This is a genomic window from Kitasatospora sp. NPDC127060 (genome assembly GCF_042724935.1).
Lineage (GTDB): Bacteria > Actinomycetota > Actinomycetes > Streptomycetales > Streptomycetaceae > Kitasatospora.
The window spans coordinates 85,014-142,684 of record NZ_JBHXEG010000004.1 but is presented as its reverse complement, the minus strand read 5'-3'; the positions used below and the strand labels follow the sequence as shown (position 1 = coordinate 142,684).

The 57,671-nt window shown below is 74.4% G+C and carries 45 protein-coding genes and 1 riboswitch (2 of these 46 cut by a window edge); of the genes, 22 read left to right on the top strand and 23 right to left on the bottom strand.

The window, feature by feature from the left end; all coding sequences use genetic code 11:
• The 7 genes from ACFWIS_RS04540 to ACFWIS_RS04510 form a co-directional block, all read left to right on the top strand.
• Positions 1-951, top strand: partial view of a type II secretion system F family protein gene (locus tag ACFWIS_RS04540; RefSeq protein ID WP_380456439.1) — the 3' portion only. The gene continues 24 nt to the left of window position 1, outside the view; only the last 951 of its 975 coding nucleotides appear in the window; the start codon falls outside the window, past its left edge; its stop codon occupies positions 949-951.
• On the top strand, positions 948-1,826 hold the full coding sequence (locus tag ACFWIS_RS04535; RefSeq protein WP_380456441.1) for a hypothetical protein: 879 nt from the start codon (positions 948-950) through the stop codon (positions 1,824-1,826). The genes ACFWIS_RS04540 and ACFWIS_RS04535 overlap by 4 nt, the downstream gene beginning before the upstream one ends.
• Before the next feature lie 49 nt (positions 1,827-1,875).
• Positions 1,876-2,169 carry a hypothetical protein gene (locus ACFWIS_RS04530; RefSeq protein WP_380456443.1) on the top strand — a complete coding sequence of 98 codons (294 nt, stop codon included), beginning with the start codon at positions 1,876-1,878 and terminating at the stop codon, positions 2,167-2,169.
• A 44-nt stretch (positions 2,170-2,213) separates the two neighbouring features.
• Positions 2,214-2,588 (top strand): TadE/TadG family type IV pilus assembly protein, encoded by a 375-nt coding sequence (locus ACFWIS_RS04525; RefSeq protein WP_380456445.1) that lies wholly within the window; start codon positions 2,214-2,216, stop codon positions 2,586-2,588.
• Entirely contained in the window at positions 2,585-3,163 is a 579-nt protein-coding gene (locus ACFWIS_RS04520; protein WP_380456447.1) for a TadE/TadG family type IV pilus assembly protein, read from the top strand. The genes ACFWIS_RS04525 and ACFWIS_RS04520 overlap by 4 nt, the downstream gene beginning before the upstream one ends.
• 173 nt (positions 3,164-3,336) lie before the next feature.
• Positions 3,337-3,795, top strand: a complete 459-nt coding sequence (locus ACFWIS_RS04515) for a TadE/TadG family type IV pilus assembly protein (protein ID WP_380456449.1) — start codon at positions 3,337-3,339, stop codon at positions 3,793-3,795.
• Complete coding sequence (locus tag ACFWIS_RS04510; RefSeq protein ID WP_380456450.1) at positions 3,795-7,850, top strand: LysM peptidoglycan-binding domain-containing protein; 4,056 nt, start codon at positions 3,795-3,797, stop codon at positions 7,848-7,850. Before ACFWIS_RS04515 ends, ACFWIS_RS04510 begins: the two co-directional genes overlap by 1 nt.
• A gap of 113 nt (positions 7,851-7,963) precedes the next feature.
• Here the strand turns inward: ACFWIS_RS04510 and ACFWIS_RS04505 are convergent, their stop codons facing one another.
• A complete protein-coding gene (locus ACFWIS_RS04505; protein WP_380456452.1) occupies positions 7,964-8,488 on the bottom strand; it encodes an HAD domain-containing protein in 525 nt (174 codons plus the stop codon).
• 171 nt (positions 8,489-8,659) lie between these two features.
• On the opposite strand from ACFWIS_RS04505, the gene ACFWIS_RS04500 reads away from it, so the two are divergent.
• Entirely contained in the window at positions 8,660-10,906 is a 2,247-nt protein-coding gene (locus ACFWIS_RS04500) for a hypothetical protein (protein ID WP_380456453.1), read from the top strand.
• A 188-nt stretch (positions 10,907-11,094) separates the two neighbouring features.
• Here ACFWIS_RS04500 and ACFWIS_RS04495 read toward each other — a convergent pair whose 3' ends face one another.
• The 4 genes from ACFWIS_RS04495 to ACFWIS_RS04480 all read right to left on the bottom strand — a co-directional run bounded on the left by ACFWIS_RS04495 (position 11,095) and on the right by ACFWIS_RS04480 (position 16,103).
• On the bottom strand, positions 11,095-12,501 hold the full coding sequence (locus ACFWIS_RS04495; protein WP_380456455.1) for a S8 family serine peptidase: 1,407 nt from the start codon (positions 12,499-12,501) through the stop codon (positions 11,095-11,097).
• Between the two features lie 278 nt (positions 12,502-12,779).
• A complete protein-coding gene (gene fabG, locus ACFWIS_RS04490; protein ID WP_380456457.1) occupies positions 12,780-13,538 on the bottom strand; it encodes a 3-oxoacyl-ACP reductase FabG in 759 nt (252 codons plus the stop codon).
• Between the two features lie 173 nt (positions 13,539-13,711).
• Positions 13,712-14,911, bottom strand: coding sequence for a thiolase family protein (locus ACFWIS_RS04485; protein ID WP_380456458.1), 1,200 nt, complete (start codon positions 14,909-14,911; stop codon positions 13,712-13,714).
• A 28-nt stretch (positions 14,912-14,939) separates the two neighbouring features.
• Positions 14,940-16,103, bottom strand: a complete 1,164-nt coding sequence (locus ACFWIS_RS04480; RefSeq protein WP_380456492.1) for an acyl-CoA dehydrogenase family protein — start codon at positions 16,101-16,103, stop codon at positions 14,940-14,942.
• A 126-nt stretch (positions 16,104-16,229) separates the two neighbouring features.
• On the opposite strand from ACFWIS_RS04480, the gene ACFWIS_RS04475 reads away from it, so the two are divergent.
• Positions 16,230-16,874: a TetR/AcrR family transcriptional regulator gene (locus ACFWIS_RS04475; protein WP_380456460.1), complete on the top strand. Its 645-nt coding sequence runs from the start codon at positions 16,230-16,232 to the stop codon at positions 16,872-16,874.
• Positions 16,875-16,985: 111 nt separating this feature from the next.
• Here the strand turns inward: ACFWIS_RS04475 and ACFWIS_RS04470 are convergent, their stop codons facing one another.
• From ACFWIS_RS04470 to ACFWIS_RS04435, 8 genes are all read right to left on the bottom strand, one after another.
• Positions 16,986-18,101, bottom strand: coding sequence for a nitric oxide synthase oxygenase (locus ACFWIS_RS04470; RefSeq protein ID WP_380456494.1), 1,116 nt, complete (start codon positions 18,099-18,101; stop codon positions 16,986-16,988).
• Between the two features lie 340 nt (positions 18,102-18,441).
• Complete coding sequence (locus ACFWIS_RS04465) at positions 18,442-19,866, bottom strand: sugar porter family MFS transporter (protein ID WP_380456462.1); 1,425 nt, start codon at positions 19,864-19,866, stop codon at positions 18,442-18,444.
• A gap of 188 nt (positions 19,867-20,054) precedes the next feature.
• On the bottom strand, positions 20,055-21,026 hold the full coding sequence (gene egtD, locus ACFWIS_RS04460; protein ID WP_380456463.1) for an L-histidine N(alpha)-methyltransferase: 972 nt from the start codon (positions 21,024-21,026) through the stop codon (positions 20,055-20,057).
• A gap of 45 nt (positions 21,027-21,071) precedes the next feature.
• The gene (gene egtC / locus ACFWIS_RS04455; protein WP_380456465.1) at positions 21,072-21,821 is read right to left on the bottom strand and encodes an ergothioneine biosynthesis protein EgtC; all 750 of its coding nucleotides are present in this window, start codon (positions 21,819-21,821) and stop codon (positions 21,072-21,074) included.
• Positions 21,821-23,197 carry an ergothioneine biosynthesis protein EgtB gene (gene egtB, locus ACFWIS_RS04450; protein ID WP_380456467.1) on the bottom strand — a complete coding sequence of 459 codons (1,377 nt, stop codon included), beginning with the start codon at positions 23,195-23,197 and terminating at the stop codon, positions 21,821-21,823. The genes egtC and egtB overlap by 1 nt, the downstream gene beginning before the upstream one ends.
• The gene (gene egtA, locus ACFWIS_RS04445; protein ID WP_380456496.1) at positions 23,194-24,480 is read right to left on the bottom strand and encodes an ergothioneine biosynthesis glutamate--cysteine ligase EgtA; all 1,287 of its coding nucleotides are present in this window, start codon (positions 24,478-24,480) and stop codon (positions 23,194-23,196) included. Before egtA ends, egtB begins: the two co-directional genes overlap by 4 nt.
• Before the next feature lie 265 nt (positions 24,481-24,745).
• The gene (locus tag ACFWIS_RS04440) at positions 24,746-26,056 is read right to left on the bottom strand and encodes an aminotransferase class I/II-fold pyridoxal phosphate-dependent enzyme (RefSeq protein WP_380456469.1); all 1,311 of its coding nucleotides are present in this window, start codon (positions 26,054-26,056) and stop codon (positions 24,746-24,748) included.
• The gene (locus tag ACFWIS_RS04435) at positions 26,053-26,535 is read right to left on the bottom strand and encodes an SRPBCC family protein (RefSeq protein ID WP_380456470.1); all 483 of its coding nucleotides are present in this window, start codon (positions 26,533-26,535) and stop codon (positions 26,053-26,055) included. Before ACFWIS_RS04435 ends, ACFWIS_RS04440 begins: the two co-directional genes overlap by 4 nt.
• Positions 26,536-26,803: 268 nt before the next feature.
• Between ACFWIS_RS04435 and ACFWIS_RS04430 the strand changes: the two genes are divergently transcribed.
• The 4 genes from ACFWIS_RS04430 (at position 26,804) to ACFWIS_RS04415 (ending at position 33,744) form a co-directional block, all read left to right on the top strand.
• Entirely contained in the window at positions 26,804-27,610 is an 807-nt protein-coding gene (locus tag ACFWIS_RS04430; RefSeq protein WP_380456472.1) for an SAM-dependent methyltransferase, read from the top strand.
• Complete coding sequence (locus tag ACFWIS_RS04425; RefSeq protein ID WP_380456474.1) at positions 27,607-27,810, top strand: hypothetical protein; 204 nt, start codon at positions 27,607-27,609, stop codon at positions 27,808-27,810. The genes ACFWIS_RS04430 and ACFWIS_RS04425 overlap by 4 nt, the downstream gene beginning before the upstream one ends.
• The gene (locus ACFWIS_RS04420) at positions 27,807-29,927 is read left to right on the top strand and encodes a putative bifunctional diguanylate cyclase/phosphodiesterase (RefSeq protein WP_380456476.1); all 2,121 of its coding nucleotides are present in this window, start codon (positions 27,807-27,809) and stop codon (positions 29,925-29,927) included. The genes ACFWIS_RS04425 and ACFWIS_RS04420 overlap by 4 nt, the downstream gene beginning before the upstream one ends.
• Positions 29,928-30,519: 592 nt before the next feature.
• Positions 30,520-33,744, top strand: coding sequence for a hypothetical protein (locus ACFWIS_RS04415; protein WP_380456478.1), 3,225 nt, complete (start codon positions 30,520-30,522; stop codon positions 33,742-33,744).
• A gap of 166 nt (positions 33,745-33,910) precedes the next feature.
• On the opposite strand, the gene ribA is transcribed toward ACFWIS_RS04415, so the two are convergent.
• The gene (gene ribA / locus ACFWIS_RS04410; RefSeq protein ID WP_380456480.1) at positions 33,911-34,540 is read right to left on the bottom strand and encodes a GTP cyclohydrolase II; all 630 of its coding nucleotides are present in this window, start codon (positions 34,538-34,540) and stop codon (positions 33,911-33,913) included.
• A gap of 446 nt (positions 34,541-34,986) precedes the next feature.
• Here ribA and ACFWIS_RS04405 point away from each other — a divergent pair, with 446 nt between their 5' ends.
• From ACFWIS_RS04405 to ACFWIS_RS04395, 3 genes are all read left to right on the top strand, one after another.
• Positions 34,987-35,862, top strand: a complete 876-nt coding sequence (locus tag ACFWIS_RS04405) for a GyrI-like domain-containing protein (RefSeq protein ID WP_380456482.1) — start codon at positions 34,987-34,989, stop codon at positions 35,860-35,862.
• A 264-nt stretch (positions 35,863-36,126) separates the two neighbouring features.
• Positions 36,127-37,035: an NADP-dependent oxidoreductase gene (locus ACFWIS_RS04400; protein ID WP_380456484.1), complete on the top strand. Its 909-nt coding sequence runs from the start codon at positions 36,127-36,129 to the stop codon at positions 37,033-37,035.
• Positions 37,036-37,142: 107 nt separating this feature from the next.
• The gene (locus tag ACFWIS_RS04395) at positions 37,143-37,904 is read left to right on the top strand and encodes a VOC family protein (RefSeq protein ID WP_380456485.1); all 762 of its coding nucleotides are present in this window, start codon (positions 37,143-37,145) and stop codon (positions 37,902-37,904) included.
• Here ACFWIS_RS04395 and lnt read toward each other — a convergent pair.
• Both lnt and cobN read right to left on the bottom strand, forming a co-directional pair.
• The gene (lnt, locus tag ACFWIS_RS04390; RefSeq protein ID WP_380456486.1) at positions 37,880-39,505 is read right to left on the bottom strand and encodes an apolipoprotein N-acyltransferase; all 1,626 of its coding nucleotides are present in this window, start codon (positions 39,503-39,505) and stop codon (positions 37,880-37,882) included. The two genes, ACFWIS_RS04395 and lnt, sit on opposite strands and share 25 nt — an antisense overlap.
• Before the next feature lie 260 nt (positions 39,506-39,765).
• A complete protein-coding gene (gene cobN, locus ACFWIS_RS04385) occupies positions 39,766-43,446 on the bottom strand; it encodes a cobaltochelatase subunit CobN (RefSeq protein WP_380453296.1) in 3,681 nt (1,226 codons plus the stop codon).
• 157 nt (positions 43,447-43,603) lie between these two features.
• Positions 43,604-43,689, bottom strand: a riboswitch (cobalamin riboswitch).
• Between the two features lie 267 nt (positions 43,690-43,956).
• Between cobN and ACFWIS_RS04380 the strand changes: the two genes are divergently transcribed.
• Genes ACFWIS_RS04380 through ACFWIS_RS04370 form a run of 3 tightly spaced genes read left to right on the top strand, consistent with a single transcriptional unit; the run spans position 43,957 to position 47,389 of the window.
• Complete coding sequence (locus ACFWIS_RS04380; protein ID WP_380453294.1) at positions 43,957-45,243, top strand: hypothetical protein; 1,287 nt, start codon at positions 43,957-43,959, stop codon at positions 45,241-45,243.
• A complete protein-coding gene (locus ACFWIS_RS04375; RefSeq protein WP_030281194.1) occupies positions 45,240-45,866 on the top strand; it encodes a precorrin-8X methylmutase in 627 nt (208 codons plus the stop codon). Before ACFWIS_RS04380 ends, ACFWIS_RS04375 begins: the two co-directional genes overlap by 4 nt.
• A complete protein-coding gene (locus tag ACFWIS_RS04370) occupies positions 45,863-47,389 on the top strand; it encodes a precorrin-2 C(20)-methyltransferase (RefSeq protein WP_380453292.1) in 1,527 nt (508 codons plus the stop codon). The genes ACFWIS_RS04375 and ACFWIS_RS04370 overlap by 4 nt, the downstream gene beginning before the upstream one ends.
• Before the next feature lie 130 nt (positions 47,390-47,519).
• On the opposite strand, the gene ACFWIS_RS04365 is transcribed toward ACFWIS_RS04370, so the two are convergent.
• The gene (locus tag ACFWIS_RS04365) at positions 47,520-49,259 is read right to left on the bottom strand and encodes a TIGR03767 family metallophosphoesterase (protein WP_380453290.1); all 1,740 of its coding nucleotides are present in this window, start codon (positions 49,257-49,259) and stop codon (positions 47,520-47,522) included.
• 226 nt (positions 49,260-49,485) lie between these two features.
• On the opposite strand from ACFWIS_RS04365, the gene ACFWIS_RS04360 reads away from it, so the two are divergent.
• Together ACFWIS_RS04360 and ACFWIS_RS04355 are read left to right on the top strand one after the other, a co-directional pair.
• Entirely contained in the window at positions 49,486-50,769 is a 1,284-nt protein-coding gene (locus tag ACFWIS_RS04360) for a cobalt-precorrin-5B (C(1))-methyltransferase (RefSeq protein WP_380453288.1), read from the top strand.
• A gap of 250 nt (positions 50,770-51,019) precedes the next feature.
• Positions 51,020-52,549 carry a UDP-N-acetylglucosamine 1-carboxyvinyltransferase gene (locus ACFWIS_RS04355; RefSeq protein WP_380453286.1) on the top strand — a complete coding sequence of 510 codons (1,530 nt, stop codon included), beginning with the start codon at positions 51,020-51,022 and terminating at the stop codon, positions 52,547-52,549.
• 25 nt (positions 52,550-52,574) lie between these two features.
• Here ACFWIS_RS04355 and ACFWIS_RS04350 read toward each other — a convergent pair whose 3' ends face one another.
• The 5 genes from ACFWIS_RS04350 to ACFWIS_RS04330 all read right to left on the bottom strand — a co-directional run bounded on the left by ACFWIS_RS04350 (position 52,575) and on the right by ACFWIS_RS04330 (position 56,272).
• Positions 52,575-52,763, bottom strand: coding sequence for a hypothetical protein (locus ACFWIS_RS04350; protein ID WP_380453284.1), 189 nt, complete (start codon positions 52,761-52,763; stop codon positions 52,575-52,577).
• 83 nt (positions 52,764-52,846) lie between these two features.
• A complete protein-coding gene (locus ACFWIS_RS04345; RefSeq protein WP_380453282.1) occupies positions 52,847-53,623 on the bottom strand; it encodes a cobalt-precorrin-6A reductase in 777 nt (258 codons plus the stop codon).
• Positions 53,620-54,381, bottom strand: a complete 762-nt coding sequence (gene cobM, locus ACFWIS_RS04340; protein ID WP_380453280.1) for a precorrin-4 C(11)-methyltransferase — start codon at positions 54,379-54,381, stop codon at positions 53,620-53,622. The genes ACFWIS_RS04345 and cobM overlap by 4 nt, the downstream gene beginning before the upstream one ends.
• Positions 54,378-55,616: a precorrin-6y C5,15-methyltransferase (decarboxylating) subunit CbiE gene (gene cbiE / locus ACFWIS_RS04335; RefSeq protein ID WP_380453278.1), complete on the bottom strand. Its 1,239-nt coding sequence runs from the start codon at positions 55,614-55,616 to the stop codon at positions 54,378-54,380. The genes cobM and cbiE overlap by 4 nt, the downstream gene beginning before the upstream one ends.
• 212 nt (positions 55,617-55,828) lie before the next feature.
• Positions 55,829-56,272: a gamma-glutamylcyclotransferase family protein gene (locus tag ACFWIS_RS04330; protein ID WP_380453276.1), complete on the bottom strand. Its 444-nt coding sequence runs from the start codon at positions 56,270-56,272 to the stop codon at positions 55,829-55,831.
• A gap of 133 nt (positions 56,273-56,405) precedes the next feature.
• Between ACFWIS_RS04330 and ACFWIS_RS04325 the strand changes: the two genes are divergently transcribed.
• A complete protein-coding gene (locus tag ACFWIS_RS04325) occupies positions 56,406-57,464 on the top strand; it encodes an EamA family transporter (RefSeq protein WP_380453274.1) in 1,059 nt (352 codons plus the stop codon).
• Positions 57,465-57,607: 143 nt separating this feature from the next.
• Here the strand turns inward: ACFWIS_RS04325 and ACFWIS_RS04320 are convergent, their stop codons facing one another.
• Positions 57,608-57,671, bottom strand: partial view of an EF-hand domain-containing protein gene (locus ACFWIS_RS04320; RefSeq protein WP_380453272.1) — the 3' end only. 500 nt of this gene lie beyond the right edge of the window; the window shows 64 of its 564 coding nt (coding positions 501-564); its start codon lies off the right edge, out of view; it ends in the stop codon at positions 57,608-57,610.

Genomic DNA, 57,671 nt, shown 5'->3' with positions numbered 1-57,671 from the left:
CTGGCGGTCGCCGGCGGCCTGGTCGCCCTGGTGGCCTGGGCCCGCGGCAGCGAACCCGCCGCCGAGGACGGGCCCGCCCGCCGGGAGAACCCGCTGGCCGGCCGCGCCCACGTGTTCTGGTACGGCGCCCCCGGCAGCGCCTCGATGCGGATGGTGCGACTGCGCCGGATCCAGCTGCCGCTGGCGCTCGTCGGCGGGCCGCTGGCCTGGCTGTTCACCGCCGTCCCGCTGACCGCGCTGCTGGTGCCGCTGGCCGTCTTCGGCCTGCCCTGGCTGTTCGACACCACCCGCCCGGACACCCACCGGATCGAGCGGCTGGAGGCGCTCTCCGAGTGGACCCAGCGGATCGCCGACGTGCTGCTGCTCGGCGTCGGCCTCAACCAGGCCATCGTCACCAGCCGCCGCACCGCCCCCGCCGCCCTGGAGGACGAGATCGGCGAACTCGCCGCCCGGCTGCAGGCCCGCTGGCGGCCCGAGGAGGCCCTGCACGCCTTCGCCGACAGCCTGGCCGACGCCACTGCCGACAAGGTGCTCGCCGCGCTCGTGCTGCGGGCCGGGGACAGCGGACCGGGCCTGGCCCGGACGCTCTCCGACATGGCCGACTCGGTGCGCGAGGAGGTCCGCCAGCGCCGCGCCATCGAGGCCGACCGGGCCAAGCACCGCACCACCATCCGCTGGCTGGTCGGCATCATCGTGCTGGTCGTCACCGTCGGCTCCTTCAACACCGAGTACACCCGCCCGTACGGGACCTTCCTCGGTCAGATCGTGCTCGCCGTGGTCGCCGCCCTGTTCGTCGCGATCATCGCCTGGATGCGGGCCCTGGCCTCGCACCCGCCGGTGCCCCGGCTGCTCACCCCGGACCGGCGCAGCAAGGGCGGGCGCCGCCTCGGCTCCGCTCCGGCCCGCGGGTCCGAGCCGGAGCCGGCCGAGCAGCTCGGGGAGGTCCGGTGATCTCCCCCTGGGCCGTGCTGGCCGGCGCCGTCGCGGCCGGTGGCCTCGCCCTGCTGATCGCCGAACTGCGGCCCGCACCACCGGACCTAAGCCAGGCGCTGGACCGGCTGCACCGCACCCCGGCGGACCGCGAACCGGACCCGGACGACCGGCCGCGCTGGTACGACCGGATCGGCGAGCGCTCGCTCACCCTGCGCGGGATGACGATCCCGCGCCGCGAACTCGCCCTGATCGGCCGCACTCCGGCCCGGTTCATGGTGCACAAGCTGCTGTTCGCCGCGCTCGGCCTGCTGCTGCCCGCCTACCTGGGCGCGATGGCCGTGCTGATGGACATCGGACTGCCGTTCGCCCTGCCGCTGGTCGCCGGGCCGCTGCTGGCCGGGCTGCTCTGGTTCGTCCCGGACGCCGTGGTGCGCGGCGAGGCCAAGGAGGCCCGCACCGAGTACCTGCACGGCATCGCCGCCTACCTGGAACTCGTCGCCCTGGAGCGGGCCGCCGACTGCGGACCGGCCGAGGCGCTGCGCCGGGCCGCCTCGGTCGGGCAGGGCGCGGTGTTCCGGCGGATCCGCGACGCCCTGGAGCGGGCCGCCACCGACCGGCTCCCGCCGTGGGCCGGACTCGACGCGCTGGCAGAGGAGTTGGGACTCAGCCCGCTCCAGGACGTGGCCGACATCATGCGGCTGTCGGGCACCGACGGCGCCGCCGTGTACGACACCCTTCGGGCCCGCTCCAAGGGCCTGCGCGGCGAACTGCTCGCCGAGGACCTGGCCCGCGCCAACGCCGACAGCGAGCGGATGGTCGCCCCCGGCGCGGCACTGACTCTGCTGATGACCGTCCTGATCGTCTTCCCAGCGCTCCACCAGATGCTCAACTGACCAGCTCCGTCGAGTAGCTGACACTACATCACACTTTTTGGAGACCCCGATGACCGTACGACTCGTCCAGCTGGCGGGCCGGGTGCTGCGGCCCGTCCTGCTGCCGGTGCAGTTCGCCCTGCTGCTGTTCACCCTGCGGCTGGGCCGGCTGCGCGCCGCCCGGGCGCGCGGCGACCGCGGCGCCATCAGCATCGAACTCGCCCTCGCCATCATCGCGTTGGTGTTCGTCGCGGGGGCCGTCGCGACCGCGCTCTACCTGCTGAAGGACAAGGTCGTCACCAAGGTCGAGCAGGACCCGAACCTGCCCGGCGGCGCGGGCGGCGCGGGTGGCGCCACCAAGTGACCGGCCTGCTTCGCGTGCTCCGCCGCCGCGGCGACCGGGGGTCGATGTCCATCAGCCTGGCCATCGTCTTCCCGGTCGTCCTGCTGCTCCTGCTGCTCGTCGTCCAGGCCGCGCTGATCTGGTACGACCGGCAGGTCGCGCTCACCGCCGCCCGCGAGGGCGTGGACGCCGGCCGGGTGCAGGGCGTCGCGAAGGAGCAGGTGAAGAACGAGGCCGCCCGGCGGCAGGCCGGGGACTTCCTGGACCGGCAGGGCGTGCACGGGTACCGGGTGTGGACGGACGGCAGCACGGACGAGACGATCAAGGTCACCGTGGAACTGACGCCCCCGCTGCTGATACCGGGGCTCACCGGCCCCAGCCTCCGCCAGTTCGCCGAGGCGCCGCGCGAGCGCTTCGTCCCGCCGGTGGTGACGCCGTGAGGCGCGCGGACGCCGACGACGCGGGCCGGGGGCGGGCCCGCGACGCCGCGCGGTCGCGGTCGGGACGGCGGGCGGGCCGGGGGCCGGGACGGCGGACGGATGAGCGGCTGGCCGAGCGGTCGGGACGGCGGTCGGGGTGGCGGCGGCTGCTGCGCCGGCCGGACCGGGGCGGGATCGCGATCGAAGCGGCGATCGTCGTCCCGGGTGTGGTCGGGCTGGTCCTGCTGGCGATCGCCGCCGGACGGGTGCAGACCGCGGCCGGCACCGTGGAGGCCGCGGCCCGCACCGGGGCCCGGACCGGCTCGCTGCAGCGTAGCGACGCCGAGGGGGACAAGGCGGCCAAGGAGTCCGCCCTCGCGGCGCTGGGCCAGCAGGGCGTGGCCTGCCGCACCTCGCGCGTGGACGTCGAGCGGGGCGTGTTGGACCTGACGGACGGCCAGGTGCGGACCATCAGGGTCACCGTGTACTGCGAGGTCGAACTCGCCGACCTGGTCGGCGGACCGTCCGGTGTGCCGGTGACGAAGCAGCTCCGGGGGGAGTTCACCTCCGTGTTGGACCGCTACCGCGGCACATGACGGCAGCAACCGGCGGCGCACGGCCCGCAACGGGCGCGGCAGGGGGATTGGGGACGGCCCGTGCGGGGGAGACGCAAGCGGAGAGCGCTCGGGGGATGACACAACGGCACCGAGGGGCGCCCGGTGGGGAGCCGGTGGGGAGGCATCGTGCGGATCGGGGGGAGGGGGTGCGCGTGTTGAGTCGACTGCGGGGTCGTGGTCCCCGCCCGGCCGGGCGGCGGTCCGACCGGGGCGCGGTCGCCCTCTTCGTGGCGATCTGCGCGGCCTACCTGGTGCTCGTCATCGCGCTGGTGATCGACGCGGGCGGCCGACTGCGGGTCGCCGAACGCACCGACGCCTGCGCCCAGGAGGCCGCGCGGGTCGGCGGACAGCAGCTCGACCAGGCGGCGGTGCTCCAGGGGAAGGGCTTCAAGGTCCAGCGGGCCTACGTCCAGCAGGCCGTCGACGCCTATCTGCGCACCTGCGATCTGCGGGGCGGCGACGTCACGTTCTCCAGCGAGGACAAGGTCGTCACCGTCACCGTGCAGGCCGACTACCGGCCGGTGCTGCTGGGCGCCCTCGGGGAGCGGAAGGTAACGGGCAGGGGCAGTGCGACCCTCGTCCACGGAGTCGAGAAAGCGGAGACCGACTGATGGCCGCGCCACGTGCCAAGGACAAGGCCCGTACCGCCCAGGCCCGTACCGGCGGGCCCGGCACCGGCCCGGGCGGAACCGGGAAGGACGGGATGCGAACCGTGAGGGGGCACGCCCGCGGGCGCCGGGCCGGACGCGGCCGCAGCGGCGCGCTGGTCACCGCGCTCGCCGCGCTGGTCACCCTGCTGGCCCTGCTGATCGGCGTCCCCGCCCTGCTGCTGTACGGCACCCAGGCGGTCGCCTCGATGGGCGAGGTGGCCACCGGCGGGGTGGGCGAGGCGCTCACCAGCCCGGACGACGGCCGACTGTTCCTCTGGCTGCTGGTGGTGGTCGGCTGGCTGGCCTGGGCGTGCTTCGCGCTCTCCGTCCTGCTGGAGATTCCCGCCCAGCTGCGCGGCCGGATCGCCCGCCGGATCCCGGCCTTCGGCTGGAGCCAGCGGCTCGCCGCCGGGCTGGTCGGTTCGGTGCTCGCGCTGCTGCCGGTGGCCGGCTCGGCCTTCGCGGCGGTGCCCGAACTGGCCCACGCCCCCGCCGCCCAGGCGCAGTTGACCCCGGGGGTGCAGCGGGCCGCGCTGCCCGCCGCCCAGCCCGCACCCGCCCTCGCCCCGGCGGCGGACCAGCGCCCCACCTACACGGTGCGGGACAGCCGGCCGGCGGACAGCCTGTGGTCCATCGCGGAGCGCCAACTGGGCTCCGGGGAACGCTGGGTGGAGATCGCCAAGCTCAACGAGGGCCGGGCGATGGACGATTCCGGCGTCCGCTTCGACGCGGAGCGGCCGATCCAGCCCGGCTGGGAACTGCTGATGCCGGCCGACGCCAAGCCGGACGGCGCCCGGGCCCCCGCGCAGGCGCCCACCCCCGCCCCTGCCCCGGCGCCCGGCCAGGCGCAGACCCCGGCTCCGGCGCAGGTGCCGCAGGCCGGGACGGAGCCGCCGGCGGGCGGCCCGAAGACGGTGACCGTCCAGTCCGGGGACAGCCTGTCCGCGATCGCCCAGCGGGAGCTGGGGGACGCCGAGGCCTGGCCGAAGCTGTTCGAGGCCAACAAGGGCGTGCAGGCGCCGGACGGGGAGCGACTGACCGATCCGGACGTGCTGGAGCCGGGAATGGTGCTCACCGTGCCCGGTGCGGCCGCACCGGCCGACCAGACGCCCGCGCCCGCACCTTCGGCCACTCCCACCCCGGCCACCACACCAGCTCCGGCCACCACACCCGAGCAGGCGCCCGCGCCCGCACCGGCCGCGACGCCCGCTCCGGCCGCGACGCCCGCTCCGGCCACCACGCCCGAGCAGACCCCGGCCACCCAGGCCCCGGCGCCGAACCACACCCCCGCCCACACCCCGGCGCCCGCCCCCGCCGCACACGCCGACCCGGCGCCCAGCGACGACTACAGCGTCGCCCTCGCCGCCTCCACCGTGGGCGTACTGCTCGCCGCCGTCATGGTCGGCACCGTCGCCTACAAGCGCGGCACCCAGCTGCGCGGCCGCCGCCCCGGGCACCGGATCGCGATGCCCGACGCCGAGGCCGCCGCCTTCGAGAACGAGCTGATGGTCCGCCAGGACCGGGTCGGCCTGGAACTGCTGGACCGTGCCCTGCGCACCCTGGCCCGCAACACCCTGCGCGGTGGCAAGCGGCTGCCCGCGATCGTCGCGGCCCGGATCACCCCCGACCACACCATCGAGCTGCACCTCTCCGGCCCGGCCACACCGATCGCCCCGTTCCGCGCCGCGCACGCCGCCAACGTCTGGTGGTGCAGCGAGGAGTCCGGCGACCTGCTGAGCCCCGCCCAGGCCCGCAAGACCGCCGCGCCCTACCCCGCGCTGGTCACCCTCGGCACCTCGCCGGACGGCTCGGTGGTGCTCGCCGACCTGGAGGCCGTCCGGCTGCTCCACCTGTCCGGGCACCCCGACGACGCCCGCGCCGTGCTGCGCACCCTCGCCGTCGAACTCGCCCACAGCCCGCTGGCCGACCGGCTTCACCTGCACCTGGTGGACCTCGCCGAGGAGGTGCCGATCAGCGGACCGGCCGCCGAGCGGGTCCACCGCCACCCGACCCTGGAGGCGGCGCTCGCCGCCCTCGGCCCGCGCACCGCCAAGGCCCGGGCCACCCTGGTCGCGGCCGAGGCCGCCAGTCCGCGCGAGGCCCGCAGCCGGGGCCAGGCGGACGAGTCCTGGGTGCCCGAGATCGTCCTCTGCGCCCAGCAGCCCGGCGGAGACACCCCCGCCGAGCTCGGCCGCCTGCTGGACGCCCGGCCGCGCACCTGCGTCGCCGTGATCACCCGCGCTCCGGAGCGCGGCACCGGACCGGTGGCCCGCTGGACCCTGCCCACCACCGGCCAGGCCGCCGTCCCCGGCCTGCATCTGACCGTCGAGCTCCAGCGACTGGACGACCACCAGTACGACCAGGTCGCCGAACTGCTCCGGGCCGCCGACGACACCACCCAGCACCCGGCGCCCGCCTGGACCCTGGACGGTCCCGGCCTCGACCCGGACGAGGACCCCGACACCACCGAACTGCCCTTCGCCGTACCGGTGCTGGCCGCCGTCGGTGCCCCGGGCGGGACGGCCGAGGAGGGGGCTGGGGCGGCTGCCGGACCCCGGCTGCCGGCCCGGGTGATCGGGACCGGCGCCAGCCCGTTCGCGGGCACTGACCCGGTGGCGCCCGCGCCCGTGCCCGCTCCCGCGCCTGCTGTGCCTGTTCCCGGTCCCGCGTCCCTGCCGGCTCCGGTGCCGACCGGGTCGACGCGGTCCGCCGTCAACGGACAGGGGCGGCAGGCGGCCACCGGGACGGAGCAGCCCGCTGACGAGGCCACCCGGGACCTTCGGCTGCCGGGCGCACCTGCCGAGTCGGCCGAGCCGGAGCCGGCGGAGGACGCCGCGGAGGCGGGCGGGGGCGCGGAGGCGGCCCCGGCGGAGGCATCGGGCGCGCTGCTCCCCGTCCAGCCCGTACAACCCGTGGCCCCGCAGACGTCCGCAGCTCCCGCGGTGCCGGTGGTGCCGGTGGTGTCGGCGGTTCCCGCGGCGCCGGTCGAGCCCGCGCCGACGCACCAGAGCGCGCCCGCGCCCACCGGCACCGATCCGCGCGTGCCGACCCGTCCGGAGGCCGCCCCCGGCCCGTCCGGCGGCCCGTCCGGCCCGTCCGGCTCCTCCGGTTCGTCCGGCTCCTCCGGTGCTGATCATGAGGCGACGGTCGAGCCCGGCCCGGCCGCCACCGCGCCGGTCGCCCGGGCCACCGCCGGACGCAGCGACTGCGACGACCTGCTCGCCATCCTCCGCTCCCCGGAGGCCCACACCCCGCGCAACGCCCCCCGGATCCGGCTGCTCGGCCCGGTCGACGTGGCCGGCACCCCGGGCGCCGTCGAACCCGGCGCGCTGCCCCGGCTCACCGAACTCGCCGTCTACCTCGCGCTGCGGCCCGGTGCCGACCACCACGCGCTCGACCACGACCTCCACCCGGGCGCCGCCCACCTCGACCCGCACCCCACCGCGTCCGATGCCAAGAGCCCGCTCCCGGCCAAACTCGCCGACCTGGCGGCCTGGTTCGGCACCACGCCCGACGGTCGCGCCTACCTGCCCACCGACACCACCGACGGCTACACCTTCGCCCCGACCGTCACCTGCGACTGGGACGAGTTCCGCAGCCTCTACCGGCGCGGCATGCGCAGCACCAGTGCCACCGCGGACGCCGCTCTCGCCCATGCCCTGGCCCTGGTCCGCGGCGCCCCGTTCGCCGAGGCCCCGCCCGCGTCCTTCGGCTGGGCCGAGGCGGAGCGCCAGGACATGATCGCCGCGATCGTCGACACCGCCCACGAACTGGCCGCCCGCCGCCTCCAGTACGGCGACCACCGCAGCGCCGAGGCCGCCGTCTTCCGCGGCCTCGCCGTCGCCCCGGACGTCGAACTCCTGCACCGGGACCTCTTCTACGCCTACGCCTCGGCGGGCGCGCGGGACCAGCTGCTGCGCGCCGTCAACCGCCTCGACGCACTGAGCCGCCGCACCGGCCGGGACCTGGACGCCGACACCGTCGCCCTGCTGCGCGACCTGCTCGCCGGGTCCTGAACCGGCCCGCCGCCCGCCCGGTCACCCCTGATCCGTTGATCCGTCCGATCCGGTAGGGGTGACCGGGTGGTCGTCACTCCCGGGGCGTCGTACACCAGGGCGGGGGAGTGTGGTCAGGCGCTGCGCAGCCAGGCGTCGAGCGTGCTGAAGTCAGCTTCGGCGAGGCCGACTTGGGGGTCGATGCGGAGGAGCAGGGCGGGGGCGGGGGAGTGGGCCTCGATCCAGCGGCGGTCGGCCCCGGTGATCTCGTCGTCCACCCAGGCGAACGGACGGCCGGCGGCCCGGTCGACCAAGGCGCGGGTCTTCCAGTGCAGTTGGGCTCCTCTTCCGATGCCGTTGCCCGGTTCATCCGCTTCGTCCGCCGTCGGCCGGTCCACGTACGGCAGTCGGGGCAGGCCCAGCCGGGGTGAGAGGCAATCGTTGGCGTCCGTCAACCAGGTGGTGGCCCAGACCAGTTCGCAGGGCAGGGCGAGCAGCCGCCGGCCCAGGCCCGGGGCCACCCGGGCCACCAGCGGATTGCCGTCCGGCCCCGCGCCGGGGCCGGGGTAGGTGGGGTAACCGCCCGGGGGCGGGGCACCGAAGGGGATCAGGGGGCCGTCGACGTCGAGGAACAGCAGGGGCGGGCCGGAACCGGTCATGACGGCACGATAGCCACCGGTGCGGGGGGTGTGGTGCGTCGATCGGCACCCGGCCTGGCTCGGGTGTGCCGGGATCTCGTAGGGTGGCGCGCACGGGACGTGGTGGCAGGCACCACGAGAGCAAGGGCATCAGACGCCGCGGCAGCGGCGGGGCGGGGCGGTGACCAGAAGATGGCGGAGACGACAGCTGTTTCCGGAGGTCCCGAGCCGGCAGCGGACTCGGGCCCCTGGGACGCCGTACCGCCGCTCGCCCACCGGCCCGCGGAGGAGCACCCGCCCGGGCCCGCCGCGCTGTACGAGCCGCCGGTGCCCCCGGCCGCACCCCCGGGGCCCCCGGCCGTGCCGCCGGCCCCGCCGGTCGCGCCCACCGGCTGGACCCTCACCGGCCTGCCCGCCGCCGGCGCCCCCGCCCAGGCGGCGCCGCAGCAGCCGCCGGCCCCCGGTGCGGCCGCGGCCCCGGCCGCTCCGGGCGGGCTGGGCGCCTCGCCGCGCGGCCGGATCCTGGTGATCGAGGGCGGCTACGGCAACGCCGGCCGCCGCACCTGGGGCCGGGGCGGCCCCACCCAGGCGCCGGTGCTGTCGGCGATGCTCGCCGCCGTCTCGCCGCAGGTGCTGCTCGCCGCGGACGCGGTGGACGCCGTCCACCTCCCCGGCGCCAGCGACCCGCACACCGTCCTCGCCCACCTGCGCGCCGCCTCCCGGCACCCCGGGCCGCTGCTGGTCCACCTGGGCGGGCACGTCGTCGCCGACAAGCGAGGCGGGCAGCTGCAGCTCACCCTGCGCGACTCCAGGCAGGACGGTCTGCCCTGGCAGGCCCTCGCCGCCGAACTGAGCCACCGTCCGGCCGAGTGGCAGACCCTGGTCATCGCCGACCTGAGCGCCGACCAGAACGCCTGGCCGTACCTCCAGGGCACCATCTCTCCGCTCAGCGAGGGCCTCCCGCTGTGGGCCGTCGTCAGCCCGGACCCGGAGCAGATCGGCACCTTCACCCGCGCCCTGATCGAGGCCCTGCACGGCGGACGCCCGGGCGCGGGCGAGGTGCTCGCTCCCGAACAGCTGCGCCAGCAGGTGTACTCGGTGCTGCGGCCGGACGTGGTCATCCTGGCCACCCACACCCCGGACCGCCCGGTCTTCCGTAACACCGCCCGGCGGGGCGAGGCCCCGGCCGCCGACGTCCTGCTGCCGGTGCCGGACCCGCGTCCGGTCATGGACGCGGCGCCGGCCGAGCCGGCGCTGCCCGTCGCACCGCCGCTGCCGCGCCAGGCGGAGCCCCGGGACGCCGTGGTCGAGCGGGCCCCGGTGGCCGAAGTCCCGTCAGCCGGGGCCCCGGTGGCCGAAACCCCGGTCGACGCCCTGGCGCCGGTCACGCCCGTCGGCGGACCGGTGAACCTGGTCAAGCCCGGCGTGCCGCCCACGCCGCCGCGGCCGGCCCGCCCGGTCAGCCTGCGGAAGGCGGGCGAGCAGCCTGCCGAGGCACCGTCGGGCGTCAGCCTGCACAAGGCCGCCGGTGCCGGTGCTGTGGTGGTGGCGGAGGCGGCCGTGCCGTCGACTGGTGTCACCCTGCGCAAGGCCCGGCCGGAGCCCGTGGACGCCGTTCCGGAGGCGGCTGAGGCCGTTGACCTGGCTGTGGCGGCCGGGGAGTTCACCGAGGAGCCCTGGGACGCCGTCCCGGCCGAGGCACTGCCGACGGCCGTGGAGCCGCAGGACGAGGTGCCGACCGGTGAGGTGCCGGACGACGCTGTCCCGGCAGACGAGGTCCCGGCCGATGAGGTGCCGGCCGATGAGGTGCCCGTCGCGGAGGTGGCGGAGGTGCCCGTCGCGGAGGAGCCGCAGGTCGAGGTGCCCCAGGACGAGGTTCCGGTCGACGCTCAGCCCGCTCAGCTCGCTCAGCCGGCTCAGCCCGAGGCACCCGCTCAGGCCCAGGCGCCCGCCGACCGGCAGGCGGGCGCCCCGGCTGCCGGCGCGCCGCGCGAGGACTACCGCGAGGTCATCGGACGGATCGTCCGCAGCGCCGACGCCGGGGACCACGCCGCCGCCACCGACCTCGCCTTCGCCCTGGAGCTGGAGGCGATCGCCGAGCACGGGGCGGTCTCCGAGACGGTGCTCCAGGTGCGTCAGGTGCGCGCCCACGTCTGCCGGCTGGCGGGCCGGACCGCCGAGGCGGCCAGCATCTACCGCGAGGTGGCGCTGACGCTGCTGCGCTCGCAGGGGGCGGAGGACCCGGAGGCCCAGCGGGCGGCCACCAACGCCGAGGCCTGCTGGCGTTCGATCACGGACCGGGCTGAGGCCATCCGCATCGCCCCGGAGATCATCGAGCTGCGGGCCTTCCTCCCGGGCCGGGACAACCGCAAGCTCCGGGCCGCCGAGCGCTACCTGGCGCAGCTGGCGGCGGCCCCGGCGGGCGCCGACCAGGCCTGAGCCGGGCGGCCCCCGGCCCCCGGCCCCCGGCGCCGTCGAAGACCAGCGAACGGCGAACAGAAAACAGCGAACGGATGACAGATGTTGAAATCTGTCATCCGTTCGCTGTTATCTGTCAGCTGTCACGTGTCAGCTCACTCGTCAGCCGCCACCCGAGCGCGGCCACGAGCGCCCACCCGACCAGCTGCTTACTGCTCGTCGCCCTGGCTGTCGTCGTTGCCCAGGAGGTCGCCCGCGAGCGCGTGGACGAACTTGGCGCCGTCGATGGTGCCCAGGCCGCTCGAGAGGTCGTAGCCCTCGGTGGCGTTGTAGCCGGTGACGCCGCCCCACCCGTTGTCGCCGTCCTTGACGTCGACGATGCCGCTCCACTTGCTCGGCAGCAGGCTCAGGCCGTACAGGCTCGGGTTGATCTGGCCGAGGCGGTGGCCGGCGAGCTGGTCGGCGAGCGCGACGATGCCCGAGAACAGCGGGGTGGCCTCGCTGGTGCCGCCGGTGAGGTGCCAGCCGACCGCGGTCGGGTCGTAGGACTCGTAGGTCCAGGCGGCACCGTCGACGGCCGCGCTCATGCTGATGTCCGGGGTGCCGCGGTGCGCACCGGTGACGTTCGCGACGCCGGCCTGGTACCACGGGCGCTGGAAGATGCCGGACACGCCGCCGCCGCCGGCGCCGGACTTGTCGTGCCACACCTTGTCGGCCGCGGTGCGCTTGCCGCTGTCGTCCAGGGTCAGCTGGGTGCCGCCGATGGAGGTGACCAGCGGGTCCGAGGACGGCCAGGAGTTGACCTTGAACGGGTACAGGTCGGTGCCGTTGGTCTGCGAGTCGGTCGCGCCGTTGTCGCCGGAGGCGGCGAGCACGGTGACGTTGCGGTCGGCGGCGGCCTTGAAGGCGTAGCGCAGGTCGGTCAGCGACTTGAAGTCGCCCTTGTCGTAGCCCGGGAAGGTGTTCTCGGTGGCGCCGAAGCTCTGCGAGATGACGTCGCCGACGCCCTTCTTGATGAGGTCCTTCTCGGCGTCCATCATCTCGGGCAGGCCGGTGGTGCCCTCGGTCTCGGCGACGCCGGTCTCGACCAGGACGATGTGCGCGTCGGGGGCGATCGCGTGGGCGTACTCGACGTCCAGGGTGGTCTCGCCGGCCCAGCCGGTGTGGTCGGGGTTCTTCGGGTCGAAGGCGGGGACGTTGCCCCACTTCCGCACCTCGACCTGGGTGTCCTTGATGCCCCACTGCTTGTCGAAGACCTCCAGGTCGTGCTGGATGGTCGGCGAGCCGAAGGAGTCGACGATGACGATCGTCCGGCCCTTGCCGGTGACGCCCTCCTGGTAGAGCGGGCCCAGGTTGTAGGCGGCCTGGTACTGGACCGGCGAGTAGCAGTGGATGCCGATCTGGCTGACGCACTGGGTGGTGCTCAGCGGCGCCGGGCGGGTGGTGGCGAGGTGGTGGCCGAAGGAGGCCGGGCGGACGTGGACGCCCGAGAGGTCGTGCGCGGGGGCGGCGGTCGCGGCGCCGACGGCCGGGACGGCAACGGTGCCGGCGGTGAGGGCGGTGGCCCCCACGGCGAGCAGAGCCAGGGCACGGCGGAGGGTAGCGGGGCTGCCCATGGGACTCCTTGGGACGCAGAGGGCCCGACCTGAGGTGGTCGGGTCGGTTTCGGACATCCCATCGAGCGCCGCATGATCATGCCATAGTCATTTGGTGGGGTCAGCTGACCAGGTGCATGGTCATGATCGGCCACGCGAAAAGGTAAAGGCCGTCCCAGGGAAAAGTAACCGCGCACCTGGGACGGCCATATGATGACACGTCAGTAATATTCAATGAATATTAACCGTATCTACCCAGCACCCCCGCACTTCAATCGAAGTCGTCACAGTCGGGGCGACTACCGGGCGCCGCCGTTGACGTACAGCGTCTGCCCGCTGACGTACGAGGCCTCCTCGCTCGCCAGGAAGGACACCACCGAGGCGACCTCCTCCGGCTGCCCGACCCGGCGCAGCGGCGTGCGTGCGGACACCTCGGCCTGGTGGTCCTCGGCGGTGGCGCCGACCCGCTCGGCGGTGGCCGCCGTCATCGCGGTGGCGATGTAGCCGGGGGCGACGGCGTTGACGTTGATGTTGAACGGCCCGAGCTCGATCGCCAGGGTCGCGGTGAGCCCCTGGATGCCGGCCTTGGCGGCCGCGTAGTTGGCCTGGCCCCGGTTGCCCAGCGCGGAGCGCGAGCTGAGCGAGACGATCTTCCCGTACTTCTGCGCCACCATGTACTTCTGCGCCACGTGGCTGCAGTTGTACGCGCTGGTCAGGTTGACGGTCAGGACGGCGTCCCAGTCGGCCTTGGGCATCTTGAAGAACAGGTTGTCCCGGGTGATCCCGGCGTTGTTCACCAGGACGTGCAGCCCGCCGAGGTCCTCCGCGATCCGCGCGAACACCTCCTCGACGGCGTCGTAGTCGGCCACGTCGCAGCCGTAGGCCCGGGCGGTGCCGCCCTTGGCGGTGATCTCGGCGACCGTCCCGGCCGCCCGTTCGGCCGTCAGGTCGACCACTGCGACCGCGGCGCCCTCCTCCGCCAGCCGGCGGGCGGTGGCCGCCCCGATGCCCTGCGCCGCGCCGGTCACCACGGCGACCTTGCCCGTGAATCGAGCCATGTCAGTTCCTCCGCTCATGTGGAAACTCCCTCGGACGTCCTCGGCCGCAGCCGTTCCGGACGTCAGCCGTTCCGGACGTCGATCGCTCCGGACGTCGATCGCTCCGGACGTCAGCGTTCCGGACGTCGATCGCTCCGGGCGCCAGCTGCTCCGGACGTCAACCGACCCGGACGTCAGCCGTTCTCGACCAGCACGGCCGTACCCTGCCCCACACCCACGCACATCGTGGCCAGGCCGCGCCGGGCGCCGGTGCGGCGCATGCGGTGCAGCAGGGTGGTGAGGATGCGGGCGCCCGAGCCGCCCAGCGGGTGGCCGAGGGCGATCGCCCCGCCGCTCGGGTTGACCACCTCGTCGGCCCGCTCCGGGCTGAACCCGATGCCGTCGGCGGAGGCCAGCGCCTGGGCGGCGAAGGCCTCGTTGAGCTCGGCGGTGTCCAGGTCGGCGAGGTCCCAGCCTGCCCGGCCGAGCACCTTGGCGGTGGCCGGTACCGGGCCGATGCCCATGACGTCCGGGTGCACCCCGGCCGAGGCCCCGGCCACGTAGCGGCCGAGCGGCTGGAGTCCGAGGTCGCGCAGCGCCTCCTCGCTGACCAGGACGAGGCCGGCCGCGCCGTCGTTCATCGGCGAGGCGTTCCCGGCCGTGACGGTGCCGTCCGGGCGGAAGGCGGGCTTGAGCCGGGCGAGCTTCGCCAGGCTGGTGTCCTCGCGGATGCCCTCGTCCTGGCTCACCGTCACCCCGTCCGGCCGCTCGACCGGGACCAGTTCGGCATCGAAGTGCCCGTCCTTGCGGGCGGCGGCGGCCCGCTGGTGGCTGCGCAGCGCGAAGGCGTCCTGCCGCTCGCGCCCGATGCCGTACCGGCCCGCCACCTCCTCGGCGGTCTCGCCCATGCTGAGCACGCCGTGCAGTTCGGCCATCCGGGGGTTGGTGAGCCGCCAGCCGAGCCGGGTGTCGTGGGTCTCGATCCGGTGCGGCAGCGCCTCGTCGGGGCGGGGCAGGATGAAGGGCGCGCGGGTCATCGACTCGCAGCCGCCGGCCAGCACCACCTCGGCCTCGCCGGAGCCGATGGCCCGGGCGGCGAGGGTGACGGCCTCCAGGCCGGAGGCGCAGAGCCGGTTGACGGTGGCGCCGGGGACGGTCTCCGGCAGGCCGGCCAGCAGGACGGCCATCCGGGCGGCGTTGCGGTTGTCCTCGCCGGCCTGGTTGGCGGCGCCCCAGTAGACGTCGTCGATCCGGGCCGGGTCGAGGGCGGGTACGTCGGCGAGCAGGGCGCGCAGCACGGTGGCCGAGAGGTCGTCCGGCCGGACCGTGGCGAGCGCTCCGCGCAGTCGGCCGATGGGTGTGCGGCGGGCTGCGGCGAAGTAGACGGGACGCACGTCGTGCTCCTTGTCGAAGGGGGGTGGGTCAGAAGGCGTTGACGCCGGTCAGGGCACGCCCGATGAGCAGTTGGTGGATCTGGCTGGTGCCCTCGTAGAGGGTCATCACCCGGGCGTCGCGCAGGTACTTGCCGACGGGGTACTCGTCGATGAAGCCGTAGCCGCCGAAGACCTGGAGCGCGTTGTTGGCGGCCCGGACGGCGGCCTCGCTCGCGTAGAGCTTGGCGACGGAGGACTCGGTGGCGAACGGGAGGCCGCGTTCGATGTGGTCGGCGACCTTCCACGTGAGCAGCCGGGCCGCCTCGACGTCCACCGCGATGCCGGCCAGCAGTTCCTGGACGAGCTGGTGCGAGGCGATCGGCTTGCCGAACTGCTCGCGTTCGCCCGCGTAGCGGACGGCCGCCTCCAGGCAGGCCCGGGCGATGCCGACGCAGCCGGCCGCGACCGACATCCGCCCCTTTGCCAGGGCCGCCATCGCCACCGTGAAGCCCTTGCCGAGCTCGCCGAGCCGGGCGCTGTCGGGCACCCGGACGGCGTCCAGGGTGAGTTCGGCGGTGGCCTGGCCGCGCAGGCCGAGCTTCCCGTGGATCTCGGTGCGGCCGAAGCCGGGCAGGTCGGTGGGGACGAGGAAGGCGGTGATGCCCCGGTGACCCTGCTGTTCGGGCCGGTCGCCGCCGGTGCGGGCGAAGACCAGGGCGACGTCGGCCCAGGTGCCGTTGGTGATGAAGGTCTTGGTGCCGCTGATCAGCCAGTCGTCGCCGTCCCGGACGGCCCGGGTGGTGAGGTTGGCGGCGTCCGAGCCGGTGCCGGGTTCGGTGAGCGCGAAGCAGGCGAGTGCCTCGCCGGAGGTGAGCCGGGGCAGCCAGTGCCGCTTCTGCTCCTCGGTCCCGAAGCCGTTGACCGACTTGCCGACCAGGCCGAGCGAGACCGAGACGATGCCGCGCACGGCGGAGTCCCCGCGCCCGAGTTCCTCCAGCACCAGGCAGTACGCGAGGTGGTCGCCGCCGCTGCCGCCGTACTCCTCGGGGATGGTCAGGCCGAGGAAGCCGACCTTGCCGAGCTTGCCGATGATCGCGCGGTCCACCTGTTCGGCGCGGTCCCACTCGGCGGCGTACGGAGCGATCTCGCGGTCGGTGAAGGAGGCGGCGAGGTCCCGGACGGCGGCCTGCTCCTCGGACAACTCCAGGTTCACGACGGTGCCCACCTCGATAAACTAGCGCTGCAAGTTTTACGAGGGGACTGTAGCTCCGACCCGCCGTACTGGGAAGGGGCACCTGTCAGAATCGGTCCCCACCCACCCGACCGGAGGTACCGCCCGATGGCCCGCCCGCGCACCCCGCTGCTCAGCCGCGACCGCATCGTCGCCGCTGCTCTGCGGCTGATCGACGGCGAGGGGCTGGAGGTCCTCTCTACCCGCCGCCTCGCCGCCGAGCTGTCGGTCAGCGGGCCGTCGCTCTACAACCACTTCGCCACCAAGGACGAACTCCTGGACGCGGTGGTGGACAGCGTCATCGGGGAAGTCGACCTGTCGATGTTCAGCACCCCGGGCACGCCCTGGCCGCAGGCGCTGCGCGACTGGGCGCGCTCCTACCGTGCCGCGCTGGCCGCCCACCCCAACATCGTCCCGGTGCTCGCCCAGGGCCCGGGGCGCCGGCCCAACGCGCTGCGCCTGGCCGACGCCGTCTTCGGACACCTGGTCGAGTCCGGATGGCCGCGCGGCCAGGCGACCCGGATCGGCGCGCTGATGCGCTACTTCGTCACCGGCTCCGCGCTGGCCTCCTTCGCGGCCGGCTTCCCGGCGGATGCCGAGGTCTACGACGCGGCCGACTACCCCCACCTCGGCGAGGCGCACCGGCTCGCCGGGCACCGGGGGACGGTCGACGAGGGCGCCTTCGAGACCGGCCTGGAGGCGCTGCTGGACGGGCTCGCCCTGCGCTTCGAGCGCCTCGCCGTGCGCTCCTGACACGCGGCGGCCGACGCGCGGCAGCGGGCGCGCGGGACCGGACCGGGCGCGCGCGTGGGCCGGGTGCGCGGGACCAGGTGCGCGCGGGACCAGGTGCGCCAGGGCCCGGGGCTACCAGGGTTCGCGGGCCAGGAAGGCCGGCCGCTGCTCCGGGTCCACCGGGTCGTAGTACCGGTGGTAGACCGGCGTCAGCCCACCGGAGACCGGGGGCACGATCCAGCTCCAGTCCGCCGGGGTCGGGCGGCCGAGCCGCTGCTCCTGGGCGACGTGCTTGAGGAAGCGCTCCGACTCGGTGTGGTGGTCGGCGATCGTCACCCCGGCCTCCTGGAAGGAGTGCAGCACCGCCAGGTTGAGCTCGACCAGGGCGCGGTCGCGCCAGAGCGTGCGGTCATTGGAGGTGTCCAGGCCCAGCCGGTCGGCGACGGTGCCCAGCATGTCGTAGCGGTCGGCGTCGGCGAGGTTGCGGGCGCCGATCTCGGTGCCCATGTACCAGCCGTTGAACGGCGCGGTGGGGTAGCGGACGCCGCCGATCTCCAGCGTCATGTCGCTGATCGCGGGCACCGCGTACCAGCGCAGTCCGAGGTCGGCGAACCAGGGGTGCTCGGGGTGGCTCAGCGGCACCTCCAGGGTGGTGTCGTCGGGGAGTTCGTACCAGCGGGGCCGTTCGCCCGGCCGTTCCTGGATCAGCAGCGGGAGCGCCTCGAAGCGGTCCTCGGCGCACTTCCAGCCGAGGTCGCGGGCCCGGGTGGTGAGCGCGGCGCCCGCCGGGTCGCCGATCACGGTGGCGCCCTGCGGGCCGTCGTCGACCCGGTGCCCGGCGTAGCGGACCAGCTGCTGGTTGAGGATCCGCGCGGCCGGGCGGCCCGGGCGGTCGGGGGCGAACACCGAGACCACCGGGCGGATCCGGCCGCCGTTGCCCGCCAGCCGCAGGTGCTCGAAGCACTCGGCGGCGATGTCGTCGGCGGCGGACAGGTGGCGCAGGTCGCGGACCACCAGGCTGCGCCAGTACAGCCGACCGATGCAGCGGGCGGCGTTGCGCCAGGCGAGCTTGGCGCCGTAGGCGAGTTCGGCGGGGGTGTGCCGGTAGCCGCCGGTGCGGTCGATCTCCTCCCGCACGGCCCGCAGCCGGGGCTCCGGGTCGCCGGCCGCGGGCTGCTCGCGGTGGAACTGCCGGATGAAGTCGGCGGCCTGCTCGGGATCGGTGAACGGCGCTGGTGCGGGCGGCAGTTGAGGCTGTGGCCCCGGGGGTACGGGCGGCGTGGCGAATTGACCGGTGAGTCGGCCGACGGGTGGCGCGACGGGTTCGGCGGCGAACGGCGCGACGGGTGGCGCGAAGGCCGTCGCGGTGTGGGTGTGGGCGTACGGACAGCCGCCGCTCGGGGCGGTGGCGGTTCTGCGGGTACGGAGCCGGTTGAAGATCAAGGACACATCCCTCCTGCCGCCCAGGAGTACCGGAGGTGTCCGGCCCGGCGCAGGGAGTGAACGATTCGGCCCCCGCACCCGCGCTGAGCGCGCTAGGGTGCGGGGGCCGAAGGTCAGACTGTACGACCGGTTGCTGCGGGGCAGGTCAGCCCATGTCCTCCAGCCGGACGCCCTTGGTCTCCTTCATGAACTTCGCCACGAAGACCAGCGACAGGGCCGCGAAGGCCGCGTACACCAGGTAGGTCGCGGAGAGGTTCCAGCGCGACAGCGACGGGAACGAGACGGTGATCACCCAGTTGGCGATCCACTGCGCGGAGGCGGCGACGGACAGCGCGGCGGCGCGGATCCGGTTCGGGAACATCTCGCCGAGCATCACCCAGACGACGACGCCCCAGGACATCGCGAAGAACAGCACGAAGGCGTTGGCGGAGATCAGCGCGACGGTGCCCTGGAGGTCGGGCAGCGAGACGTTGTCGCCGGAGCCGGTGGCGGAGGAGAACGCCCAGCCGGCCGCGGCCAGGGTGACGGCCATGCCGGCCGAGCCGATCAGGGCGAGCGGCTTGCGGCCGATCCGGTCGACCAGCAGGATCGCGATCACGGTGCCGAGGATGTTGATGACCGAGCCGATGAAGCTGATCAGCAGCGAGTTGCTCTGGTCGATGCCGACGGACTGCCACAGGATCGACGAGTAGTAGAAGATCACGTTGATGCCGACCAGCTGCTGGAAGACCGACAGGCCGATGCCGACCCAGACGATCGGGAGCAGGCCGAAACGGCCGCCGAGCAGGTCGCGGAAGCGCGGGCGGTGGTCGGAGGCGATCAGTGACTGCACCTCGGCGATCCGGGCGTCGGCGTCCACGCCCTCGCCCTCGACCTCGGCCAGCACCTTGCGGGCGTCGTCCAGGCGCTCGGCCTGGATCAGGTAGCGCGGGGACTCGGGGATCACCGAGGCCAGCACGAAGTAGACCACGGCGGGGACGACGCAGACGCCGAGCATCCACTGCCAGGCCTCCAGGCCGAGCAGTCGGCCGCGGGTGTCGCCGCCGGCGGCGTCCGCCAGCACCCAGTTGACCAGCTGGGATATCGCGATGCCGAGCACGATCGCGGCCTGCTGGAAGGAGGCCAGCCGACCGCGGTACTTGGTCGGCGCGACCTCGGCGATGTAGGTCGGGGCGATCACCGAGGCGATGCCGATGGCCGCGCCGCCGAGGACGCGCCACAGGGCGAGGTCCCAGGGCGAGAACGGCACCATCGAGCCGACGGCGCTGACCGCGAACAGCAGCGCGCCGGCCTTCATGACCTTGATGCGGCCGTAGCGGTCGGCGAACCGGCCGGCCAGCGCGGCGCCGACCGCGGAGCCCAGCAGCGCGGAGGACACGATCAGGCCGGTCTCGCCGCTGCCGACCCCGAACTTCCCCTGGATGCCGGAGACCGCGCCGTTGATCACGGAGCTGTCGTAGCCGAAGAGGAAGCCGCCGAGGGCTGCGGCCGCGGTGATGAAGACAACGAAGCCGAGGCGGCCGGGCGCGGTGGCCTCGGTCGCCCCGGAGGGCTTCTGGGTGACGCTCACGATCTTGACTCCTGGTACTCAACGCTGAGCTCGGTAGCCGAGATCGTAACCCCTGTTCGTTCAAGCCTTGTAGACGGGGAGCCTCAATTTTTGCTCTGAGAATTCGTAAGGTGAACAAGCAAATTGAGCCCCCCCGCTGCTGTCGCCGCCGCGGCCGGGCCGCTTCGGCCCGGTGCGCCGGGGCGGGCTCACGCCGGGGCGGACAGCGAGAGCCCGAACCGGCCCTCGGGGTCGGTCCACCAGTGGGTCAGCCGCAGTCCGGCCGCCGCCAGCTCCCCGCTCACCCGCTCCCGGGTGAACTTGGCCGACACCTCGGTGCGCAGCTCCTCGCCCCGGTCGAAGTGCACCGGCAGGTTCAGGGCCGGGATCTTCACGGTCTGCGAGCGCAGCGAGCGCAGCCGCATCTCGATCCACTCCTGCTCCCGGTCCCAGAGCGCGACGTGCTCGAACGCGGTGGGGTCGAAGTCGGCGCCCAGCTCGCGGTTGAGCACGTTGAGCACGTTGCGGTTGAACTCGGCGGTCACCCCGGCGCCGTCGTCGTAGGCGGCGACCAGCACCGCCGGGTCCTTGACCAGGTCGGTGCCCAGCAGCAGGAAGTCGCCCGGGTCGAGGGCGGCCCGCAGGCCGCGCAGGAAGACCGCGCGCTCCTGCGGGAGCAGGTTGCCGAGGGTGCCGCCCAGGAAGGCGATCAGTCGGGGGCCGCCGTCCGGGGGCAGGCCGAGCCGGGCGGTGAAGTCGGCCAGCACCCCGTGTACGGCCAGGCCCGGGTACTCGGCGGCGAGCGCGGTGCCGGCCGCGACCAGCGCGCTCTCGCTGACGTCCACCGGGACGTAGGCCTCCAGGTCGCCGGTCGAGCGCAGCGCGTCGAGCAGCAGCCGGGTCTTCTCGGAGGAGCCGGAGCCCAGTTCGACCAGGGTGCGGGCGCGGGTGGCGGCGGCGATCTCGTCGGCCCGGGCGGTGAGGATGGCCCGCTCGGCGCGGGTCGGGTAGTACTCGGGCAGCCGGGTGATCTCCTCGAACAGCTCGCTGCCCCGGGCGTCGTAGAACCACTTCGGCGGCAGCCATTTCGGCTCGGCGGTCAGCCCGTGCCGGACGTCGTGGTGCAGCGCCGTGCTGAAGTGGTCGGCGGGCAGCAGCCGGGTGAGATCGAATGTGTCCATGACAGGGTTGGTCCTCTGTTCAGAAGATGAAGGGAGAGTGGAGGGTCAGTAGTGGCGGGGGAGCGGCCGGACGGAGACGCCCGCGGCGTCGGCCAGCAGCAGGGAGCCGTCCGGGGCGAGCGTCCAGCCCGGATCGTCGTCGTACGGCTCGGAGGCCACCACGGTGCCGAGGCCGGGCAGCTCGCGGTGGTGCAGGGTGTCGCCCCAGGTGGTCGCGGCGAGCGCGGTGCCGTCGGTGAGCAGCAGGTTGAGCCGCCCGGTGGTGTGCGCGGCGACGTCGGCCACGGTGCCGGCCAGTGCCTCGCCGAGGTCCGCGCCCCGGCGCAGCCGGTGCAGGGTGAGTGCCCACAGCAGGGCCGAGTCGGTGCGGGCCTCCAGCTCCAGCAGCTCGGCGGGCGGCAGCAGGGCGGCGAGGGCGTCCAGCTTGCCGGGCCAGCCGGCCACCGCGCCGTTGTGGCTGAACAGCCAGCGCCCGGCGGCGAACGGCGCGGCCGCGTTCTCGCCCGCCGCGCAGCCCTCGGTCGCGGAGCGCACGGCCGCCACCAGCGCCCGGGTGCGGACCACCCGGGCGAGATCGGCGAACGTCGTGTCCGCCCAGATCGGCCCGGCCCGGCGGTAGCGGGCGGGCTGTTCGTCGCCGTCCGCGTACCAGCCAAGGCCGAAGCCGTCCACGTTGACCGTCCCGTACTGCTGGGTCCGGGGCGCCCAGGACTGCCGGTACAGCGCGTACGGTGGATTCACCAGGAGCTCCTGCGGTGCCACCGGCCCTCCCAGGTAGGCGAGGTGGCGGCACATCAGGCCTCCCCGGGGGCGGGGTCCAGGCTGCGGGCGGTGCGGAAGCCCGCGAAGATCTGCCGCCGGACGGGATAGTCCCAGTTCCGGAAGGTGCCCCGGCAGGCGACCGGTGCCACCGCGAAGCAGCCGCCGCGCAGCACCTTGTACTCGGGCCCGAAGAAGACCTCCGAGTACTCCTGGTACGGCCAGGCCCGGAACCCCGGGTAGGAGTGGAAGTCGCTGGCCGTCCACTCCCACACGTCGCCCATCAACTGGCGGACTCCATAAGGTGATTGGCCGCCCGGGTAGCTGCCGGCCGCAGCCGGGCGCAGATGCCGCTGGCCGAGGTTGGCGTGCTCGGGGCCGGGCGGGCCGTCGCCCCAGGGGTAGCGGCGCGAGCGGCCGGTGGCCGGGTCGTGCCGGGCCGCCTTCTCCCACTCGGCCTCGGTCGGCAGTCGGCGCCCGGCCCAGCGGGCGTAGGCGTCCGCCTCGTACCAACTGACGTGCAGCACCGGCTCGTTCGGCGGGACGGGCTCGACGGTGCCGAAGTGGCGGCGCAGCCACTGGCCGTCTTCTCGTCGCCAGAACAGCGGGGCGGTCAGGCCGGCGTACAGGCGGTGCTCCCAGCCCTCCGGCGTCCACCAGCGCGGCTCGTCGTAGCCGCCGTCGGCGATGAAGCGCTGGTAGGCGGCGTTGGTGACCGGGGTGGTGTCCAGGAAGTATCCCGGCAGCTGCACGGTGTGCGCCGGTCGCTCGTTGTCCAGCGCCCACGGCTCGATGTCCGTGCCCATGGTGAACGGGCCTTCGGGGATGAGGACTTCGGCCGGCAGGGTGGCCGCGTCGGCGGGCGTCGGCGGCGGCGGGGGAGCGGCCAGTGCGGGCTCGCCCCGGCGGAGCTGATGGGTGATCAGCATCGTTTCGTCGTGCTGCTGTTCGTGCTGGGCGATCATCCCGAAGGCGAACCCGGCCTCCAATAGCGGTGCGCCCTCCAGCGGGCTGGCGGCCAGCAGGTCCAGCACCCGGCCGCGCACCTCGTGGGCGTAGGCGCGGGCCTCGGCGGGCGGCAGCAGCGGCAGGCTGGGGCGCTCGGCCCGGGGGTGCTGGAACGCGTCGTACAGCGGGTCGATCTCGGGGTGCATCGGGTCGCGGCCGCCGACGTTGCGCAGCAGCCAGAGTTCCTCCTGGTTGCCGATGTGCGCGAGGTCCCAGACCAGCGGGGACATCAGCGGCGAGTGCTGGGCGGTGAGATCGGCGTCCTCGACGCAGTCGGTCAGCGCGGCGGTCCGGGCGCGGGCGGCCAGCAGCTCGACGGCGATGCTCTCGCGCAGCGCCTCGCTGCCCGCGGACGGCTCGGCGGCGCCTCCCCCCGGGGTGGCGGGCGGTCGGACGTCGGTCATGATGCCTCCTCCGGGGGAGTGCGTCGGGTGCCGGAGCGCAGGGCGTCCAGTTGGTCGTCGGCCGGGCAGCGGCCGCGCGCGGGGTAGCGCTCGGCGAACTCGGCGACGGTGGCGCGCAGCCGTCCGGCGCCGGGCAGACGGCCCAGTGCGGCGTCGGCGGCGGCGAAGCAGGTGAGGGCGGCGCGGCGCAGCTCGGGGTCGGTGACGCCCTGGGTGGCGGCGCGGCGCCAGACCTCGCTGCGCGGCGGGCGCGGGCCGCCGGCGCGATCGAGCGGCTCCAGCGCGGCGAGTACGGTGTCGGCGGCCACCGGGTCGTCCAGCAGTGCGGTGACCAGCGCGGTGGGCACCACCCAGCCGTCCCCGGGCTGGGCGTCGATCATCCGCAGCTCCAGGTGGCCGCGCGGGCGCACCGGCGGGAACAGCGTGGTGCAGTGGTACTCCAAGTCGGCCAGCGTGGGCGGGCGTTCGTCGGCGCCGCGGATCCAGTCACGGAAGGTCAGACCGGGCGTCGTCGTCCATGGCTGGTCCTCGGGCCTTTGCACGCAGAGGACTTCGGCGTCCAGCACGTACTGGGCCCAGGCCTCGCGCGGGTCGCCGTGGTCCGGCTCGGGGGCGAGGGTGCGGCTCGGGTCCATCCGGGACCAGACGGTCTGCCGGGTGGACCGGTGGCCGGTCGGCCTGCCGTCCAGGATCGGGGAGTTGGCGAAGGCGGCGACCAGCACCGGGCCCAGCCGGTGGACCAGCTGCCAACGCCGTTCGGCCGCGTGCGGACCGGCCGCGTCGCCGGCGTCCAGGCACACCTGCACCGACGCCGTACCGGTCATCATGACCCGGCCCCAGGGCCCGGCAGAGTCGAAGAAGCGCTCCATGGCGAGGTAACGGGGGTGGTCCAGCACCATCCGGCGGGGGCGGGCCAGTGGGTCCGTCCCGGTGCCGGTGAGTCGAAGGCCCTGGGCCGCGAAGGCGGCCCGCAGGGCGGTCAGATCACGTCGGGTCTCGTCGACGCAGGCCAGGAGGCCGGTGGCGGGCGGGGAGCTGAGCTCGACCTGTCCGCCGGGTTCGAGCGTGAGGCGCGAACCGGAGGGGAGCGTGTCGCCGTCCGGACCGCCCAGGGGCAGCGACTCCAGTGCGGCGTGGAGCAGTTCCGGTGGAACGGGTCGGCTCGGACATCGGTCGTCATGGACGAACCACTCGACCTCGACCCCCACCAGACGGGGCGGTCCGATCTTGAAACAGACGCCCGACACGTGGCTGCGCGCCCCCGATTCGGTCAACGGGGTCACCCCGGTGGGGGGCGGTGGCACGCTCTGCCGGTCGGGCGGAGTGGTGCGGGATATCGGCATCGCCGGACTCACCATCCTCGGGATCACGATTGCGGCCCGGTCTACCTTGCCCAGTCTGCTACGGAGCATGCGGGGCCGCTTCGCAAATATCGCGTGAATGTTCGTTTCGGCAGGTCAGGGGGGTGGCGAACGGGTGAATGCGGAGGTTTCGAGGCAGCGGGAGGCGGGGCGCCGCCGGGGTGCCGGCCGACGGCACGTGCCGGGGTCACAGACGGTCGAGCCGCTCCAGGACGGTGTCCAGAACGGGGCCCGGCAGGGCGTAGTTGAGGCGCAGTGAGCCGGCGTTGCCCGTGCCGCCGCCCGTGCGGCCGGTGCCGCCCGTGCCACCCGCGCCGAACTCGGCGCCGTCGGAGGTCTCCAGGCCGCAGCGCTCCAGCAGCGCCGCGCGGGCGTCGGCCGCCGGCAGGCCGAGGGCGGTGGCGTCCAGCCAGAGCAGGTAGGAGGCGCGCGGGACGGAGCGGACGGCCGGGCCGAGGCGGTCGGTGAGCCGGGCGCGGGCGGCGGCGAGGTGGGCGAGCAGCGCGTCCAGCCAGGGGCCGCCCTCGCTTAGGGCGGCCCGCTGCACGGTCTGCTCCAGCAGGCCGCCCTCCCAGAGGCCGTAGCCGGCCATGGTGTCGGTGAGCCGGGCGCGCAGCCCGGGGTCCGGGACGAGGGCGAAACTGCTGGGAACGCCGGAGCAGTTGAAGGTCTTGCCGACGGAGTTGAGGGTGATGACGGAGCGCCGGTGCGCCGGGTCTGCGGTGGTGACGGCGACGGGGTGGAGGTGACCGGGGTGGGTGAGGTCGCCGTGCACCTCGTCCGAGACCAGCAGTGCGCCGCTCTCCGCCGCCCAGGCGGCGAGACCGCGTACCGCGCCGGTCGGCCAGACCATGCCGGAGGGGTTGTGCGGGTTGCTCAGCAGTACGGCGGCGGCCGGGCGGGGTAGCGGGCCGCGCGGCAGGCGGTAGCCGTTCGGGGCCAGGTGCAGCGGCAGCTCCTGGTGCCGGAGCCCGGCCGCGCGGCAGAGCTGCGCGAAGCCGCCCCACTCGGGGGTGGGGAAGAGGACGGGGGCCTGTGGCCGGACCGTCTCCAGGAGGAGGCGGAGTGCGGTGCGCGGACCGCAGGGCAGCAGCAGGACCCAGTCGGGGTCGACCTCGACGCCGTGCCGGGCGCGGTACCAGTCGGCGACCAGGGTCCGTCCGGACGGGTCGCAGACGGTGTAGCCGTACGCGCGGTGGCGGGCGCGCCGTTCCAGCGCCTCGGCGACGGCGGGTGGGCCGGGCAGGTCCATGTCCGCCAGGCCCATCGGGATCACCCCGGGGGCGGCGGCCCGGGCCCACTTGCTGCTGCCGGTGCCGGTGCGGTCGAAGGGGGTGTCGAAGCCGAAGCCGAAGTCGAAGTCGAAGTCGACGTTGGCATCGGCATCGACAGCGGCATCGACATCGAAGCGAGTGGTGGGGCCGGGGGGCGGCGAACAACTGACAGGTGACAGATTTCGAAATCTGTCATCTGTTCGATGAAAGTTGTCGTCTGTCATCCGTTCGCCGTCCCTCGCTCGCCGCCGCCATCCGCCAGGTACCGCTCCAGCCCCCGCCGGCCCCGGCGCATCATCACCGCGTGGTTCGCCCGGAACAGCGGGTGCAGCGGCAGGGCGAGCCGCCGCAACAGGGGCTTGCCGGGCCGGGCGTCCTCCTCGAACAGCACCCGGCACCCCGCGCCGCCCGGCCCGTCCGCCGTGACGGTGAACCGCGACCACCCGTTGAGGTCGCCGCGCATCTCCGCCTCCAGCACCCCGGCCGCCGGGTCGTGCCGCCGCCGCTCCAGGCCGATCACCAGCCGGTACGGCAGCAGCGCGCGGAGCACCACCTGCCCGGAGTCCGGGCTGGTCTGCCGGGCCTCACGGATCTCCGGCCACCACAGCGGGTAGCTCCGGACGTCCTCCAGTGCCGCGTACGCCGCCGCGGCCGGGGCCGTGAGCCGCCACGCGCCCCGGAAGTGGTAGTGGTTGGGATCCACCCGCCCACCCTAGGGCCTGGGGTCGCGGGGGCAGGGGTGAACGGGCGCGGTCCGCGGCCGAGTTGGCGCCCGTCCAGCGGGCCCCACCGGCGGCAGGGCTCGAACGCCCAGTGGATACCGGGCGAAGAACGCAGTTCATGGGGACGGGTGCACTCCGCTTGCACCCGTTCGGGGTGCGAGGGAGGATCTTGTGTGCTTGTAGTCTCATCAGTCACGGCAGCACCTCCAGGGGCTGCGCCCCCGGAACCGGAGTGAAGGAGTCACGGGCATGCGGCGACCGAGCTGGGTACCGGAAGGTACGGACCTGGACAAACCGAACGCCGCACGGGTCTACGACTACTACCTCGGGGGTTCCCACAACTTCGAGGTCGACCGGGAGATGGCCCGCAGGGCGATGGCCCTGTGGCCCGAGCTGCCCCAGATCATGCGCTCCAACCGGGCCTTCCTGCGCCGCGCGGTGACCCACCTCGCCGAGCACGGTGTCACCCGCTTCCTGGACATCGGCTCCGGCATCCCCACCTTCGGCGCGGTGCACGAGATCGCCCGCGCCATCCGGCCCGGCGCCGAGGTCGTCTACGTGGACCGCGACCCGGTCGCCGTCGCCCACAGCCGCCTGCTGCTCGAGGACGACCCGCACAGCGCCGTCGTCCAGGCCGACCTGCGGGACGTCGAGGACCTGCTGGACCGCCCCGAGGTGGCCGAGCTGCTCGCCGCCGGTGAGCCGGTGGCCGTCCTGCTGGTGGCCGTCGCCCACTTCGTCGGTGACGAGGACGACCCCTGGAAGCTGATCGCCACGATCCGCGACCGGCTCCCGGCCGGCAGCGCCCTGGTCCTCTCGCACGCCTCCCTGGAAGCCCGTCCGGACCAGGCCGAGGACCACCAGGAGCTCTACCGGATGACCCCGACCCCGCTGACCATGCGCACCCACGAGCAGGTCACCGCGATGTTCGAGGGCTTCGAGCTGGTCGAGCCGGGCGTGGTCCACCTGCCGCAGTGGCGCCCCGACCAGCCGGGCACGGTCGGCGAACACCCCGAACGGATCGCCGGGGTGGCGGGCGTGGGGTTCCGCCCTTGAGCGGTCTCACCCGGCGCGCCACCGGCGGCCGTACCCGCCACGGGACGGCCGCCGGACGCCCGGCCGTGCGCACCACCGGCCGCGGCACCCTGCGCACCACCGCCTGCACCACCGCCTGCACCGCCGGCCGCACCGCCGGTCGTTTCGCCGCGCGTGCCACCGGGTCCGGCGCGCAGGGCGCAACCGGGGCGGCCGGATGAGCGGCGCGAGCCCGGCGGGCCGCGGCGCCGAGCGGTTCCACGAGGACTGGTCCCGGCTGCTCTCCGCCGACCACGGCACCGCCGTCCACCCCGGCCTGCTCGGCCGGCTGGTCGCGCGCACCGCCGCGCTGCTGCACCGCGCCCAGCAGGACGAGCCGTTCCAGCCCCGGCTGGCCGCCCAGGCCGCCGCCGAACTGGTCGACGCCCACTTCACCGACCCCGTGCTGCTCGCCCGCGCGGTCGAGCTGCTGCACTCCCAGCCGGCCCACGACGACCGCGGCCCCGCCCTCACCGGCGCCTTCGCGGCCGGCTGGGCGAACGCCCTGCGCGAGCGCACGCTGCGCGAGCAGGAGGCCATCCGCACCGCCGCCGACGCCGCCCGCAAGGAGGCCGAACGCGCGCTGCGCGCCTCCGAGGCCCGGTTCCGCGCCCTGTTCGAGAGCGCCGCGATCGGCATCGCCATCGGCGACACCGACGGCAACATCCTGGCCGTCAACAAGGCCGTGCAGGAGCTGTTCGGCGCGGGGCCGGACGACATGATCGGCCGCCGGGTCGACGACCTCGTCCACCCCGAGGACACCCCCGGCGTCTGGGAGGCGTACGAGGAGCTGATCAGCGGCAAGCGGGAGTACTTCCAGTTCGACAAGCCGTACTACCGCCAGGACGGCGAGGTGGTCTGGACCCACCTGACCGTCTCGCTGATCCGCGACGACGACGGCGTCCCGCAGTACCAGGTCGCGATGCTGGAGGACGTCACCGACCGCTACCGCCTCCAGGAGCGGCTGCGCCACCAGGCCACCCACGACCCGCTGACCGGCCTGCCCAATCGCGCCGCCTTCTTCGAACGGCTGGAGAAGCTCTTCGAGGAGCCGGCACCCGGCGACCGCTTCGGCCTCTGCTACGTCGACCTCGACGGCTTCAAGGTGGTCAACGACAGCCTCGGCCACGACATGGGCGACCAGCTGCTGTCCGCCGTCGCCGCCCGGCTGAAGGCCGCCCTCACCCCGCTCGGCCACCTGGTCGCCCGGCTCGGCGGCGACGAGTTCGTCGTGCTGCTGGAGCACTGCCGGGGCGAGCAGGAGGCGGTGGCCGCCGCCAAGACCGTGCTCAAGGCGCTGGCCGGGCCGGTGCTGATCGGCGACCACAAGCTCGCCGTCGGCGCCAGCGTCGGGGTGCTGGAGCGGCGGGTGTCCACCACCACCCCGGGCGCCGCCGTCCGGGCCGCCGACCTGACGCTGTACCGCGCCAAGGAGGCCGGCCGCGGCCGCTGGACACTGTTCGACCCCAAGGAGAACGCCCGCGCGGTCAGCCGCTACGCGGTGTCCGTCCGGATGCCGGCCGCCCTGGACCGCGGCGAGTTCTTCATCGACTACCAGCCGCTCTACCGCCTCGCCGACGGCCGGATGGCCGCCGTGGAGGCGCTGGTGCGCTGGCGCCACCCGCAGCTCGGGGTGCTCGGCCCGGACGAGTTCGTCACCACCGCCGAGGAGACCGGGCTGATCATGCCGCTCGGCCGCTGGGTGCTGGAGCAGGCCTGCGGCCAGGCCGCGGACTGGATCAAGCGGTACGGCGACGCCGCGCCGCAGCTCAACGTCAACCTGGCCGTCCGGCAGGCGCGCAGCGCCGCGCTGGTCACCGACCTCGCCCGGATCCTGGACAACACCGGCCTGGACCCGGCCCGGCTCCAGCTGGAGATCACCGAGTCGACGGTGGTCGGCCCCGAGGACGAGGCGCTGCGCACCCTCCACGGGCTGGTCGACCTCGGCGTGTCCCTCGCGGTGGACGACTTCGGCACCGGCTGGTCCAACCTCGCCTACCTGCGCGACCTGCCGGTCTCCGGGCTGAAGATCGCCGGCTCCTTCGTCGGCGACCTGCACGACCCGGCCAAGGACGGGGCCACCGGGTGGCGCATCGTCAGCGGCCTGGTGTCGATGGCGCACACGCTCGGGCTGAACGTCACCGCCGAGGGCGTGGAGACCCGCAAGGACGCCGAGCGGCTGCGCGGCATGGGCTGCGACTGGGCGCAGGGCTGGCACTTCGGCCGCCCGGTGCGGCCCGCCGAGATCGCCCGCCGGATCGTCGAGGAGCCGGAGGGGCGGCCGGTCGAGGCGGGGTGATCCCCGCTCCTCCGCCGGTGCCCGTTCCCGTGACGGAGTCGTCGTGACGGAGTCGTCCCGTCGTGGTCCCCGTGGCGCGGTCGTCATGGCCCGGCCGTCGTGGCGTGGTTGTCGTGGCGCGGTCCCGTTCCGGCAAGCGTTCCGGAACCGTTCCGGAAACCGCCCTACGGCCCTGGCCGGTATGCGGGATGATGGCGCGTCAAAATCACCACCCGGCACCGGTGCGCCCGTGGTCACGGCCTTCGCACCGGCCCGGGGGCACGGGGAGGGGAGCGCCGCCATGGGCGCAACGGAGGGCGCCGGCCCGGCCGAGGGGGACCGGTCCCAGGGGTGGTCGGGGGAGCCGCCGCGGACCAGGGTCGACTGGGGGTCGGGGGAGCGCGGCTCGCGGTTCCGGGGGTCGTGGGACCGGCGACGCGGCGCCCAGGGCGGGGGACGGGGCGGTGCCGACTCGGGCGCGGGAGCCGGTGCAGGGGCCGGTGCGGGCTACGGTTCGGAGCGGCCGTCCCGGCTCGGCGCCCGGCGGCCCGGCAGGGTGACCCCGGAGGCCGACACGCGGCGGATGCCCGGTCCGCGCCACGATCCGGAGGCCGTGACGAAGGTCCGGCCCGGCGCCCCGGGGCGGTTCGACCCGGAGGCCGTCACCGAGGTGGTGCGGCCCCGCTCCGCGGACGGCCCGTCCTGGCAGGACAACATCGGCCCGGGGCCCAGCCCGAACGGCGTGACCGGCCCGAACGGCGTTTCCGGTTCAAACGGTGTGCCCGGCCCGAACGGCGGACCGAGCCCGGACGACGGGACCGGTCCGGAGGGTGGTGGGCCCGGCCCGGCCGAGGACGGCTTCCCGGACGCCCTGCGCGGCCGCTTCACCCCGCTGGGCAAGGCGGGCGCCGGCGCCGAGGGCACCGTCTGGTACGTCCGGCGCACCGACGGCGGCGCCGACGCCGCGGTCAAGGTGGCCGTCGTCGGCCACCCGATGGACCACGACCTGCTCACCCACCTGCGCAACGACGGCTTCCGCCGGCACGTCCCGCACCTGATCGACTTCGGCCGGGTGCGCCACCACGGCGCACTGGTCGACTGGGTGGCGATGGAGTACCTGCCGGTCACCCTCTCCGCGCACGTCGCCGGGCTGCGCCGGGACGGCGCCCAGGCCGACCCGCGGACCACCGAGCAGATCGTCTACGAGCTGGTCTCGCTGCTGGAGTTCTGGCAGCGGCGGATCCAGCGCAACCCGCTGGACTTCAAGCCGGCCAACATCCTGGTCCGACCCGGCCGCGGGCCCGGGGAGTTCGTGATCGCCGACTTCGGCGGCGTCGACCGGCTCACCGACAGCCGCCGCTTCACCTCCGCGATGATGGTCACCGTCGCCTACATGGCCCCGGAGCAACTGGCCGGCAAGAACCACGAGGCCGGGCCCTGGTGGGGGCTCGGCAACGTGCTGTACGAACTGTTCGTCGGCCGCCCCCGGTTCGTCGGCGCGGATGGCGAGCGGGCCGCCGACCACGACCTGGAGCTGGAGCTGGTCATGGGTGAGGAGGTGGACCTCAGCGCCGTCTCCGACCAGCGCCAACTCCTGCTGCTCCAGGGCCTGTTCACCAAGAAGCCGGAGGACCGCTGGACCGCTCGGGAGGTCCGTAGCTGGCTGGCCGGCGGCAGCCCGCAGGTGGTCCGTCGCCGCCCGCAGGCCCGTCGGCCGATCACCTTCCTCGGTGACCCGTTCACCGACCCGGCCCGGCTGACCGAGGTGCTGCTGCGCAACTCCGGCGCGGCGGCGCGCTGGCTGGCGGCGGTGGGCGCGGAGCGGCTGCGCGACTGGCTGCGCGACGAGGTCCAGGACTCCGTGTTCGACCTGCACTACCTCACCGACGTGGTCCGCTCGCCCGGCTCCCGCCGGGAGGCCGTGGCCGCCGTGGCCGTGCTCGCCCTCGGCGCCGCCTACGCCCCGTCCGCCGTCCCGCACTACCGCGACCGGCCGGTCGACCCGGCCGGCCTCGAACGCGTCGTCACCGAGCCGGACGGCGCCGCGCTCATCGACGAACTGGTCCGCGGCGGCGCCCCCGCCGTCGCCGCGCGCTACGACTGCTTCCACCCCGAGTGCTCCGGCGAGCACTGCTCGCGGCTGCTCGCCCTCGCCGCCCTCCCGGACGTGCTGGCCGAGGTGGAGCGCACCGCCCGGACCGTCGGCGGCGGCCGGCGCGGTGACGGCGGGCTCAGCCCGGAGGAGCGCGAGGAGGCCCACCGACTGGCGGTGTGGCTGAGCATCCGCCCGGAGGAGCGCCACCGGCTGCTCGGCAGACTCTCCCCGCTGCCCGCCGCGCTGCACCGGCTGCCGTTGCCGGTACGGGTGTCGGAGCTCGCCGCGGTGGTCGCGGCCGCGGTGGTGGACGGGGCGCTGACGGCGGGTGCCGGAGCCCGTACGGCGGTGCGCTCGGCGGCTCGGCGGTCGGCGCCCGACCCGGCGGCGGCCACCCCGCGGGACGTGGTGCGCCGGCGCTGGTCGGCGCTGCGACGGCGGGCGGTGGGGGCAGAGCCGGAGCAGGTCGCGGGGCGTGCTGCGCTGGTGGCCGCGGAGGCCCTGCGGCAGCGCGGCCGGGGACGGGTGGCGCGGTCCGGGCCCGAGGCGGAGGCGGCGGTACTGCGGGAGGGCCGGGCGCGGGCCGGCCGCGTGGCCCGGCTGTGGCGCGAGCGGCACCGTCGGCCGCCGGTGGACTGGGCGGCCCGGCTGCGCCTCTGGTGGCCGTACGCCCGCACCATGCTGCCGCGCCGGGTGGCGGCGGTCGCGCTGCTGGTGGTGGGCCTGGGGCTGCTGCTGTGGACGGGGGCGGTGCTGCGCTACCCGATCGAGTCCGGGCACCAACTCGACCTCTCGCCCGACCTGTTCGGCGGGCCGCTGCGCCTCGCCGGGCAGCGGGCGGCCGAGCAGGTGGTCGGCAAACTGGGCGCGGCCTTCGTGGCGGCCGCCGTGCTCGCCTTCTTCCCGGCCCCGGTCGGGTTCGGCGCGACCCTGCTGACCGGCGCGGGCGCCCTCGCGATCGGCTACCTGCGGCTCGGACCGCCGATGACGGCCGTGGAGGCGCCGCAGGCGGTGGCCGACCGGGTGGTCATGTTCGAGGGCGGGATGGGGAGTTGGGCCGGGATCGCGGCGGTGGTGGCGCTGGTGGCGGCCGTCGTGCTGATCGAGCGGGCGGCCGACCGGCTGCTCAAGCCCGCCCAACAAGCCCGACGGCGGGTCCGGGACGGCTGGCGGGAGCTCGACCGACGGGCCGAGCGGGCGGCGCGGGTCGCGGGCGCACCGGCGCGGCCGACGCGGCCGGCGGGCGCTGCGGGCGCTGCGGGGGCTTCCGGGGTGGCGGGTGCTGCGCGGGCGTGGGGCACCGGCCGGGCGGGGACGCGTGACCGGCTGCGGTTCGCGCTCGTCGGCACCGGGGTGCTGGTCCTGCTGCTGTGGGCGGCGGTCGAGGTGCGGCTCGCGGCCACCGGGGTGCACCGGACGCCGGACTCCTGGGGGACGGGACAGACCGGTGCGGCCTACCAGGCGGGATTCGTCCTCCTGCTGGCGGCGGTGTCGCTGCTGAGCACCCTCGGGACGCTGGTCACCGCGCGGGTGCTGTTCGTCGGCTGGATCCTCGGCACCCTGTTCCTGGGGGCCTGGCCGGGAGCGTTGGGGCCGGTGGAGGCGCTGCGGATCCCGGTGTTCGAGGGGCTGTTCGGCGCGGTCGCGGACTGGTGGGGGCACGGGGCCTTCTGGGCGGCGCTGCTGGTGGCGCTGCCGCTGGCGGCGTACGGGGTGCTGCGGATGGTGCGGGGACGGACGTGAGGGAGGGCGGGGGAACGGCCGACAGATAACAGCTGACAGATTTCGAAATCTGTTATCTGTCATCTGTTATCTGTCGGCCGTTCGCTGCCCGCTGCCCGCTGCCCGCTGCCCGCTGCCCGGTGTCCGCCACCCGCAGTCGGCTGCCGGCCATCGCCGTCCGCCGGGCTCAGCCCACCAGTCGGGAGAGCTCGATCGAGTGCCCGGTCCGCTCCACCTTGGCCGTCAGGTAGCGCACATTGCTCGCCGACAGGTGGACGCCGGTCGGCACCCGCCGGTGGACGGTGATCCCGAGCCCGGCCAGTTGGGATGCCTTGTCCGGATTGTTGCTCAGCAGGTCGATGCAGTCGACGCCGAGCGCGGCGAGCATCTGGGCGGCCGCGGTGTAGTCCCGGCCGTCCTCGGGCAGGCCCAGCGCGGTGTTTGCGTCGTAGGTGTCCAGCCCGGAGTCCTGCAGGGCGTACGCGTCGAGCTTGTTGTAGAGGCCGATGCCCCGGCCTTCCTGGCGCAGGTAGAGCAGGTAGCCGCCGGCCTCGCTGATCCGCTCCACCGACTCGCGAAGCTGCGGTCCGCAGTCGCAGCGGTCCGAGCCGAAGACGTCGCCGGTCAGGCACTCGGAGTGCAGTCGCACCAGCGGGGTCCCGCCGTCCGGGACGGCGCCGAGGGCGAGCGCCAGGTGCTCGGCGCCGTCGGTGAGGCCGTGGAAGGTGGAGACCTCCGCGTCGGCGCGGTAGCCGTCGGGGAAGGTGAGCGGGATGCGCACGTGCGAGCGCACCGTGGCGGAGCCGGGTTGAGGCATGGACGGGCCTCCGTCGATCGGGGGTGGACCGGGTTGGACCGGATTGGACCGGGTCGGATCTGCGGATCCGGATGGATCCGAGGGGGATCCGATCGGTTCGGAGGTCGACCGTACCCGTTTGTTCCAATTTGAACAACTGGGTACTGCCAGTGACCGCACCGACTACGGAGGCGGACAACACCCCGCCCGCCCCGCCTGTTCCCGTCCGGCGTACCAGCATGCGGAAGGGGTGGGAGCGGGGGTGTGGACACTGCGACCTGGTCTGAGTCCTGGCTCCGGCCCGAGCCCCCCGGCCTGAGTCCCCGGCCCGAGCTTAGGTCGCGGTCCGGCCCTGGTCGCGGCGGTCACCCGGCGATCGGCACCCGACCGGCGCGGGCACCGATCGTCGGGTACGGCAGGGTGGGTCCTTCCTACGGTGGTGATCAGCAAGGAAGGACGGGGTTGGCGTGCTGGAGCACCTGAACCGGGCGATGGAGCACATCGAACGGCACTTGGACCAAGAGATCGACGTGGCCGAACTGGCGCGGATCGCGATGACGTCGGAGTACCACTTCCGACGGTTGTTCTCGATGCTCGCCGGGATGCCGCTGTCGGAGTACGTCCGGCGCCGGCGGCTGACCGTCGCCGGGGCCGAAGTGCTCGACGGCGGACGTACGTTGCTGGACATCGCGGTCAGCTACGGCTACACCTCGGGGGAGGCGTTCGCCCGGGCGTTCCGGGCGATGCACGGGGTCGGGCCCGGGGAGGCCCGGCGCGACGGTGCGACGCTCATCTCCCAGCCCCGGATGTCCTTCCGACTCATCGTGGAGGGAAGCAGCAGCATGGAGTACCGGATCACCGAGAAGCCGGATTTCCGGATCGTCGGCAGGAAGGCCCGGGTGCCCCTGATCTACCGGGGCGTCAACCCACACATCGCCGAGTTCATCAAGGGGCTCGGCGCGGAGACCGTCGAGCGGATCACGGCCCTGACCGGCAAGGACCCGCTCGGCATCGTTTCTGTGACCGACGACTTCTCGCCCAACCGGGAGGAGGGGTCCGAACTCGACTACTGGCACGCGGTGGTGGCGCGCGAGGACGCTGCCGTCCCGGAGGACCTGGACGTCCTGCACGTCCCGGCCGGGACGTGGGCGGTGTTCAGCAACAGCGGGCCGTTCCCGCAGGCGCTGCAGGAGATGTGGGGGGACACGTACAGCCAGTGGTTCCCGTCCAATCCGTACGAGACCCGGCCGGGCCCGGAGATCCTGAAGACCCGTTTCATCCCGGGGACGGGCGACGCCGACGCAGAGCTCTGGATTCCGGTGACGCGGGCTGTGCGCGGCTGACGGCCGACGACTAACAGAAGACAGAAGACAGAAGACAGAAGACAGAAGACAGAAGACAGAAGACAGGAAACAGATAACAGCTGACGGATGACAGATTTCGAAATCTGTCATCCGTCAGCTGTCGTTTGTTCGCCCACCCCCGTCCCCGCTCCCCGCCCCGACCCCCGTTCGGCCCACCAGCGCCCGCCCCCATACCGCCCTGCCCCGCATGCTGGGGCGGGGGAGCAGGGGCCGCAGGCCGCTACCCGAGGAGTGGGATCACCGATGGTCAAGGCATTCGGCTTCGTCGACTACGGCGGCCCGGAGACCCAGGAGTTCCTCGACCGCCCCGTACTCGATCCCGGCCCCGGCCAACTGGCGATCACCGTCCGGGCCGCCGGGGTGAACCCGGTGGACTGGAAGATCCGCCGGGGCTTCCTCGGCCGCGAACGTCAACTCCCCGCCGTGCTGGGCCAGGAGGCCGCCGGAGTGGTGCAGCAGGTCGGCCCCGGGGTCACCGGTTTCACCCCGGGCGACGAAGTGTTCGGCCTGGTCGCCGCCGGAGCCTTCGCCGAACAGACCTTGCTGCGCGCCGAGATGAGCGCCCTCAAGCCCGAGGCCGTCGGCTTCGACCTGGCCGCCGCGCTCTGCGTCTCGGTCGCCACCGCCGACGACGCCGTCCGCCAACTCGCCCTGGGCGCAGGCCGGACGCTGCTGATCCTCGGCATCGCGGGCGGGGTCGGCAGCGCCGCCGCCCAGATCGCCCGCAGCCAGGGCCTGGTCGTGGTCGGCACCGCGAGCGACGCCAACCGGGCGTACGTGGAATCCCTCGGTGCCACGCAGGTCCGCTACGGCGACGGCGTCGCCGCGCGGATCGCCGAGGCTGCCCCCGCCGGTGTCGACGGCATCCTGGACCTGGTCGGCGGCGACGCCCTGCGGGCCGTGGCCGACGTCCGCGCCGAGCGCACCGAGCTGGTCAGCACCGCCGATCCGGCCACCGTCGCCGAACTCGGCGGCAGCTACGTCACCCGCTCGACCACCCCCGAGACCCTCGCCGCCCTGGCCGCGCTGGTCGCCGCCGGCGACCTCGACCCGCAGGTCACCGGCCGCTACCCGCTCGCCGACGCCGCCGAGGCACTCGCCGAGGTCGAGTCCGGGCACGCCCGCGGCAAGGTGATCCTCGAAGTCTCCTGACCCAGTGCAGCGTTGCGAGACCCGACACCCGACACCCCAGGCCCGACACCCGACACCCGACACCCGACACCCCAGACCCGACACCCCAGACCCGAGAGCCGGGAGCCATGAAGCAGACCTCCGTCACCACCAACGCCCCGTGCTGGGTCGAGCTGGGCACCGACGACCCGGCCGCCGCCCGGACCTTCTACGCCGAACTGTTCGGCTGGCGCCCCGACAGCGACGTCCGCCCCGAGGACGAGGGCTACACCCAGATGTTCCTCGGCGAGGCCCCGGCCGCCGCCGTCACCCCGCGCTACGCACCGCAGCAGCCGGTGGCCTGGACGGTCGCCTTCGCGGTCGCCGACGCCGAGGCCACCGCGGCGAGGATCAAGGCGGCCGGCGGCAAGGTCCTCAAGGAGCCCACCGACGTGCGCGACCTCGGCCGCTTCTCGGTGGCCGCGGACCCGTCCGGCGCGGTCTTCATCCTCTGGCAGGCCCGTGCCTTCGAGGGCGCCGGAGTGTTCAACGAGCCCGGCTCGCTGGGCTGGGCGGAGCTGGCCACCCGGGACGCGGCCGGTGCGACGGCCTTCTACCCGGCGGTCTTCGGCTGGTCCGTCGCGCGGTCCGAGTTCTACACCCAGTGGGGCCTGGACGGTGAGGACTTCGGTGGCATGGTGGTGATGGACGACGGCTTCCCGCCGCAGGTGGCGCCGCACTGGCTGCCGTACTTCTCGGTGGCCGACGTCGACGGCACGGTCGACCGCGCGGTCGCGATGGGTGCGGAGGTGCTGATGCCCGCCTTCTCCATGCCGGTCCGGCGGATCGCCGTGCTGCGGGACGCTCAGGGCGCGCCGTTCGGCATCTACCGCGACGGCGCCGAGGGCTGAGCGTTCGACCCCTCCGACCGCGTGACCGCAGTCCCGGCGGTCCACCGCCGGGGGCCGCGGGTGCGCCAGGCCGTGACCGCCGCGCCCGCCGTGACCAGCAGCGCGCCCAGCGGTACCACGTCGTCGATCCGGTCGTACCAGGTCAGCGTCCCGGGTGCAGTGAGCGGCAGCCGTACGGTCAGCGCGCCGGTGCCGTCGGTGCCGAGCCGGGCCAGCTCCCGGCCCTGGGCGTCGAAGGCGGCGGAGACTCCGGTCAGCGAGGCCTGGACGGCGGGGCGCCCGGTCTCGGCGGCCCGGATCGCGGCCAGCGAGACGTGCTGCTCGGGCGCCCAGGTGTGCTGGAAGGTCGAGGTCGAGGACTGGTAGACCAGCACCCGGGCGCCGTCCCGGGCCGCGGTGCGCGCCATGTCGGGGAAGGCCGATTCGAAGCAGATCAGCGCACCGACCGGCAGCGGCCGGCCCGAGCGGTCGGTGGCGGGCAGCACGTGGAAGGCGGTGCCGGGGGCCCGGTTCTCGCCCGCGGCCCGGCTGACCCCGGCGATCCAGCCGAACAGCGGCCGCAGCGGGATGTACTCGCCGAAGGGCACCAGGCGGATCTTGCGGTAGCGGTCCACCACCCCGTCGGGGGAGACCAGCACCGCGTCCTTGGAGATCCGCCCGTCCGCCTTGCGGGCGTCCTCCCCGGCGAGCAGTTCGGCGCCGGTGGTGCCCGCGAGCCGACGCAGCGCGTCCAGGGCGGCCGGGTCGCGGTCCAGGTCGGCGGTGGTGCTGCTCTCGCCCCAGACCACCAGGTCCACCGGCTGTCCGACCAGGTCGGCGGTGGCCCGCGCGCTGGCGTCGAACCGGGCCTGGGGGTCCTCGACGATGCCCGGCTGGACCAGCGCCACCGTCACCGCACCGGCCCCCGTCGGCGCGGGGCGCAGCGCGAACAGCAGCGGACCGGCGGCCAGCACCAGGACGGTCACCAGCGCGGCGAGCGCCCGGGGCCGCCGGTGCACCGCCGTCAGGACGATCAGCACCCCGGTGTTCACCGCCGCCACCGCCGCGCTGACCAGCCAGATCCCGCCCGCCGAGGCGAGTCCGAGGATCGCCGGGTGCTGCCACTGGGTGGCGCCGAGCAGGGCCCACGGCCCGCCGAGCGCGTGCCAGGAGCGCGCGTACTCGGCGCTCACCCACACCGCGGGGACGACCAGCAGCGCGAGCAGCGCCCGGCGGCCGGTCAGCGGCGGGCGCAGCAGCCGGTGCACCGCGTACCCGACCGGGGCCTGGAGCGCCCCGAACAGCACCGCGAGGACGGGCAGCGCCGGTCCGACGGACGGCACCAGCCAGTACATCGCGGTCAGGATGAATCCCGCGCCGAACCACCAGCCGCGTACCGCCGCCTCCCGCCCCGACGGCGCCCGCTGTGCCAGCAGCAGCCCCGGCACGAGCGCGACCCAGGCGAGCCACGCCTGCCCCGGCGCGGGGAACGCCACCACGGGCACGGCCCCGGCGGCCAGCGCCCCGGCCCGTGCCCGGTACCGGTGGGGTGTGCGCGGCTCACGTTCCTCGGTGCGGGCCGTGCTCAGGGCTGGGCTGGCGGTAACGCTGCGGCGCGACATGCCCCGTATTGTCCGCTCGGGCGACGCCCGGTGCCAGATGGCGGTACACGCGGTTGACGCCGGTCCCTGGAACGGTGCCGGTCATGGGCACCACCAGACCGATCCCGAACCGTCTCCGGCGGGCGCCTCGTGACAACAGCGGCTGCCACCCGCCGAAACCGCGGCGGCCACGCACCGAAACCGCGGCTGCCACCCGCCGAAACAGCGGCTGCCACCCGCCGGAATGGCGGGTGGCAGCCGCTGTACGGGTGCTGCGGGCCTCAGCCCTCGTCGCCCTCCAGGTCGCCCTCGGTCTCCAGGAACGCGGCCTGCAGCTGCTCGATCAGCTGCGGGTCCGGCTGCTCCCAGAGCCCGCGGCTGGCCGCCTCCAGCAGGCGCTCGCTGATCCCGTGCAGCGCCCAGGGGTTGGCGCCGGCCAGGAACTCGCGGTTGACCGGGTCGAGGACGTACTCCTGGGTGAGCTTCTCGTACATCCAGTCCGCGACCACGCCGGTGGTGGCGTCGTAGCCGAACAGGTAGTCGACCGTCGCGGCCATCTCGAAGGCGCCCTTGTAGCCGTGGCGGCGCATCGCCTCGATCCAGCGCGGGTTGACCACCCGGGCGCGGAATACGCGGGCGGCCTCCTCGGTGAGGGTGCGGGTGCGGACCGTCTCCGGTCGGGTCGAGTCGCCGATGTAGGCGGTCGGGGCCTTGCCGGTGAGGGCGCGCACGGTGGCCACCATGCCGCCGTGGTACTGGAAGTAGTCGTCCGAGTCGGCGATGTCGTGCTCGCGGGTGTCGGTGTTCTTCGCGGCGACGGTGATCCGCTTGTACGCGGTCTCCATCTCCTCCCGGGCCGGCCGCCCGTCCAGTCCGCGACCGTACGCGTAGCCGCCCCAGACGGTGTAGACCTCGGCGAGGTCGGCGTCGGTGCGCCAGTCCCGGCTGTCGATCAGCTGGAGCAGGCCCGCCCCGTAGGTGCCCGGGCGGGAGCCGAAGACCCGGACGGTGGCCTTGCGCTCGTCGCCGTGCACCGCGAGGTCGGCCTGGACATGGGCGCGCACGAAGTTGTCCTCGTCGGCCTCCTCCTGGGCGGCGGCCAGGCGCACCGCGTCGTCCAGCAGGGCGACCACGTGCGGGAAGGCGTCCCGGAAGAAGCCGGAGATGCGCAGCGTGACGTCGATCCGCGGGCGGCCGAGCTCGGCCGACGGGATCGGCTCCAAGCCGGTGACCCGGCGCGAGGCGTCGTCCCAGACCGGGCGGACGCCGAGCAGGGCGAAGGCCTCGGCGATGTCGTCGCCGGCGGTGCGCATCGCGCTGGTGCCCCAGAGCGAGAGCCCCACCGAGGGCGGGTAGGCGCCGTCGTTGTCGGTCCGGTAGCGGTCGATCAGCGAACTCGCGAGGGCCTGGCCGGTCTCCCAGGCGAGCTTGCTGGGGACGGCCTTCGGGTCGACGGAGTAGAAGTTGCGGCCGGTCGGCAGCACGTTGACCAGACCGCGCAGCGGCGAGCCGGAGGGCCCGGCCGGGACGAAGCCGCCCTGGAGCGCGTGCAGCACGGCGTCCAGCTCGTCGGTGGTGGCGGCCAGCCGCGGCACCACCTGGGTGGCGGCGAACGCGAGCACCTCGTGGACGGCCTCCGGAAGCCCGGCGGCGACCTTCTCCACCGCCTCGGGCGCCCAGTCCTCCGCCTCCATCGCCTCGACCAGGGCGCGGGCCTGCGCCTCGGCCGCGTCGGTGGCGCCGAGGGTGCGGGCCGCCTCGTCCAGGCCGAGCGCCTCGCGCAGGCCGGGCAGCGCGCTGACGCCGCCCCAGATCTGCCGGGCGCGCAGGACGGCCAGCACGATGTTGACCCGGTCGGTGCCGGCCGGGGCCTGGCCGAGGACGTGCAGGCCGTCGCGGATCTGGGCGTCCTTGACCTCGCACAGCCAGCCGTCGACGTGCAGCAGGAAGTCGTCGAAGCCGTCGTCCTCGGGGCGCTCGTCCAGGCCGAGGTCGTGGTCCAGCTTGGCGGCCTGGATCAGCGTCCAGATCTGGGCGCGGATCGCGGGCAGCTTGGCCGGGTCCATCGCGGCGATGTTGGAGTGCTCGTCGAGCAGCTGCTCCAGGCGCGCGATGTCGCCGTAGGAGTCGGCGCGGGCCATCGGTGGGACGAGGTGGTCGACCAGGGTGGCGTGGGCGCGGCGCTTGGCCTGGGTGCCCTCGCCCGGGTCGTTGACCAGGAAGGGGTAGATCAGCGGGAGGTCGCCGAGGACGGCGTCCGGGCCGCACTCGGCGGACAGTGCGGCGGTCTTGCCGGGCAGCCACTCCAGGTTGCCGTGCTTGCCGAGGTGGATGACGGCGTGGGCGCCGAAGCCGCCGTCCTCCTGGGCGGCCTGGATCCAGCGGTAGGCGGCCAGGTAGTGGTGGCTCGGCGGGAGGTCGGGGTCGTGGTAGATGGCGACCGGGTTCTCGCCGAAGCCGCGCGGCGGCTGGATGAGCACCAGCAGGTTCCCGGAGCGGATCGCGGCGAGCACGATGTCGCCGTCCGGGTTCTGCGAACGGTCGACGTACAGCTCGCCGGGGGCCGGGCCCCAGTGCTCCTCGACCTGCTCGCGCAGGCCCTGGGGGAGGGTGGCGTACCAGCGGCGGTAGTCGGCGGCCGGGATGCGGACCGGGTTGCGGGCCAACTGGTCCTCGGTGAGCCAGTCCTGGTCGTAGCCGCCGGCCGCGATCAGGGCGTGGATCAGGGCGTCGCCCTCGTGGCTGTCGTCGTGGGCCGTGACTAGCCCGGGCGCCTCCCCGCCCTCCTGGTCGGCTCGGGGCGCGGCGTTGAAGCCGGGCAGCGCCGAGCCGAGGTCCATGCCCTCCGCGCGCAGCCGCTCCAGCAGGCGCATCGCGCTGGCCGGGGTGTCCAGGCCGACGGCGTTGCCGACCCGGGAGTGCTTGGTCGGGTAGGCGGACAGCACCAGGGCGAGGCGGCGCTCGGCGGCCGGGACGTGCCGCAGCCGGGCGTGCCGGACGGCGGTGCCGGCCACCCGGGCGGCGCGCTCCGGGTCGGCGGCGTAGACGGTCAGGCCGTCCTCGTCCAGCTCCTTGAAGGAGAACGGGACGCTGATCAGGCGGCCGTCGAACTCCGGCACCGCGATCTGGGTGGCGGTGTCCAGCGGGGACAGCCCGTCGTCGCTGGCCTCCCACTGGGCGCGGGACCAGGTGAGGCAGAGAGCCTGCAGGATCGGGCGGTCCAGCGCGGCCAGCGCGCCGGCGTCCCAGGCCTCCTCGTCGCCGCCGGCCTGGGCGTCGGCCGGGCGGGTGCCGCCGGCGGCGAGCACGGTGGTGACGATCGCGTCGGCCGCGCCGAGTTCGGCCAGCAGCTCGGGCTCGGCGCCGCGCAGCGAGGCGCAGTAGTAGGCCTTCGCCCGGGCGCCCTGGTCCTCGATGGCCCGGCAGAGGGTCTCCACGAAGGCGGTGTTGCCGCTCATGTGGTGGGCCCGGTAGTAGAGCACCGCGACGGTCGGCCCGTCGGCGGTCGGCCCGTCTGCGGTCGTACGGGCTTCGCGCTCCAGCGGCCCCCAGGCGGGCGCGGAGGCGGGCGGGGCGAAGCCGTGGCCGGTCAGCAGCACGGTGTCGGAGAGGAAGGCACCCAGCTCGGCCAGGTTGGCCGCGCCGCCGTGGGCGAGGTAGGCGTGCGCCTCGGCGGCGATGCCGGCCGGGACGGTGGACAGCTCCATCAGCTGGGCGTCCGGGGCCTGTTCACCGGTCAGCACGACCACCGGGCGGGGGCCGGCCAGCAGCGCGTCCAGGCCCTCCTGCCAGGCGCGGCGCCCGCCGAGCAGGCGGACCACCACCAGTTCGGTGCCCTCCAGCAGTCCGGGCAGGTCCTCGGGGGTCAGTCGGGCCGGGTTGCCGAGCCGGTACGGGACCGGGCCCGTCGAGGCTCGGGCGCTCAGCAGGTCGGTGTCGGACGTCGACAGCAGCAGGATCATGCGAAGGCCCTCCCGGCCTCGTGGGTGGCCGGGACGGCCGCAGTGGTGGCCGGGGCGGCCGTGGTGGTGGCCGGGGAAACGGGCGCGGGCATGCGACAGCGGTGGTGCATTTCTGCCTTCCTCGGGGTCCGCGCCCCGGGCCGGTGGAGGACGGCGGGAGTTCCTGGCTCCCGCGGCCGACCGGCTTCCCGGTGAGCCGCGGTCACAGTGGCGGGACCGCACCGGGTTCGCACCGGTTTCCTCCCCTGCGCCGTCGCTGGCGTCGGACGGCCCGCTGGGACCGTCCGCCTGCATCGTACGGGTTGCGGCTGACCTGGGGGAGAGTCGGCTTCGCTTCGCCCGGCGCACGGCGCCCACCGGCGCCGGGTGGCGGGTCCGGTGTGCTGGGGGCCTGCCGCCGGCGTGCTGCCGGACGCCACCCGGTGTGCTGGGTCGGTGTGCCGCCTGGGGTGCTGCGGGTGTGCTGCCGGTGTGATGCAGCGGACGGGGGCAAGCGATCGGATCATCTGTATGCTCGCCGCCATGCCACCGACTCCCGACGCGACCGCGCCGGGCGCCGCCGTGCCCGACCGGGGGCGCGCCGACGCCTGCCCCGGAGCGCTGCGCCTGCACGCCGCCGACGACGGCGGCCTCGCCCGGGTCCGGCTGCCCGGCGGACTGCTGACGTCCCGTCAGGCGTTGGGCCTGGCCGAGGCGGCGGAGGCCCTGGGCGACGGGGAGTTGGAGACCACATCGCGCGGCAACGTCCAACTCCGCGGCCTGGCCGCGGACTGCGGCGCCGAACTCGCCGACCGGCTGCGCGCCGTCGGACTGCTGCCCTCGGACACCCACGAGCGGGTGCGCAACATCGTCGCCTCACCGCTGGCCGGGCTGGACACCGCCGGTAACGCCGATGTCCAGGCCTGGGTACGGGAACTGGACGCCCGGCTGTGCGCGAGCGACTGGGCGGCCGGGCTCTCCGGCAAGTTCCTGTTCGCGCTGGACGACGGGCGGGGCGACGTCGCAGCGCTCGACGCCGATGTGACATTGATCGCAGCTTCGGGCGGGCCCGCCGTCCTGCGCCTGGGGCGCGCCGTGAACGGGCATCCGGTCGAGCCGGGGCAGGAGGTGACGGCCGTGCTGGACGCGGCCCGCGCCTTCCTGGACGCGCTGCGCGGCGGCGACCGACGGGCCTGGCACGTGCGCGAGGTGCCCGACCTGCTGCCGGCCGGCCCGGTGCCGCTGCCCGCCGCCGCCGGTGCGCCGCCCGCCGTCGGCGCGCTGCCCGGCGGGCTCTCGGTGGGCGTGCGGTTCGGGCGGGCGAGCGCCGCGCAGTGGCGGGCGCTGGTCGCCGCCTCGGCCGGCGAACTGCGGTTGACCCCTTGGCGCGGCGCGGTGCTGCCCGGTGCCCCGGCCGACAGGCTGCCCGCGCTGGCGGCGGCCGGGTTCCGTACCGAGTCCGGTTCGCCCTGGGAGCGGGCCACGGCCTGCACCGGACTGCCGGGCTGCGCCAAGTCGCTGGCTGACGTACGGGCCGACGCGGCCCGGGCGTTGGAGGCAGCGGCTTCGGCTGTGCCTTCGGCTTCGGCGGCGGTGGGACGGGGAGCCCGGGCCGGGACCGGCGCACTGCCCGTCCACTGGTCGGGCTGTGAACGGCGCTGCGGCCACCCGGCCGGGCGGTGGGTGGATGTGCTCGCCACCGGGCACGGCTACCGGGTGACGGTGAACGGGCCGGCCACGACCGCGGGCGCCCCCGTGGACGTGAGGAACGAGGAGATGGCCGAGGCGGTCGCCGAGGCCAGGAGGACCACGAAGTGATCGAGTACGAGAAGGACGGCGCGTCCATCTACCGTCAGTCCTTTGCCACCATCCGTGCGGAGGCCGACCTGGCCGCCCTTCCGGCGGACGTCTCCCAGGTCGCGGTGCGGATGATCCACGCCTGCGGGATGACCGACCTGGTCGAGGACCTGGTGTACTCGCCCGGCGTGGTCGCCTCGGCCCGCGCGGCGCTGCACGCCGGTGCGCCGATCCTCTGCGACGTCAACATGGTCGCGAGCGGTGTCACCCGCAAGCGGCTGCCCGCCGACAACGAGGTGATCTGCACCCTCACCGACCCGTCGGTGCCCGAACTCGCCCGCGCGATGGGCAACACCCGCAGCGCGGCGGCCATGGAGCTGTGGCTGCCCCGGCTGGAGGGCGCGGTGGTGGCCGTCGGCAACGCGCCGACCTCGCTGTTCCGGCTGCTGGAGATGATCGAGGCGGGCGCACCGCGGCCGGCCGCGGTGATCGGCGTCCCGGTCGGCTTCATCGGCGCCGCCGAGTCCAAGCAGGCGCTGGCCGAACACCCGTCCGGCCTGGAGCACTTGGTGGTGCGCGGTCGGCGCGGCGGCAGCGCGATCGCCGCCGCCGCCATCAACGCGATTGCGAGCGAAGAAGAGTGACGGAGCATCAGGAGTCCCGAGTCGCGACCGGACGGCTGTACGGTGTCGGACTGGGCCCGGGCGACCCCTCGCTGGTGACCGTCCGCGCGGCCGAACTCATCGGCAAGGCGGACGTGGTGGCGTACCACAGCGCCCGGCACGGCCGGTCCATCGCGCGCTCGATCGCCGAACGATACCTGACGGGTGGTCAGATCGAGGAGAAGCTGGTCTACCCGCTCACCGTCGAGGCCACCGACCACCCCGGCGGCTACCGGGGCGCGCTGGACGAGTTCTACCAGGAGGCCGCCGCCCGGCTGGCCGCCCACCTGGACGCCGGTCGCGACGTCGTCGTCCTCGCCGAGGGCGACCCGCTCTTCTACGGCTCCTACCAGCACATGCACAAGCGGCTCGCGGACCGTTACCCGACCGAGGTGGTGCCCGGCGTGACCTCGGTCAGCGCGGCGGCGGCCCGGCTCGGCCGGCCGCTGACCGAGGCCGAGGAGACCCTCACCGTCATCCCCGGCACCCTGCCCGAGGAGGAGCTGACGGCGCGGATCGCCTCGGCGGACTCCGCGGTGATCATGAAGCTCGGGCGCACCTTCCCGGCCGTCCGGCGGGCGCTGGAGCGGGCCGGCCGGCTGGAGGACGCCCAGTACGTCGAACGGGCCTTCATGGACGGCGAGCGGATCGCGCCGCTCGCCGAGGTCGAGGGGGAGACCGTCCCCTACTTCTCGGTGGCCGTGCTGCCCAGCAAGGTCGCGCCGCTGGAGCCGGAGGTGCGGCTCGCGGACGGCGTCGGCAGCGTGACCGTGGTCGGCACCGGCCCGGCCGGACCGCTCTGGCTCACCCCCGAGGCGCGCGGCGCCCTGGCCGAGGCCACCGACCTGGTCGGCTACACCACCTACTTGGACCGGGTGCCGGAGCGGCCGGGGCAGCAGCGGCACGGCTCGGACAACAAGGTGGAGTCGGAGCGCGCCGAGTTCGCCCTGGACCTCGCCCGGCGGGGCCACCGGGTCTGCGTGGTCTCCTCGGGCGACCCGGGCGTCTTCGCGATGGCCACCGCCGTGCTGGAGGTCGCCTGCGAGGCGGACTACCGGGACGTGCCGGTGCGGATCGTTCCCGGGATGACCGCCGCCCACGCGGCCGCCTCCCGGGCCGGTGCCCCGCTCGGGCACGACTACGCGGTGGTGTCGCTGTCGGACCGGCTCAAGCCCTGGGACGTGGTGGCCAAGCGGCTGCGCGCCGCCGCCGAGGCGGATCTCGTGCTGGCTCTCTACAACCCGGGTTCCAAGTCCCGCACCACCCAGGTCGGCCTGACCAGGGACCTGCTGCTGGAGTACCGCGCGCCGGAGACCCCGGTGGTGATGGCCCGCGACGTCGGCGGGCCGACCGAGCGGATCCGGATCGTCCGGCTGGGCGAGCTGGACCCGGCGCTGGTCGACATGCGGACCATCCTGCTGATCGGCTCCTCGCAGACCCAGGCGGTCGAGCGGGGCGGCGGCGTGGAGGTCGTCTGGACGCCCCGGCGCTACCCGGAGGCGTGACGGGCGGCGAGCGCGGAACAGGCCACGGGTAACGGATGACAGCTGACAGATTTCATCATCTGTCAGCTGTCATCCGTTTGTTGTTCGCCGTTCGCCGTTCGCCGTTCGGCGTCCTCGGCCCGCCGCTACCTCAACGGGTCGGCTTGGTGATCAGCAGCTCGGTGTTGTGGTCCTCCCCGGCGCCCAGCAGCGAGGAGACCCGCCCGTTCGGGTCGTTGTACGCCAGCTCGCGGTACAGCGCCGCCAGGTTGGTGTCCGAGGTGCTGCCGAAGTCCGTGGCGTACGGCGCGGCGGACTCGATCAGCGTGGTGAACAGCGACAGCGTGCCGTCCCCGTTGTCCGCGATCTCGATGATGCGCCCGTGCTGCGGGTAGTCGATGTGCGAGGCGGTGTTGATCTCCCAGAACGCCCGCTCCGGCACCGCGTGCCCGTGCGCCGTGATCTTGTTCATGTGGGTGTGCCCGTTCACCCAGCCGACCACGTTCGGGTAGCGCTGCAGCAGCGCGACCAGCTCGTTGCCGTCGTGCCGCTTCTCGAAGATGTTGCGCGGGTCCGGCAGCAGGTTGCCCATCGACCCACTGGTGTGGTGGCTGAAGACCAGGATCACGTCATCGGTGCTGCCACCCGTGACCCGGTTCCCGTTGGGGTCGTACCAGTGTCCGCTGTGATCCTTCAACTGCTGCTCCAGCCAGCGCAGTTGGGCGCTGCCGAGCGAACCGTCGGCGAACCCGGCCTGGTTGGTGGTGTCCAGGCTGATGCCGACGACCTTCTCCGAGATCCGGAAGGTGTAGTAGAGCTTGCCGCTGCTCACCATGTCCGAGGTGAAGCCGTGGCCGTACGGACCGGCACCGGTGACCGCCGGGTCGAGGTGGGCCTTGGCGAACTCCTTGAGCGTGAACGGGTGCCGGCGCTCGTCCGGGGTCACCCGCCGCACCGCCTCGCCGTTCGCGAGCAGCTTGGCGAGCAGCAGGACGGCGCCCGCCGGGTCGCGGCGCAGCGAGTCCATCAGCTGGGCGGCGGTCGCGTCGTCGCAGCCCTCCAGCTTGAGGCCGCCCGTGTAGAGCTCGTTCAGCAGCCCGAAGTCCGGCAGCGAGCCCTCGATGCTGTCGTCGTGGTTGCCGACCGTGGTGTACCAGGGGGTGTGCAGGCCCGGTGCGTCGAAGGGCCGGCCGGCCGCGGACAGGAAGCCGGGCAGCTGCGGGAAGCCCTTGGCCTTGTAGTCGTCGGCATAGGCGAGTTCGGGGTTCCAGAAGGCCGAGTTGCCGGAGTTCTGCACGCCCTCGTAGCGGGTCGGGTCGCCGGTGTTCTGGGCCAGCCGCCCGCCGCCCATGACGGTGAGGTACCAGTCGAGTTCGGCCAGCTCGTGGTTGTCGGTGTTGTCACCGGTGGCCATCACCATGCTGAACGGCATCCCGGTGTACGGGCCGCCGGCGAGCGAGTTGACCCGCTCGACGAGGGCCGAGACACCGCGGGCGTTCAGGGCCTCCTGCGGCCGGTAGGCGCTGTCGTTGGACTTGGCCAGGAACTCGAAGCGCACCGGGGACTCGGTGTCCACCAGGTGCAGGTCGCTGAACTGGACGAAGCTGGCCAGTCCGGTGCGGCGGTCGTCCCGCCCGGCGCCCGGCGCCGCGAGCTCCCCGCGCACCATCAGCGGCCACCCCGGCCCCGAGGCCAGCCGCTTGTAGGAGCCGGTGCCGGTCGGCGTGGCCACCTGCTCCAGGGTCGTCCCGGAGACGTTGACCGCCCGCGCGGCCGTGGTCGCCAGCGCCCGCTCGCGCGCCGCGGCCGAGGCGAACTGCGCGCCGCCCAGCGACAGGGCCGACCAGGCGGCGGCCACCGACGCACCGGTGAGGAAGGTCCGTCGTTTCATGCCTGCCACAAAAACCCCCACATGCTGATGGCCCGGTCGGGAGGAAGTCCCGTCCACCGGGCCTGAATGTCATGAACCCGCTTCTGGCGGACCGCCAGATTACCCATGGGTAGCCTCCGGGCGTTAGGCCCGTGCGGAGAACTCTTCGGGAACGCGGGCCGGCCTTTCCTCCGCAGCCCCCACAAGGGATGCCGGCCGCCACCCCGGTCGGGCCGGAGCCGGGGGGATGGGGGAAAATCGTCGGCGACGACGGCCGGACGGCCGCCGACGGAACGGGGGCCGGTGCGCGAGCGCCGACCCGCAGTACGGAAGCGAGGCGCAGGTGGCCGCAGCGGGAGCCGAGCCGGGAGGCCGGGCCGGCCAGCTGAAGAGCAGCGGCCTGCGGCACGGCTGGACGACGGGAGCCTGCGCCACCGCCGCCACCAAGGCCGCGTACACGGCGCTGCTCACCGGCCACTTCCCGGACCCGGTGGCCATCACCCTCCCCAAGGGGCAGCAGCCCGCCTTCGCCCTCGCCGTCGAGCAGCTGACCACGGCCGGCGGGGAGCTGACCGCGGCCGGTGAGGCGCTCGCCACGGCGGGCCGGGAGCGGACCAGTGCCATGGCCGGGGTGGTCAAGGACGCCGGCGACGACCCGGACGTGACCCACGGCGCGCTGGTCCGGGCGACCGTACGCTTCGGCGAACCCGGCACCGGGGTGGCCTTCCGGGCCGGCCCCGGAGTCGGGACGGTCACCAAGGCGGGCCTGCCGCTGCCGGTCGGCGAACCCGCGATCAACCCGGTGCCCCGGCAGATGATCCGTGACGCCGTGGCCGAGGTCGCGGCGGCACACGGTGGCAGCGGGGACGTGGTGGTGGAGGTCTCGGTCGACCACGGCGCGGAGATCGCCCGCTCGACCTGGAACCCCCGCCTCGGCATCCTCGGTGGCCTGTCCATCCTCGGCACCACCGGGATCGTCGTCCCCTACTCCTGCTCGGCCTGGATCGACTCGATCCGTCGCGGTGTGGACGTGGCCCGGGCGGCCGGGCGCACCCATGTGGCGGGGTGCACCGGTTCGACCTCGGAGAAGGTCGCGGTCGCCGTGCACGGGCTGCCCGAGGACGCGCTGCTCGACATGGGCGACTTCGCCGGGGCCGTCCTCAAGTACCTCAAACGCCACCCGGTGCCCCGGCTGACCATCGCTGGCGGTTTCGCCAAGCTGTCCAAGCTCGCCTACGGCCACCTCGACCTGCACTCGGCGCGCTCCCAGGTGGACAAGGGCTACCTGGCCGAACTGGCCCGGCGCGCCGGGGCGGACGAGGAGCTGGCCGCGGCGGTGGCGGCGGCCAACACCGGCCTGGAGGCGGTGCAGTTGTGCCGGGCGGCCGGGGTTCCGCTGGGGGACCAGGTGGCCGAGGCGGCCCGGGCGACGGCGCTCGGCGTGCTGCTCGGCTCGCCGGTGGCGGTGGACGTCATCTGCATCGACCGCGCGGGCACCATCGTCGGCCGGGCGGAGCCGCTCGGTCCGTGACAGTGGCTGGGTCCGTGACAGTGGCTGGGTCCGTGATGGCGCCCGAGTCCGTGATGGCGCCCGGGTCCGTGATGGTGCTCGGGCCCTGGACGGCGTCGAGTTGAGTGTCCCGTTAGGGCAAAAGAACCTCAGCAATATCGCATGGTGATGTGAAGATCCGATGCCCATACGGGGCGAGAAACGGACAAAGGTGGCTCCATGCCCGCCCTTGATTCTGGTGCCATCTCAACCATGAGATATGGTCTGCCGGGTGACAGGCGACTACCTCAACCGTATCGGCACCCTCATCCGTACCGCTCGTCAGCACCGCGGCTGGTCCCAGGCGCAGCTCGGCGAGGCGCTCGGCACCAGTCAGAGCGCGGTCAACCGCATCGAACAGGGCAAGCAGAACGTCAGCCTTGAGATGATCGCGCGCATCGGCGATGCCCTCAACAGCGAGATCGTCTCCCTCGGCTACTCCGGACCGATGCACCTGCGGGTCACCGGCGGCACCCGCCTCTCCGGCGCGATCGAGGTCCGCAGCAGCAAGAACGCCTGCGTCGCGATCCTCTGCGCCTCGCTGCTGACCACCGGCCGCACCACGATCCGCAGCGTCGCCCGGATCGAGGAGGTCTACCGCATCCTCGAGGTGCTCACCAGCATCGGCGTCAAGAGCCGCTGGCTGAACGACGGCCGTGACCTCGAACTCACCCCGCCGGCCGAGCTCGACCTCGCCGCGATGGACGTCGAGGCCGCCCGCCGCACCCGCAGCGTGCTGATGTTCCTCGGCCCGCTGATGCACCGCGCCCAGCACTTCGCCATCCCGTACGCCGGCGGCTGCGACCTCGGCACCCGCACCGTCCAGCCGCACCTGACGGCGCTGCGCCGCTTCGGCCTGGAGGTCGCCACCACCGGCGGCGCCTACCACGCCTCGGTCGAGCCGGGCACCCCGCTGGACCGCCCGATCGTGCTGACCGAGCGCGGGGACACCGTCACCGAGAACGCCCTGCTGGCCGCCGCGCGGCACGACGGCGTCAGCGTCATCCGCAACGCCTCGCCCAACTACATGGTCCAGGACCTCTGCTTCTTCCTGGAGAAGCTGGGCGTCCGGATCGAGGGCATCGGCACCACCACCCTCACCGTGCACGGCGTCCCGCAGATCACCTGCGACGTCGACTACACCCCGGCCGAGGACCCGGTGGAGGCGATGAGCCTGCTCGCCGCCGCGGTGGTCACCTCCTCCGAACTGACGATCCGCCGGGTGCCGATCGAGTTCCTGGAGATCGAACTCGCGGTGCTGGAGGGCATGGGCCTCGACTACGACCGGACCCCGGAGTACCGGGCCCACAACGGCCACACCCGCCTGGTCGACCTCACCGTGCGCCCGTCCAAGCTGACCGCGCCGATCGACACCATCCACCCGATGCCGTTCCCCGGCATCAACATCGACAACGTGCCGTTCTTCGCCGCCATCGCCGCGGCCGCGCACGGCACCACGATGATCCACGACTGGGTCTACGACAACCGCGCGATCTACCTCACCGAGCTGACCCGGCTCGGCGCGGACGTCAAGCTGCTCGACCCGCACCGCGTCCTGGTCCAGGGCCCGACCCGCTGGCGCGCCGCCGAGATGATGTGCCCGCCCGCACTGCGCCCGGCCGTGGTCATCCTGCTCGCGATGCTCGCCGCCCAGGGCACCTCCGTCCTGCGCAACGTCTACGTCATCAACCGCGGCTACGAGGACCTCGCCGAGCGCCTCAACTCCATCGGCGCCCAGATCGAGACCTTCCGCGACATCTGACGGATCGTCAACTCCCTGGCGGTTCTCAACTGCTGAGGCCGGTCAGCAGGATCGCCACGTCCAGCCCGGTGTTCAGGTGCTCCACGAACACCGGGTCGTTCAACGCCCAGGGCTCCGGGGGCCCGGGAGTGTCGCGCTGGAAGTCCAGGAAGCTCGCCAGGGTGGCCCGTTCGTCGGCCGTTCGCGGGGTGGTGGTGCGCTGATCGGCGGTCATCCGGCCATCCTGCCCAGCGATCGGCAACGCCGCCGACCATTCCACTGGCCGGACGTGCCACGCCGGACGCCACGCCGGACGGGCTACGGCAGTTGGGCCAGCTGCTCCAGCCACTCCACCGCACTCGGCACGTCCGGTGCGACCGGTACACCGTCCGGCACCGGAGGGCGCTCCACCACGACCACGGGCAGGCCGAGTTCACGGGCGGCGGTGAGCTTGGGCGCGGTCGCGGTGCCCCCGCTGTCCTTGGTGACGACCACGTCGATCCGGTGCTCGCGCAGCAGTGCCCGCTCGCCGTCGAGGGTGAACGGGCCGCGCTCCAGCAGGACTTCGAGCGAGGGCGGCATCGGCGGCTCGGGCGGGTCCACCGAGCGGGCCAGGAAGTGCAGCCCGTCCAGGTGGGCGAAGGCGCCGATGCCCTTCCGCCCGGAGCTGAGGAAGACCCGCCGGCCGAGGCCGGGCAGTAGCTCGGCGGCGGCCGCCAGTGAGGGCACGAGGTGCCAGCGGTCCCCGTCGACGGGCGTGAAGCCGGGTCGGCGCAGCACCAGCACGGGCACACCGGTGGCGGCGGCCGCGAGCACGGCGTTCTGCGACATCCCGGCGGCGAACGGGTGGGTGGCGTCCACCACGGCGGTCACCCCCTCGGCGCGCAGCCAGGCGGCCAGCCCGTCCGGACCGCCGAAGCCGCCGATCCGCACCTGTCCGACGGGCAGCCGGGGTCGGGCGACCCGCCCGGCCAGCGAACTGGTGACCCGCAGGCCCGCCCGGCCGTCCAGCGCGGCGGCCAGCGCCCGCCCCTCCGTGGTCCCGCCGAGGAGCAATACGTGTGCGGGGGCGGGCGTGCGGCCGGCCCGGGTCATGCGCCGCAGGGCTCGTGCGGCCGCTCGCGGTCCGCCGAGTAGAGGTGGCTGTCGCGGAACTGCTCGGCGGCGAGCGTGCGGCCGACGATGATCACGGCGGTGCGGACCACGCCCGCCTCCTTGACCTGCCCGGCGATGTCGGCCAGCGTGCCGCGCAGCACCAGCTCGTCGGGCCGGCTGGCCATCGCGACCACGGCGGCCGGGCAGTCCGCGCCGTAGTACGGCAGCAGCTGCTCGACCACGTCGTCCACGTAGCCGGCCGCCAGGTGCAGCACCAGCAGGGCGCCGCTGCGGCCCAGGGTGGCGAGGTCCTCGCCCTCGGGCATCGGGGTGGCGCGCTTGGCGATCCGGGTGAGGATGACGGTCTGGCCGACGGTCGGCACCGTCAACTCCCGCTTCAGCGCGGCCGCTGCGGCGGCGAAGGCGGGTACGCCGGGGACCACCTCGTACGGCACGCCGGCCGCGTCCAGCCGGCGCATCTGCTCGGCGACGGCCGAGAACACCGACGGGTCGCCGGAGTGCAGCCGGGCGACGTCGCGGCCGGCCTCGTGCGCGGCGACCAGCTCGGCGATGATCTGGTCCAGGTTGAGCTGCGCGGTGTCGACCAGTCGGGCGCCGGGCGGGCACTCGTCCAGCAGCTCGCGCGGGACGAGGCTGCCGGCGTAGAGGCAGACCTCGGCGCGGGCCAGGACGCGCTGGCCGCGCAGGGTGATCAGGTCGGCGGCGCCCGGGCCGGCTCCGATGAAGTAGACGGTCACGAGGCTTCCTCCTGGGGGGTGTTGGGCTTGACGGCGGACCACTGGGTGACCGGCATGGCCTGCCGCCACCCGGTGAATCCGCCCACCGGGACGGCGTGGGCGACGGCCAGCTTGACGAGTTCCCCGCCGTGGCGCCGGTACCACTCGGTGAGCAGCGCCTCGGACTCCAGCGTCACGGTGTTGGCGACCAGCCGCCCGCCTGGGCGCAGCGCGGCCCAGCAACTGTCCAGCAGGCCGGTGGCGGTGAGGCCGCCGCCGATGAACACGGCGTCGGGGGTGGGGAGTTCGGCGAGTGCGTCGGGCGCCCGGCCGGTCACGACCCGAAGCCGGGGCACGCCCAGGGCGGCGGCGTTGTGCATGATCCGCCCGGCCCGGACCGGGTCGCGCTCGATGCTGACGGCCCGGCAGTCCAGGTGGGCGCGCAGCCATTCGATGGCGATCGAGCCGGAGCCGCCGCCGACGTCCCAGAGCAGTTCGCCGGGGGAGGGAGCGAGGGTGGCCAGGGTGGCGGCGCGGACGTGCCGCTTGGTGAGCTGGCCGTCGCTCTGGTACGCCTCGTCGGGCAGGCCGGGGACGAGGGAGCCGCGCGGACCGTCGCCGAGTTCGACGGCGATCAGGTTCAGCGGGTCGCCGGGCGGGTGCAGCCAGTCGTCGGCGCGGCCGTCGACCTCCCGTTCGCGGTCGTGGCCGAGCTGCTCCAGCACCCGCAGCCGGGCGGTGCCGAAGCCGCGAGCGGTGAGCAGCGCGGCGACGGCGGCCGGGGTGTCGGCGTCGGCGCTGAGCACCAGCAGGCGGCGCCCGGGGTGGAGGGCGCGCGCGAGGGCGTCCAGCGGTCGGCCGACCAGGCTGACCACCTCGGTGGCCTCCATCGGCCAGCCGAGCCGGGCGCAGGCGTGGGAGACGGAGGAGGGGTGCGGCAGGACGCGCAGCCGGTCGGCGCCGACGACCTCGGCGAGGGTGCGGCCGATGCCGAAGAACATCGGATCGCCGCTGGCCAGCACGGCGATCCGGCGGTCGGCGTGCTGGGCGAGCAGCCCGGGGACGGCCGGGCGCAGGGGGGACGGCCAGGTGACGCGCTCGGCGCTGACGGCGTCCCGGGGGAGCAGGTCCAGCTGCCGGGAGCTGCCGATGACCACCTCGGCGGACTGCAGCGCGGCCCGGGAACCGGTGGCGAGGCCGGGCCAGCCGTCGGCCCCGATCCCGACGACGGTGATCGGAGGGGGCAGCTCGGGCACCGGGTGGCTCCTCGTCGTTCGTTCCTGCTGGCCGGGGCAGCCTACCTGGCGGTATGCGGGCGGGATCCGGCGAGGTGACGGCGGGCGGCGGACGACTCGCAGGTTCAGCGAACAGATTTCAGATGGTGAACTCTGAAAGCTGAACGCTGAACTCTGAACTCTGAAAGCTGAAGGCTGTCAGCTGTCCGGCGTCCGCCCTCAGCCCGCCGCCCTCACCTGTCCGCCCAGTCCCCGGAGGCGATCAGCGCCGGCCGCTCCCGCAGCCGGGCCTCGGCCACCGGCCCGGCCAGGTACACCCAGGCCTCGCGCAGCTCGCCGTCCGCCGTCCGTACCGCCAGCCGCCGTCGTACGTACAGCCCCGTTCCGTCCGCCCGGCAGTCCTCCAGGCGGTCCAGCGCCGCGAGCGCCCCGGGGTACGCTCCGGGGCGCAGGGTGACCAGCTCGCCCACGATCCGGCGCCCGGGCGCCGGATCCGGCACCGCGTACGGGAACCCGGGGCCCTCGTGCAGGGCCGCGCCCTCCAGCACCGCCGGGCGGATCTCGGCGCAGCGTCCGCCCAGGTGGCGGGCGTGGTTGCGGCCGCCGCTGCGCAGGGTGCCGTACACGAAGAACGGCAGCGAGGCCCCGGCCGGCGGGGCCTGCTCGGACGCGGACACGGGTTCGACCTCCTCGCTGAGGGAGCGCCCACGGTACGTCCCGCCGACCGGTCCGTGGAACCCACTGGCGCACCGGGTGCTCGATGCGCTGTCATATCGGATGTTCGGCCAGCACCGTCCTAGGGGGACACACATGACATCGCCCGCCTCGCCGCAACCGGCCACGACCCCGGCTACGGCCCCGGCAACAACCCCCGGCAGCACCCCGGTTGGCCCGTCCCCGAGCACACCCCCCACCCCCCGGCTCTCCGGCGCGGTCTGGCTGGCCCTCGCGGTGGTCTACGTCGTCTGGGGCTCGACCTACCTCGCGATCCGGATCGCGGTCGAGACGATGCCCTCCTTCTTCTCCGCCGGCGCCCGCTTCCTCACCGCCGGACTGCTGCTGGTCGGCTTCCTGCTGGTTCGGCAGGGCCCGGCCGCCCTGCGGGTGAGCGGCCGCCAGCTGGCCTCCGCGGCCCTGGTCGGGGTGCTGCTGCTGACCGGCGGCAACGGCCTGGTGGTGCTCGGCGAGACGTCCGTCCCGTCCGGACTGGCCGCCCTGCTGGTGGCCGCCGTCCCGCTCTGGATGGTGGTGCTGACGGCCTTCGGCGGCGGCGAGCGCCCCAGGCCGGCCGAGCTCGCCGGGGTGTTGCTGGGCCTGGTCGGCCTGGGGGTGCTCTCCGCCCCGGCGATCGGCGGGTCGATCAAGCCGATCGGGGTGATCCTGATCATCGGCGCCACCCTGAGCTGGGCGGTCGGTTCCTTCGCGAGCAAGAAGATCCCGCTGCCGGGCAACGTGCTGGCCGCGAGTGCCTACCAGATGCTGGCCGGCGGCCTCTGCGACCTGCTGGTCGGACTGGCCCGCGGTGAGCAGCACGGGCTCGACCTCGGGGCGGTCTCCGGGCGCTCCTGGCTGGCGCTCGGCTACCTGGTGGTGTTCGGTTCGCTGCTCGCCTTCACCGCGTACGCCTGGCTGTTGCGCTCGGCCCCGCTGACCCTGGTCGCCACCTACGCCTATGTGAACCCGGTGGTCGCGGTGCTGCTGGGCTGGCTGATCCTGGCCGAGCCGCTGACCGGCCCGACCCTGGCGGGCGGGTCGATCGTGGTGGCGGGCGTCTGCATGGTGGTGAGCGTCAGCCGGCGTCCGTCCGGTCGGGGCCCGTCCGACCGGCGTCCGGGGCGCCCGGTGAAGGCGCGGACCGGTCGCGGCTGAGCCGTCCCGGACCGTACGCGCCGTCGCGGGCTCCGGGCAGATCGTCCCGGCCACCTGACCGGGGACGATCCGCCCGCGCGCCCCACACGCCCCGCGCCCGCGCCCCTCGCAGCGGGGAAGGGCGCGGAAGGCGAGCGGGCCGGTCAGAGCGAGTGCGGCGGCTTCCCCGTCCACCAGTTCCCCGGTGCCTCGGGGTCGCTGCTGGTC

Excerpts from the sequence above, each read along its gene's own strand:
- ACFWIS_RS04530 (WP_380456443.1), top strand. The coding sequence starts at position 1,876 with ATGACCGTACGACTCGTCCAGCTGGCGGGCCGGGTGCTGCGGCCCGTC.
- ACFWIS_RS04525 (WP_380456445.1), top strand. The coding sequence starts at position 2,214 with ATGTCCATCAGCCTGGCCATCGTCTTCCCGGTCGTCCTGCTGCTCCTG.
- ACFWIS_RS04510 (WP_380456450.1), top strand. The coding sequence starts at position 3,795 with ATGGCCGCGCCACGTGCCAAGGACAAGGCCCGTACCGCCCAGGCCCGT.
- ACFWIS_RS04505 (WP_380456452.1), bottom strand. The coding sequence starts at position 8,488 with ATGACCGGTTCCGGCCCGCCCCTGCTGTTCCTCGACGTCGACGGCCCC.
- ACFWIS_RS04500 (WP_380456453.1), top strand. The coding sequence starts at position 8,660 with ATGGCGGAGACGACAGCTGTTTCCGGAGGTCCCGAGCCGGCAGCGGAC.
- ACFWIS_RS04495 (WP_380456455.1), bottom strand. The coding sequence starts at position 12,501 with ATGGGCAGCCCCGCTACCCTCCGCCGTGCCCTGGCTCTGCTCGCCGTG.
- fabG (WP_380456457.1), bottom strand. The coding sequence starts at position 13,538 with ATGGCTCGATTCACGGGCAAGGTCGCCGTGGTGACCGGCGCGGCGCAG.
- ACFWIS_RS04475 (WP_380456460.1), top strand. The coding sequence starts at position 16,230 with ATGGCCCGCCCGCGCACCCCGCTGCTCAGCCGCGACCGCATCGTCGCC.
- egtD (WP_380456463.1), bottom strand. The coding sequence starts at position 21,026 with ATGGACACATTCGATCTCACCCGGCTGCTGCCCGCCGACCACTTCAGC.
- egtC (WP_380456465.1), bottom strand. The coding sequence starts at position 21,821 with ATGTGCCGCCACCTCGCCTACCTGGGAGGGCCGGTGGCACCGCAGGAG.
- egtB (WP_380456467.1), bottom strand. The coding sequence starts at position 23,197 with ATGACCGACGTCCGACCGCCCGCCACCCCGGGGGGAGGCGCCGCCGAG.
- ACFWIS_RS04440 (WP_380456469.1), bottom strand. The coding sequence starts at position 26,056 with ATGACAGACGACAACTTTCATCGAACAGATGACAGATTTCGAAATCTG.
- ACFWIS_RS04430 (WP_380456472.1), top strand. The coding sequence starts at position 26,804 with ATGCGGCGACCGAGCTGGGTACCGGAAGGTACGGACCTGGACAAACCG.
- ACFWIS_RS04420 (WP_380456476.1), top strand. The coding sequence starts at position 27,807 with ATGAGCGGCGCGAGCCCGGCGGGCCGCGGCGCCGAGCGGTTCCACGAG.
- ribA (WP_380456480.1), bottom strand. The coding sequence starts at position 34,540 with ATGCCTCAACCCGGCTCCGCCACGGTGCGCTCGCACGTGCGCATCCCG.
- ACFWIS_RS04400 (WP_380456484.1), top strand. The coding sequence starts at position 36,127 with ATGGTCAAGGCATTCGGCTTCGTCGACTACGGCGGCCCGGAGACCCAG.
- ACFWIS_RS04395 (WP_380456485.1), top strand. The coding sequence starts at position 37,143 with ATGAAGCAGACCTCCGTCACCACCAACGCCCCGTGCTGGGTCGAGCTG.
- lnt (WP_380456486.1), bottom strand. The coding sequence starts at position 39,505 with ATGTCGCGCCGCAGCGTTACCGCCAGCCCAGCCCTGAGCACGGCCCGC.
- cobN (WP_380453296.1), bottom strand. The coding sequence starts at position 43,446 with ATGATCCTGCTGCTGTCGACGTCCGACACCGACCTGCTGAGCGCCCGA.
- ACFWIS_RS04380 (WP_380453294.1), top strand. The coding sequence starts at position 43,957 with ATGCTCGCCGCCATGCCACCGACTCCCGACGCGACCGCGCCGGGCGCC.
- ACFWIS_RS04365 (WP_380453290.1), bottom strand. The coding sequence starts at position 49,259 with ATGAAACGACGGACCTTCCTCACCGGTGCGTCGGTGGCCGCCGCCTGG.
- ACFWIS_RS04360 (WP_380453288.1), top strand. The coding sequence starts at position 49,486 with ATGGGGGAAAATCGTCGGCGACGACGGCCGGACGGCCGCCGACGGAAC.
- ACFWIS_RS04350 (WP_380453284.1), bottom strand. The coding sequence starts at position 52,763 with ATGACCGCCGATCAGCGCACCACCACCCCGCGAACGGCCGACGAACGG.
- ACFWIS_RS04345 (WP_380453282.1), bottom strand. The coding sequence starts at position 53,623 with ATGACCCGGGCCGGCCGCACGCCCGCCCCCGCACACGTATTGCTCCTC.
- ACFWIS_RS04325 (WP_380453274.1), top strand. The coding sequence starts at position 56,406 with ATGACATCGCCCGCCTCGCCGCAACCGGCCACGACCCCGGCTACGGCC.